General features: G+C 70.3%; 53 protein-coding genes (2 of these 53 cut by a window edge). 29 read left to right on the top strand and 24 right to left on the bottom strand.

Annotated elements, in window-relative coordinates:
• Nucleotides 1–988, top strand: the 3' portion of a protein-coding gene (locus tag OG246_RS08630; RefSeq protein WP_266458251.1) for an HTTM domain-containing protein. It extends 236 nt beyond the left edge of the window; 988 of the gene's 1,224 nt are visible here — the last part of the coding sequence; its start codon lies beyond the left edge, outside the window; the stop codon is at nt 986–988.
• Complete coding sequence (locus OG246_RS08625; protein WP_266458248.1) at nt 985–1,779, top strand: RNA methyltransferase; 795 nt, start codon at nt 985–987, stop codon at nt 1,777–1,779. Before OG246_RS08630 ends, OG246_RS08625 begins: the two co-directional genes overlap by 4 nt.
• A 228-nt stretch (nt 1,780–2,007) precedes the next feature.
• Here OG246_RS08625 and paaN read toward each other — a convergent pair whose 3' ends face one another.
• Nucleotides 2,008–3,699 (bottom strand): phenylacetic acid degradation protein PaaN, encoded by a 1,692-nt coding sequence (paaN, locus tag OG246_RS08620; protein ID WP_266458245.1) that lies wholly within the window; start codon nt 3,697–3,699, stop codon nt 2,008–2,010.
• 213 nt (nt 3,700–3,912) lie between these two features.
• Here paaN and OG246_RS08615 point away from each other — a divergent pair, with 213 nt between their 5' ends.
• Nucleotides 3,913–5,427, top strand: a complete 1,515-nt coding sequence (locus tag OG246_RS08615) for a 3-hydroxyacyl-CoA dehydrogenase (RefSeq protein ID WP_266458243.1) — start codon at nt 3,913–3,915, stop codon at nt 5,425–5,427.
• Nucleotides 5,424–6,014, top strand: a complete 591-nt coding sequence (locus OG246_RS08610) for a TetR/AcrR family transcriptional regulator (protein ID WP_266458242.1) — start codon at nt 5,424–5,426, stop codon at nt 6,012–6,014. Before OG246_RS08615 ends, OG246_RS08610 begins: the two co-directional genes overlap by 4 nt.
• 53 nt (nt 6,015–6,067) lie before the next feature.
• Here the strand turns inward: OG246_RS08610 and OG246_RS08605 are convergent, their stop codons facing one another.
• On the bottom strand, nt 6,068–6,553 hold the full coding sequence (locus OG246_RS08605) for an Lrp/AsnC family transcriptional regulator (RefSeq protein WP_266463975.1): 486 nt from the start codon (nt 6,551–6,553) through the stop codon (nt 6,068–6,070).
• 190 nt (nt 6,554–6,743) lie between these two features.
• Here OG246_RS08605 and pdhA (OG246_RS08600) point away from each other — a divergent pair, with 190 nt between their 5' ends.
• From pdhA (OG246_RS08600) to OG246_RS08575, 6 genes are all read left to right on the top strand, one after another.
• Nucleotides 6,744–7,889, top strand: coding sequence for a pyruvate dehydrogenase (acetyl-transferring) E1 component subunit alpha (gene pdhA / locus OG246_RS08600; RefSeq protein ID WP_266458240.1), 1,146 nt, complete (start codon nt 6,744–6,746; stop codon nt 7,887–7,889).
• Nucleotides 7,886–8,890, top strand: coding sequence for an alpha-ketoacid dehydrogenase subunit beta (locus OG246_RS08595; protein WP_266458237.1), 1,005 nt, complete (start codon nt 7,886–7,888; stop codon nt 8,888–8,890). The genes pdhA (OG246_RS08600) and OG246_RS08595 overlap by 4 nt, the downstream gene beginning before the upstream one ends.
• Entirely contained in the window at nt 8,890–10,434 is a 1,545-nt protein-coding gene (locus OG246_RS08590) for a dihydrolipoamide acetyltransferase family protein (RefSeq protein ID WP_266458234.1), read from the top strand. The genes OG246_RS08595 and OG246_RS08590 overlap by 1 nt, the downstream gene beginning before the upstream one ends.
• A gap of 63 nt (nt 10,435–10,497) precedes the next feature.
• Entirely contained in the window at nt 10,498–11,520 is a 1,023-nt protein-coding gene (locus OG246_RS08585; protein WP_266458231.1) for a DUF6457 domain-containing protein, read from the top strand.
• A complete protein-coding gene (locus OG246_RS08580; protein WP_266458228.1) occupies nt 11,517–13,019 on the top strand; it encodes a molybdopterin molybdotransferase MoeA in 1,503 nt (500 codons plus the stop codon). Before OG246_RS08585 ends, OG246_RS08580 begins: the two co-directional genes overlap by 4 nt.
• On the top strand, nt 13,016–14,116 hold the full coding sequence (locus tag OG246_RS08575) for a TrkA family potassium uptake protein (protein ID WP_266463973.1): 1,101 nt from the start codon (nt 13,016–13,018) through the stop codon (nt 14,114–14,116). The genes OG246_RS08580 and OG246_RS08575 overlap by 4 nt, the downstream gene beginning before the upstream one ends.
• Before the next feature lie 51 nt (nt 14,117–14,167).
• Here OG246_RS08575 and OG246_RS08570 read toward each other — a convergent pair whose 3' ends face one another.
• Both OG246_RS08570 and OG246_RS08565 read right to left on the bottom strand, forming a co-directional pair.
• Nucleotides 14,168–15,016: an ABC transporter permease gene (locus tag OG246_RS08570; RefSeq protein WP_266458225.1), complete on the bottom strand. Its 849-nt coding sequence runs from the start codon at nt 15,014–15,016 to the stop codon at nt 14,168–14,170.
• Nucleotides 15,013–16,047, bottom strand: a complete 1,035-nt coding sequence (locus tag OG246_RS08565; RefSeq protein WP_266458222.1) for an ATP-binding cassette domain-containing protein — start codon at nt 16,045–16,047, stop codon at nt 15,013–15,015. The genes OG246_RS08570 and OG246_RS08565 overlap by 4 nt, the downstream gene beginning before the upstream one ends.
• 196 nt (nt 16,048–16,243) lie before the next feature.
• Here OG246_RS08565 and OG246_RS08560 point away from each other — a divergent pair, with 196 nt between their 5' ends.
• On the top strand, nt 16,244–17,224 hold the full coding sequence (locus OG246_RS08560) for an NAD(P)H-quinone oxidoreductase (RefSeq protein WP_266458219.1): 981 nt from the start codon (nt 16,244–16,246) through the stop codon (nt 17,222–17,224).
• A 74-nt stretch (nt 17,225–17,298) separates the two neighbouring features.
• On the opposite strand, the gene OG246_RS08555 is transcribed toward OG246_RS08560, so the two are convergent.
• Nucleotides 17,299–17,796: a hypothetical protein gene (locus tag OG246_RS08555; RefSeq protein ID WP_266458216.1), complete on the bottom strand. Its 498-nt coding sequence runs from the start codon at nt 17,794–17,796 to the stop codon at nt 17,299–17,301.
• A gap of 108 nt (nt 17,797–17,904) precedes the next feature.
• On the opposite strand from OG246_RS08555, the gene OG246_RS08550 reads away from it, so the two are divergent.
• Nucleotides 17,905–18,447, top strand: a complete 543-nt coding sequence (locus OG246_RS08550) for a bacterial proteasome activator family protein (protein WP_266458214.1) — start codon at nt 17,905–17,907, stop codon at nt 18,445–18,447.
• 115 nt (nt 18,448–18,562) lie between these two features.
• Here the strand turns inward: OG246_RS08550 and OG246_RS08545 are convergent, their stop codons facing one another.
• Nucleotides 18,563–20,215, bottom strand: coding sequence for a protein kinase (locus OG246_RS08545; protein WP_266458211.1), 1,653 nt, complete (start codon nt 20,213–20,215; stop codon nt 18,563–18,565).
• Nucleotides 20,216–20,605: 390 nt separating this feature from the next.
• On the opposite strand from OG246_RS08545, the gene OG246_RS08540 reads away from it, so the two are divergent.
• Nucleotides 20,606–22,174 carry a protein kinase gene (locus OG246_RS08540; protein ID WP_266458207.1) on the top strand — a complete coding sequence of 523 codons (1,569 nt, stop codon included), beginning with the start codon at nt 20,606–20,608 and terminating at the stop codon, nt 22,172–22,174.
• 96 nt (nt 22,175–22,270) lie between these two features.
• Here the strand turns inward: OG246_RS08540 and OG246_RS08535 are convergent, their stop codons facing one another.
• The 3 genes from OG246_RS08535 to OG246_RS08525 form a co-directional block, all read right to left on the bottom strand.
• Nucleotides 22,271–23,275, bottom strand: coding sequence for a phosphotransferase (locus tag OG246_RS08535; protein ID WP_266458205.1), 1,005 nt, complete (start codon nt 23,273–23,275; stop codon nt 22,271–22,273).
• A gap of 103 nt (nt 23,276–23,378) precedes the next feature.
• On the bottom strand, nt 23,379–23,813 hold the full coding sequence (locus OG246_RS08530) for a pyridoxamine 5'-phosphate oxidase family protein (protein ID WP_266458202.1): 435 nt from the start codon (nt 23,811–23,813) through the stop codon (nt 23,379–23,381).
• Between the two features lie 103 nt (nt 23,814–23,916).
• Complete coding sequence (locus OG246_RS08525) at nt 23,917–24,585, bottom strand: response regulator transcription factor (protein ID WP_323178283.1); 669 nt, start codon at nt 24,583–24,585, stop codon at nt 23,917–23,919.
• A gap of 380 nt (nt 24,586–24,965) precedes the next feature.
• Here OG246_RS08525 and pdhA (OG246_RS08520) point away from each other — a divergent pair, with 380 nt between their 5' ends.
• Genes pdhA (OG246_RS08520) through OG246_RS08510 form a run of 3 tightly spaced genes read left to right on the top strand, consistent with a single transcriptional unit; the run spans nt 24,966 to nt 28,604 of the window.
• Nucleotides 24,966–26,186, top strand: coding sequence for a pyruvate dehydrogenase (acetyl-transferring) E1 component subunit alpha (gene pdhA / locus OG246_RS08520; protein ID WP_266458196.1), 1,221 nt, complete (start codon nt 24,966–24,968; stop codon nt 26,184–26,186).
• Nucleotides 26,187–26,188: 2 nt separating this feature from the next.
• Nucleotides 26,189–27,169 (top strand): alpha-ketoacid dehydrogenase subunit beta, encoded by a 981-nt coding sequence (locus tag OG246_RS08515; protein ID WP_266458193.1) that lies wholly within the window; start codon nt 26,189–26,191, stop codon nt 27,167–27,169.
• 10 nt (nt 27,170–27,179) lie between these two features.
• Nucleotides 27,180–28,604: a dihydrolipoamide acetyltransferase family protein gene (locus OG246_RS08510; protein ID WP_266458190.1), complete on the top strand. Its 1,425-nt coding sequence runs from the start codon at nt 27,180–27,182 to the stop codon at nt 28,602–28,604.
• A gap of 106 nt (nt 28,605–28,710) precedes the next feature.
• Here OG246_RS08510 and OG246_RS08505 read toward each other — a convergent pair whose 3' ends face one another.
• Nucleotides 28,711–29,607 carry a D-alanyl-D-alanine carboxypeptidase family protein gene (locus tag OG246_RS08505; RefSeq protein WP_266458187.1) on the bottom strand — a complete coding sequence of 299 codons (897 nt, stop codon included), beginning with the start codon at nt 29,605–29,607 and terminating at the stop codon, nt 28,711–28,713.
• 185 nt (nt 29,608–29,792) lie between these two features.
• Here OG246_RS08505 and OG246_RS08500 point away from each other — a divergent pair, with 185 nt between their 5' ends.
• Together OG246_RS08500 and OG246_RS08495 are read left to right on the top strand one after the other, a co-directional pair.
• Nucleotides 29,793–30,473 carry a GntR family transcriptional regulator gene (locus tag OG246_RS08500; protein ID WP_266458184.1) on the top strand — a complete coding sequence of 227 codons (681 nt, stop codon included), beginning with the start codon at nt 29,793–29,795 and terminating at the stop codon, nt 30,471–30,473.
• Nucleotides 30,470–31,768 (top strand): nitrate/nitrite transporter, encoded by a 1,299-nt coding sequence (locus tag OG246_RS08495; RefSeq protein ID WP_266458181.1) that lies wholly within the window; start codon nt 30,470–30,472, stop codon nt 31,766–31,768. Before OG246_RS08500 ends, OG246_RS08495 begins: the two co-directional genes overlap by 4 nt.
• A gap of 107 nt (nt 31,769–31,875) precedes the next feature.
• On the opposite strand, the gene OG246_RS08490 is transcribed toward OG246_RS08495, so the two are convergent.
• Nucleotides 31,876–32,700 carry a maleylpyruvate isomerase family mycothiol-dependent enzyme gene (locus tag OG246_RS08490; RefSeq protein ID WP_266458177.1) on the bottom strand — a complete coding sequence of 275 codons (825 nt, stop codon included), beginning with the start codon at nt 32,698–32,700 and terminating at the stop codon, nt 31,876–31,878.
• A gap of 154 nt (nt 32,701–32,854) precedes the next feature.
• Between OG246_RS08490 and OG246_RS08485 the strand changes: the two genes are divergently transcribed.
• Nucleotides 32,855–33,649, top strand: coding sequence for a carbon-nitrogen family hydrolase (locus tag OG246_RS08485; protein ID WP_266458165.1), 795 nt, complete (start codon nt 32,855–32,857; stop codon nt 33,647–33,649).
• A 192-nt stretch (nt 33,650–33,841) separates the two neighbouring features.
• On the opposite strand, the gene OG246_RS08480 is transcribed toward OG246_RS08485, so the two are convergent.
• Together OG246_RS08480 and OG246_RS08475 are read right to left on the bottom strand one after the other, a co-directional pair.
• Nucleotides 33,842–34,336, bottom strand: coding sequence for an LURP-one-related/scramblase family protein (locus OG246_RS08480; protein WP_266458159.1), 495 nt, complete (start codon nt 34,334–34,336; stop codon nt 33,842–33,844).
• The gene (locus tag OG246_RS08475) at nt 34,333–35,346 is read right to left on the bottom strand and encodes a GlxA family transcriptional regulator (protein WP_266458156.1); all 1,014 of its coding nucleotides are present in this window, start codon (nt 35,344–35,346) and stop codon (nt 34,333–34,335) included. The genes OG246_RS08480 and OG246_RS08475 overlap by 4 nt, the downstream gene beginning before the upstream one ends.
• A 52-nt stretch (nt 35,347–35,398) precedes the next feature.
• On the opposite strand from OG246_RS08475, the gene OG246_RS08470 reads away from it, so the two are divergent.
• A complete protein-coding gene (locus OG246_RS08470; protein ID WP_266458155.1) occupies nt 35,399–35,791 on the top strand; it encodes a cupin domain-containing protein in 393 nt (130 codons plus the stop codon).
• 105 nt (nt 35,792–35,896) lie between these two features.
• Here the strand turns inward: OG246_RS08470 and OG246_RS08465 are convergent, their stop codons facing one another.
• From OG246_RS08465 to OG246_RS08450, 4 genes are all read right to left on the bottom strand, one after another.
• The gene (locus tag OG246_RS08465; RefSeq protein WP_266458153.1) at nt 35,897–36,142 is read right to left on the bottom strand and encodes a hypothetical protein; all 246 of its coding nucleotides are present in this window, start codon (nt 36,140–36,142) and stop codon (nt 35,897–35,899) included.
• Nucleotides 36,143–36,242: 100 nt separating this feature from the next.
• A complete protein-coding gene (locus OG246_RS08460; RefSeq protein WP_266458150.1) occupies nt 36,243–37,550 on the bottom strand; it encodes a M18 family aminopeptidase in 1,308 nt (435 codons plus the stop codon).
• A 176-nt stretch (nt 37,551–37,726) separates the two neighbouring features.
• Nucleotides 37,727–39,553: an acyl-CoA dehydrogenase gene (locus tag OG246_RS08455; protein WP_266458147.1), complete on the bottom strand. Its 1,827-nt coding sequence runs from the start codon at nt 39,551–39,553 to the stop codon at nt 37,727–37,729.
• Nucleotides 39,554–39,733: 180 nt separating this feature from the next.
• Nucleotides 39,734–40,597, bottom strand: a complete 864-nt coding sequence (locus tag OG246_RS08450) for an intradiol ring-cleavage dioxygenase (protein WP_266458145.1) — start codon at nt 40,595–40,597, stop codon at nt 39,734–39,736.
• A gap of 225 nt (nt 40,598–40,822) precedes the next feature.
• Between OG246_RS08450 and OG246_RS08445 the strand changes: the two genes are divergently transcribed.
• Both OG246_RS08445 and OG246_RS08440 read left to right on the top strand, forming a co-directional pair.
• A complete protein-coding gene (locus OG246_RS08445) occupies nt 40,823–41,314 on the top strand; it encodes an SseB family protein (protein WP_266458142.1) in 492 nt (163 codons plus the stop codon).
• A gap of 120 nt (nt 41,315–41,434) precedes the next feature.
• Nucleotides 41,435–42,406, top strand: coding sequence for a pirin family protein (locus OG246_RS08440; RefSeq protein WP_266458139.1), 972 nt, complete (start codon nt 41,435–41,437; stop codon nt 42,404–42,406).
• Between the two features lie 90 nt (nt 42,407–42,496).
• On the opposite strand, the gene OG246_RS08435 is transcribed toward OG246_RS08440, so the two are convergent.
• Complete coding sequence (locus OG246_RS08435; RefSeq protein WP_266458136.1) at nt 42,497–43,849, bottom strand: cytochrome P450; 1,353 nt, start codon at nt 43,847–43,849, stop codon at nt 42,497–42,499.
• Between the two features lie 95 nt (nt 43,850–43,944).
• Here OG246_RS08435 and OG246_RS08430 point away from each other — a divergent pair, with 95 nt between their 5' ends.
• On the top strand, nt 43,945–45,006 hold the full coding sequence (locus tag OG246_RS08430; RefSeq protein WP_266458133.1) for an AI-2E family transporter: 1,062 nt from the start codon (nt 43,945–43,947) through the stop codon (nt 45,004–45,006).
• On the opposite strand, the gene OG246_RS08425 is transcribed toward OG246_RS08430, so the two are convergent.
• Entirely contained in the window at nt 44,961–47,135 is a 2,175-nt protein-coding gene (locus OG246_RS08425) for a SpoIIE family protein phosphatase (RefSeq protein WP_266458130.1), read from the bottom strand. The genes OG246_RS08430 and OG246_RS08425 overlap by 46 nt on opposite strands.
• A gap of 412 nt (nt 47,136–47,547) precedes the next feature.
• Between OG246_RS08425 and aspS the strand changes: the two genes are divergently transcribed.
• The 3 genes from aspS to OG246_RS08410 all read left to right on the top strand — a co-directional run bounded on the left by aspS (nt 47,548) and on the right by OG246_RS08410 (nt 51,483).
• Nucleotides 47,548–49,311, top strand: coding sequence for an aspartate--tRNA ligase (gene aspS, locus OG246_RS08420; RefSeq protein ID WP_266458126.1), 1,764 nt, complete (start codon nt 47,548–47,550; stop codon nt 49,309–49,311).
• Between the two features lie 131 nt (nt 49,312–49,442).
• The gene (locus OG246_RS08415; RefSeq protein WP_266458125.1) at nt 49,443–50,357 is read left to right on the top strand and encodes an intradiol ring-cleavage dioxygenase; all 915 of its coding nucleotides are present in this window, start codon (nt 49,443–49,445) and stop codon (nt 50,355–50,357) included.
• 196 nt (nt 50,358–50,553) lie between these two features.
• Nucleotides 50,554–51,483, top strand: coding sequence for an intradiol ring-cleavage dioxygenase (locus OG246_RS08410; RefSeq protein WP_266458122.1), 930 nt, complete (start codon nt 50,554–50,556; stop codon nt 51,481–51,483).
• 91 nt (nt 51,484–51,574) lie between these two features.
• Here OG246_RS08410 and OG246_RS08405 read toward each other — a convergent pair whose 3' ends face one another.
• Nucleotides 51,575–52,009 carry an ATP-binding protein gene (locus tag OG246_RS08405; RefSeq protein WP_266458119.1) on the bottom strand — a complete coding sequence of 145 codons (435 nt, stop codon included), beginning with the start codon at nt 52,007–52,009 and terminating at the stop codon, nt 51,575–51,577.
• Nucleotides 52,010–52,255: 246 nt separating this feature from the next.
• Between OG246_RS08405 and OG246_RS08400 the strand changes: the two genes are divergently transcribed.
• Both OG246_RS08400 and OG246_RS08395 read left to right on the top strand, forming a co-directional pair.
• Nucleotides 52,256–53,098, top strand: coding sequence for a helix-turn-helix transcriptional regulator (locus OG246_RS08400; protein ID WP_266458116.1), 843 nt, complete (start codon nt 52,256–52,258; stop codon nt 53,096–53,098).
• Between the two features lie 3 nt (nt 53,099–53,101).
• A complete protein-coding gene (locus OG246_RS08395; protein WP_266458113.1) occupies nt 53,102–53,281 on the top strand; it encodes a DUF397 domain-containing protein in 180 nt (59 codons plus the stop codon).
• On the opposite strand, the gene OG246_RS08390 is transcribed toward OG246_RS08395, so the two are convergent.
• Nucleotides 53,278–53,844, bottom strand: coding sequence for a rhodanese-like domain-containing protein (locus tag OG246_RS08390; protein ID WP_266458110.1), 567 nt, complete (start codon nt 53,842–53,844; stop codon nt 53,278–53,280). The genes OG246_RS08395 and OG246_RS08390 overlap by 4 nt on opposite strands.
• 82 nt (nt 53,845–53,926) lie before the next feature.
• Here OG246_RS08390 and OG246_RS08385 point away from each other — a divergent pair, with 82 nt between their 5' ends.
• Nucleotides 53,927–54,205, top strand: a complete 279-nt coding sequence (locus tag OG246_RS08385; protein ID WP_266458107.1) for a metal-sensitive transcriptional regulator — start codon at nt 53,927–53,929, stop codon at nt 54,203–54,205.
• A gap of 72 nt (nt 54,206–54,277) precedes the next feature.
• Here OG246_RS08385 and OG246_RS08380 read toward each other — a convergent pair whose 3' ends face one another.
• The 3 genes from OG246_RS08380 to OG246_RS08370 all read right to left on the bottom strand — a co-directional run.
• On the bottom strand, nt 54,278–55,027 hold the full coding sequence (locus OG246_RS08380; protein ID WP_266458105.1) for a sulfite exporter TauE/SafE family protein: 750 nt from the start codon (nt 55,025–55,027) through the stop codon (nt 54,278–54,280).
• On the bottom strand, nt 55,024–55,383 hold the full coding sequence (locus tag OG246_RS08375) for a rhodanese-like domain-containing protein (RefSeq protein WP_266463969.1): 360 nt from the start codon (nt 55,381–55,383) through the stop codon (nt 55,024–55,026). The genes OG246_RS08380 and OG246_RS08375 overlap by 4 nt, the downstream gene beginning before the upstream one ends.
• Before the next feature lie 103 nt (nt 55,384–55,486).
• On the bottom strand, nt 55,487–55,840 hold the end of the coding sequence (locus tag OG246_RS08370; RefSeq protein ID WP_266458103.1) for an MBL fold metallo-hydrolase. 1,014 nt of this gene lie beyond the right edge of the window; the window shows 354 of its 1,368 coding nt (coding positions 1,015–1,368); its start codon lies off the right edge, out of view — the gene reads right to left on this strand; its stop codon occupies nt 55,487–55,489.

Genomic DNA, 55,840 nt, shown 5'->3' with positions numbered 1-55,840 from the left:
CAGCCAGATCTGGTTCGAGATCGTCTACGCCCTCGCCGCCCTGTCGAGCCTCCTGCTGCTGCTGGGCTGGCGGACCCGCACGATGTCCGTGCTCTTCATGGTCGGCGTGCTCTCGCTGCAGAACCGCAGCGTCTTCATGGGGGACGGCGGCGACAACGTCATCCACCTGATGGCGATCTACCTGGTGTTCACACGCTGCGGCCAGGTGTGGTCGCTGGACGCGCGGCGGGCTCGGCTCGGGCGGGAGGCACGCGCGCGTGGAGAGCGTGTCGGGCCCGACCGGGTCGGCCCCGCCCTGTGGGGGGTGCTCGGCTTCGCACTGGCGACGGCGACTTTCGCGGGACGGCTCAGTGGCGGCTGGCTGCTGGTCTTCTGGGGGCTGTGGGCGGTACAGGCCCTGTGGTGGGCCGTCGGCAGCAGCGTGCGCGCCGCCGAGCCCCGGATCCTGCTGGACGTCGTCGCCAACCTCGTGCACAACGCGGCCCTGGTCGTGATCATGGCCGAGGCCTGTCTGATCTACGCGACCGCCGGCTGGTACAAGATCCAGGGCTCGCGCTGGCAGGACGGCACCGCGGTCTACTACCCGCTCCACCTGGACTACTTCTCGCCCTGGCCGGCTCTGTCCGACCTGATGACGCAGTACGGCACGATCGTGATGCTGGTGACGTACGGGACGGTCATCGCCCAGGTCGCCTTCCCGTTCACCCTGTTCAACCGGCGGGTCAAGAACGTGCTCCTGGTGGTCATGATGACCGAGCACGCGGTGATCGCCGTGGTGCTCGGGCTGCCGTTCTTCTCGCTCGCGATGATCGCCGCCGACGCGGTGTTCCTGCCGACGTCGTTCCTGCGGCGCCTCGGCGGATGGGTCACACGCGCGCGTGGAGAGCTGTTTTCGGGTGACGGCGGCCGTACGTTGCCGGGTCCGCGCGAGCAGCAGCCGAGCGCCCCGGATCCGGCCGAGCCCACGCACGTAGGCTTCAGGGCATGAACGACCCCGACGGCAGGCTCGGAACACCCGGCGTCACGGACCCCCAGGACGCCGTACGAGCCTGGCGCCGGCTCGCCGACGGTGCCGTCCTGCTCGACGGTTTCCACGCCCTCAAGCACGCGGTGCGCTTCCAGGCCCGCATCCCGGTGGCCGTCACGACCGATCGGCGGGCGGCGCTCGCGCTGGCCGACGACCTGGCTCCTGACGTACGAGAGGCCGTCGAGGGGCTGCTGGTGGAGGTTCCGGAGGCGACGCTGAAGGCCCTGGTGCCGCGTCCGCACCCCACCTCGGTGGCCGCTCTCGCCGTACGTCCGTCCCGGGCGGCCCATCTGGAGACGCTGGCCCGGATGCCCCGCTCCACGCCCGTCGTGGTCCTCGACAACCCGCGCAACCTGGGCAACGCCGGGGCCGTGATCCGGCTCGCGGCGGGCTTCGGGGCGACCGGGGTGGTCACGACGGGCTCGCTCGATCCCTGGCATCCCACGGTCGTACGCGGCGGGGCGGGCCTGCACTTCGCGACCGCCGTGGAGCGGCTGACGGTGGACGAGCTGCCGCCGGGCCCGGTGTTCGCGCTGGACCCGGAGGGCGAGGACATCCGGGGGCTCAAGCTCCCCGACGACGCGGTCCTCGCCTTCGGCTCCGAGCGCAGCGGCCTGTCCGCCGAACTCCGGGCCCGCACCGACCACTTGGTGTCCCTGCCGATGCGCCCCCAGGTCTCCAGCTACAACCTCGCGACCAGCGTGGCGATGACGCTGTTCCACTGGAGCGCGACCGGGGGCGCGACGGCCTGAGGGGTAGGGCCTGTCTGACAATTCCCGTCTGCCTCGCGACGCCATGCACGCGCCCCCACCCTCGAACCGGCTTCGCCCGGCTCGGGCGGGGGGACCCCCTTCGCCGCACCGGGCGCAGACCCAAGTACGTCCAGTCCAGTACGAGGGTCTACGCCCGGCACGCCGAGAGCACGCACCTGACGCCGCGAGGCCGCCCTCCGGGCGACGACGGGAATTGTCAGACAGGCCCTACGCGTCCCGGCGTACCTCCACCACGCGGAAGCGGTTGGCGACGAACGCTCCGTCGCTCAGGGCCGCGTTGGCGGCCGGGTTGCCGCCCGAGCCGTGGAAGTCGGAGAACGCGGCCGTCTGGTTGACGTACACGCCGCCCGTGAGGTTCAGCGAGAGCTGGGCGCACTCCTCCAGGCAGGCCTCCTGCACGGCCTGCTCGAACTCCTCCGAGCTGGTGTACGCGCCGACCGTCATCGCGCCCTTGTCGCGGATCGTGCGGCGCAGCAGGTCCACCGCGTCGGCCGCCGAGTCGACGGCGACGGCGAAGGAGACGGGGCCGAAGCACTCGCTCATGTAGGCCGCCTCGTCGTCCGGCTTGGTGCCGTCGAGCTTCACGATCACCGGTGTACGGACGACCGCGTCCGGAAACTCCGGGTTGCTGATCTCCCGTGAGGGGAGCGCGACTTCGCCGAGGCCGGAGGCGGCTTCCAGGCGGGCCTTCACGTCGGGGTTCACGATGGCTCCGAGGAGCGCGTTGGCGCGGGCGTCGTCGCCCAGGAGCCCGCCGACCGACTTGGCGAGGTCGGCGACCACCTCGTCGAAGGACTTGGGGCCCTCCTCCGTGGTGATGCCGTCGCGCGGGATCAGCAGGTTCTGCGGGGTGGTGCACATCTGGCCGCTGTACAGGGACAGGGAGAAGGCCAGGTTGGAAAGCATGCCCTTGTAGTTGTCGGTCGACTCCACGATCACCGTGTTGACGCCGGCCTTCTCCGTGTAGACCTGCGCCTGGCGGGCGTTGGCCTCCAGCCAGTCGCCGAACGCCGTCGAGCCGGTGTAGTCGATGATCCGGATCTCGGGCCGTACGGCGAGGGTCTTGGCGATGCCTTCGCCGGGGCGCTCGGCGGCCAGTGCCACCAGGTTCGGGTCGAAGCCCGTCTCGGCGAGCACCTCGCGGGCCACCTGGACGGTGAGCGCGAGCGGCAGCACCGCGCGCGGGTGGGGCTTCACGAGTACGGCGTTGCCGGTGGCGAGGGAGGCGAACAGGCCCGGATAGCCGTTCCACGTCGGGAAGGTGTTGCAGCCGATCAGGAGGGCGATGCCGCGCGGCACGGGCGTGAACCGCTTGGTCATGGTGAGCGGGTCCCGCTTGCCCTGGGGCTTGACCCACTCCGCGCTGTCCGGCGTGCGGACCTGCTCCACGTACGCGTACGCTACCGCCTCCAGGCCGCGGTCCTGCGCGTGCGGGCCGCCCGCCTGGAACGCCATCATGAAGGCCTGGCCGCTGGTGTGCATGACCGCGTGTGCGAACTCGTGGGTGCGGTCGCTGATCCGCTTGAGGATCTCCAGGCAGACCGCGGCACGTGCCTCCGCGCCCGCGTCGCGCCAGGCACGCTGCCCCGCGCGCATGGCGGGCAGCAGCACGTCGACGTCCGCGTGCGGGTAGGTGACACCCAACTCGATGCCGTACGGCGAGACCTCGCCGCCCACCCAGTCGTCGGTGCCGGGCTGGCCGAGGTCGATGCGGGTGCCGAGGAGGGCGTCGAAGGCGGCCTTGCCCTCCGCCATGCCCAGGCTGCCGTTCTCGCCGTACGCCTTGGGGTGTTCGGGGTGGGGGGACCAGTACGCGCGCGTGCGGATCGCTTCCAGCGCCTGGTCGAGGGTGGGCCGGTGCTGGGCGATCAGCTGGTGCGCGGTGAGTTCGGCGGCCATCAGGGACCAACTCCTCCTCGAAGCAGCTCTTCATCGAGCTGTGGATTGAGCTGTGAATCTGGGCAGGATTTTCAGAAGGTGCGGCTCGAAGCGTCTCTGGCAGGGTGGTGGTGGGCGACGGGCGGGCATTCAGAGTTAGATTAACCGAACGATCGGTCGGGGCAAGGGGGTCCGCCGTATCTGTGGAAAACCCTGTGCGGGAGGATCGCGAGCATGACAGCACTCGACCTCAGCAGCCCCGTGGCCGTCGTCGGCACCGGCACGATGGGGCAGGGCATCGCCCAGGTCGCGCTGCTCGCGGGCCACTCCGTGCGGCTCTACGACGCCGTCCCCGGGCGCGCCGGCGCGGCGGCCGAAGCGATCGGCGCGCGCCTCGACCGGCTCGTCGAGAAGGACCGGCTCACCGACGCCGACCGGGACGCCGCACGCGATCGGCTGCGACCGGCCGGGAGGCTGGAGGACCTCGCGGACTGCGCGCTGGTCGTCGAGGCGGTGGCCGAACAACTCGAGGTGAAACAGCGGCTGTTCCGCGAGCTCGAGGACATCGTCGGGGACGACTGCCTGCTCGCCACCAACACCTCGTCCCTGTCCGTCACGGCCATCGGCGGCGCCCTGCGCAACCCGGGCCGCCTCGTCGGACTGCACTTCTTCAACCCGGCGCCGCTGCTGCCCCTCGTGGAGGTCGTCTCCGGGTACGCGAGCGACTTCTCGTCGGCCACGCACGCGTACGAGATCGCCCGCGCCTGGGGGAAGACCCCCGTCGCCTGCGCCGACACCCCCGGTTTCATCGTCAACCGCATCGCGCGGCCCTTCTACGCCGAGGCCTTCGCGGTGTACGAGTCGCAGGCCGCCGACCCGGCCACCATCGACGCGATCCTGCGCGAGTCCGGCGGCTTCCGGATGGGCGCCTTCGAGCTGACCGACCTGATCGGCCAGGACGTCAACGAGTCCGTCACGCACTCCGTGTGGCAGGCCTTCTTCCAGGACGTGCGCTTCACGCCCTCGCTCGCCCAGCGGCGGCTGGTCGAGTCCGGCCGGCACGGCCGCAAGACGGGACACGGCTGGTACGACTACGGGGAGGACGCCGAGCGCCCCGAGCCGCACACCGCCGAGAAGGCGCAGGCGCCCGCGTACGTCCTCGTGGAGGGTGATCTGGGCCCGGCCGCCGAGCTCCTCCCGCTGATCCGCGAGGCGGGCATCCAGGTCCGTGAGGACGAGGAGGACCACGGCACCCGCCTGGTCCTGCCCAGTGGCGGCCAGCTGGTCCTCGCCGATGGTCAGACCTCCGTCGAGTTCCGTGACGTCGTCTACTTCGACCTGGCGCTCGACTACCGCAAGGCGACCAGGATCGCCCTGTCGGCCTGCCAGGACACCGCTCCCCGGACGCTCGCTGAGGCCATCGGCCTCTTCCAGGCGCTGGGCAAGGACGTCAGCGTCATCGGGGACGCCCCGGGCATGATCGTCGCCCGGACCGTGGCCCGGATCGTCGACCTGGCGCACGACGCCGTCGCCAAGGGAGTGGCCACCGAGGAGGACATCGACACGGCGATGCGGCTCGGCGTCAACTACCCGCTGGGCCCCTTCGAGTGGAGCCGCAGGCTCGGCAGCGCCTGGGCGCACGACCTCCTGGAGGAGCTGCATCTGCGCGAACCCTCCGGCCGCTACGCGCCCTCACTGGCGCTGTACCGTCACGGAAACACGGTTGACAAGCGGGAGGGCACCTCATGACCACCGCCAAGCGCGACACGTACACCCCGGAGACCCTCCTCTCCGTCGCCGTCCAGGTCTTCATCGAGCGCGGCTACGACGGCACCTCCATGGAGCACCTCTCCAAGGCGGCGGGCATCTCCAAGTCGTCGATATACCACCACGTCACCGGCAAGGAAGAGCTGCTGCGCAGGGCCGTCAGCCGGGCCCTCGACGGCCTCTTCGGGATCCTCGACGAGGAGCACGCGCGCGTGGGGCGTGCTGTGGAGCGCCTGGAGTACGTGGTGCGCCGCATGGTCGAGGTGCTCACCACCGAGCTGCCGTACGTGACGCTGCTGCTGCGTGTGCGCGGCAACACGGACACCGAGCGGTGGGCCCTGGAGCGGCGCCGCGACTTCGACCACCAGGTGGCCGAGCTGCTGAAGGCGGCGGCCGCGGACGGTGACGTACGCGGCGACGTGGAGGTCCGGCTCGCGACCCGGCTGGTCTTCGGAATGATCAACTCGATCGTGGAGTGGTACCGGCCCGACGGGCGGGGCATGGACGAGCGGGAAGTGGCCGACGCGGTGGCGCAGTTGGTCTTCGGTGGGCTGCGCAAGGAGTCCTGACCTCCTGGGTCACCAAGGTGTCCCTCGGTTGAACGCCCCGGTCACCGGGGCGTTCAGGACTGCGGTTCCAGGTCCTCTTCCTCGAAGACCAGCAGTGTGCGGGTGCTGAGCACCTCCGGGATGGCCTGGAGGCGGGTGAGCACCAGTTCGCGCAGGGCCTTGTTGTCCGGGGTGTGCACCAGCAGGAGCACGTCGAAATCGCCGCCCACCAGGGCGATGTGGGAGGCGCCGGGGAGCACTCTCAGTTGCTCGCGGACCGTGCGCCAGGAGTTCTGCACGATCTTCAGGGTGACGTACGCCGAGGTGCCCTGCCCGGCGCGTTCGTGATCCACGCGCGCCCCGAAGCCGCGGATCACGCCGTCCTCGATGAGGCGGTTGATACGCGCGTAGGCGTTGGCCCGTGACACATGGACACGTTCGGCCACGGAGCGTATCGAGGCGCGGCCGTCCGCCTGGAGCATCTGGAGGATGTCCTGATCTATGGCGTCGAGGGGACGGGCGGGCGGAAGGGCGGGGCCGGCCTCCGGCGGCTCGGCCATTTGTTCAGGTGCCATGTCCCCCCGCCTCCCTACCATGGACGTACTGCGTCCATTTCAGGCTGTGCAGAACCGTTTGTCCACAGCTTGAAGGGGTCTGTAGCCAAAATGTGCCGACGACCGAACAATCGGTAGGTGAGGCGCATCACAACCGTGACGCGCCTGAAGCCGTCTCCCACGAGGAGGTGCCGTCATGACGGTCATGGAGCAGCGAGGCGCATACCGGCCAACGCCGCCGCCGGCCTGGCAGCCCCGCACCGACCCCGCGCCGCTGCTGCCCGACGCGCTGCCGTACCGCGTGCTCGGCACCGAGGCGGCCGCGCAGGCCGACCCGGGGCTGCTGCGCCGTCTGTACGCGGAGCTGGTGCGCGGCCGCCGCTACAACACGCAGGCCACCGCCCTCACCAAGCAGGGCCGCCTCGCGGTGTACCCCTCCAGCACGGGCCAGGAGGCCTGCGAGGTCGCCGCCGCGCTCGTCCTGGAGGACCGCGACTGGCTCTTCCCCAGCTACCGCGACACCCTCGCCGCCGTCGCCCGCGGCCTCGACCCGGTCCAGGCGCTCACCCTCCTGCGCGGCGACTGGCACACCGGCTACGACCCCCGCGAGTACCGGATCGCGCCCCTGTGCACCCCCCTCGCGACCCAGCTCCCGCACGCCGTGGGCCTCGCGCACGCCGCCCGGCTCAAGGGCGACGACGTGGTCGCCCTCGCGATGGTCGGCGACGGCGGCACCAGCGAGGGCGACTTCCACGAGGCGCTGAACTTCGCCGCCGTATGGCAGGCCCCGGTCGTCTTCCTCGTCCAGAACAACGGCTTCGCCATCTCCGTACCGCTCGCCAAGCAGACCGCCGCCCCGTCGTTGGCCCACAAGGCCGTCGGCTACGGGATGCCGGGCCGCCTGGTGGACGGCAACGACGCTGCGGCCGTGCACGAGGTGCTGAGCGAAGCCGTCCGCCGTGCGCGCGCCGGGGGCGGTCCGACGCTCGTCGAGGCGGTGACCTACCGCATCGACGCCCACACCAACGCCGACGACGCGACCCGCTACCGAGTCGATGCCGAGGTGGAGACCTGGCGCGCGCACGACCCGATCGCGCTCCTGGAGCACGAGTTGACCGAGCGCGGGCTGCTCGACGAGGACGCGATGCGGTCCGCCCGCGAGGATGCCGAGACGATGGCCGCGGATCTGCGTGAGCGCATGAACCAGGACCCGGTGCTCGACCCCATGGATCTGTTCGCCCATGTGTATGCCGAGCCCACACCGCAACTGCGTGAGCAGGAGGCGCAACTGCGCGCGGAGCTGGCGGCCGAGGCGCACGGGCCGGAAGGAGCCGGGCGATGACGACCGTTGCCCTGAAACCGGCGACCATGGCGCAGGCCCTCGGGCGGGCGCTGCGCGACGCCATGGCCGCCGACCCGTCCGTCCATGTCATGGGCGAGGACGTCGGCGCCCTGGGCGGTGTCTTCCGGGTCACCGACGGGCTCGTCAAGGAGTTCGGCGAGGACCGCGTCACGGACACGCCGCTGGCCGAGGCGGGCATCCTCGGGACAGCCGTCGGCATGGCCATGTACGGGCTGCGGCCGGTCGTGGAGATGCAGTTCGACGCGTTCGCCTACCCGGGGTTCGAGCAGCTGATCAGCCATGTCGCGAAGATGCGCAACCGCACCCGGGGCGCCATGCCGCTGCCGATCACGATCCGCGTCCCGTACGGCGGCGGCATCGGCGGCGTCGAGCACCACAGCGACTCCTCCGAGGCGTACTACATGGCGACTCCGGGGCTCCATGTCGTCACGCCCGCGACGGTCGCCGACGCCTACGGTCTGCTGCGCGCCGCCATCGCCTCCGACGACCCGGTCGTCTTCCTGGAGCCCAAGCGGCTGTACTGGTCGAAGGATTCCTGGAACCCGGACGAGCCGCCGGCCGTTCAACCGATAGGCCGCGCGATGGTGCGGCGCTCCGGCCGGAGCGCCACACTCATCACGTACGGGCCGTCCGTGCCCGTCTGCCTCGAAGCCGCCGAGGCGGCGCGGGCCGAGGGCTGGGACCTCGAAGTCGTCGACCTGCGCTCCCTGGTGCCGTTCGACGACGAGACGGTCTCGGCTTCGGTACGGCGGACCGGACGCGCTGTTGTCGTACACGAGTCGGGTGGGTACGGCGGGCCGGGCGGGGAGATCGCCGCACGCATCACCGAGCGCTGCTTCCATCACCTGGAGGCACCGGTGCTGCGCGTGGCCGGCTTCGACATCCCGTATCCGCCGCCGATGCTGGAGCGGCACCACCTGCCTGGCGTCGACCGGATCCTGGACGCCGTGGGGCGTCTGCAATGGGAGGCGGAGAGCTGATGGCGCAGGTCCTGGAGTTCAGGCTTCCCGACCTCGGGGAGGGGCTCACCGAGGCGACGATCGTCCGCTGGCTGGTGGAGGTCGGAGACGTCGTCGCCGTCGACCAGACCGTCGTCGAGGTCGAGACGGCCAAGGCGATGGTCGACGTGCCCTGCCCGTACGGGGGTGTGGTCACCGCCCGCTTCGGCGAGGAGGGCACGGAACTGCCCGTGGGGGAGCCGCTCCTGACAGTCGCGGTGGGCGCGGCCGCCGCCGGCGAGGGCGACGAGGGATCCGGGAACGTGCTGGTGGGGTACGGCACGGCGGCGCCTCCGGCGCGGCGCGGGAGGGTGCGGCCGTCGAGTGTGACGGGTGCGCCGGCATCGCGGGCGCCAGCCACCCCGACGGGTGTATCGGCGGATGCCGCAAGCGTGGTGGCCGCCGCGAACGGAGGACGTGAGCTCGGACGGGCCGGGGGCGGTCCTGCCGCGCGGTCCGGCGACGGGGACCGCCCGGTCGCCGATGGCCGGTACGGCCCGGGCAGGGTTGCCGACGACCGCCCGGTCGACGGCGATCGTGGTGGCGTGGCGGTGATCGGGGACGGTCCCGTGCCCGTCATCTCCCCGCTCGTACGGCGGCTCGCGCGTGAGAACGGCGTGGATCTGCGGGAGTTGGAGGGTTCCGGACCCGACGGGCTGATCCTGCGGGCGGATGTCGAGTACGCACTGCGTGCGGCGGCGACCGGTCAGGTGCGGGCACCCGCTGCCGCGGAACCCCTCCGGGCTCCGGCCGTCGGCCACGGGGCCGTCGCGCCCATCGGCGCACCCTTGGCCCAGTCCCCCCATCAGCCCGCGACCGCGCTCGGCGCATCCCCGCACGGCACCCGTATCCCCCTGCGAGGCATCCGCGGAGCCGTCGCCGACAAGCTCTCCCGCAGCCGTCGGGAGATACCCGACGCGACCTGCTGGGTGGACGCCGACGCCACGGAACTCATGCAGGCGCGCGCGGCGATGAACTCCGCCGGCGGCCCGAAGATCTCCCTCCTCGCGCTGCTCGCCCGGATCTGCACCGCCGCGCTGGCCCGTCACCCGGAGCTGAACTCGACGGTCGACATGGAGGCCCGTGAGGTCGTCCAGCTCGACCAGGTGCACCTGGGTTTCGCGGCACAGACCGAGCGTGGGCTCGTCGTCCCCGTCGTACGGGACGCGCACGCGCGCGGCGCGGAGTCGCTGAGCGCGGAGTTCGCGCGGCTGACCGAGGCCGCGCGGACCGGGACGCTGACGCCCAGGGAACTCACGGGCGGCACCTTCACGTTGAACAACTACGGTGTGTTCGGTGTCGACGGCTCCACGCCGATCATCAACCACCCCGAGGCGGCCATGCTGGGCGTCGGCCGGATCGTTCCCAAGCCCTGGGTGCACCAGGGCGAGCTGGCGGTGCGACAGGTCGTGCAGCTTTCGCTCACCTTCGACCACCGGGTGTGCGACGGTGGCACGGCGGGTGGCTTCCTTCGCTATGTCGCGGACTGTGTGGAACAGCCGGCGGTGCTGCTGCGGACCCTGTGACCACCGCGTCCACATGCTGTCCAAGGGGATGGCAATGATCCTTCGGGCGCTCATACTCGGGGGATGAACGCCTACGAGGCCCCGGGCGACCCCGGCGCAGGTCTTCCGTACGACGCCGTCGTGCTTGCGGGCGGCGCCGCGCGGAGGCTCGGTGGCGCCGACAAGCCCGGTGTGCGCGTGGGCGGCCGGGCGCTCCTCGACCGGGTGCTGACCGCCTGCGCGGGCGCCGCCACCACGGTGGTCGTGGCCGAGCGGCGGGCGACCGCGCGGCCCGTGCTCTGGGCGCGTGAGGACCCGCCGGGCGGAGGGCCGCTGGCCGCCCTGGACGCCGGGCTGCGGCACACCACCGCGGAGTACGTCGTCGTGCTCTCCGCCGACCTGCCGTTCCTGGACGACGGAACGGTACGGCGGCTGCTGGAAACCCTGCGTGCGAACACCGGCGCGGGGAACCCGGCAGATACCGAAGGGGAGTTGAGCGGCCCCGACGGCGTCCTGCTCGTCGACTCCGGCGGCAAGGACCAGCCGCTCGTGGCCGCGTACCGAGTGCGGGCACTGCGGCGGGAGCTGGACTCGCTTGCCGCCGCATCCAACAGCGGCTCCGCCGCGGGCGGCGGTCTGACCGGGCTGCCGCTCCGGCGGCTCACCGCCGCGCTCGACCTCATCCGAATCTCCGACCCCGTCGCGTCCTTCGACTGCGACACCTGGGACGACATCGCCGTCGCCCGGGCACGTATCAGGGAGCATGGGCACGTGTTGGATGAATGGATTACCGCAGTCAAGGACGAACTGGGCATCGACCTGGACGTCGACATCGGCATCCTCCTCGACCTGGCCCGCGACGCCGCACACGGTGTGGCCCGGCCCGCCGCGCCGCTGACCACGTTCCTCGTGGGGTACGCGGCCGGGCGGGCCCAGGGCGGCCCCGAGGCGGTGGCCGAGGCATCCCGCAAGGCCGCCGCGCTCGCGCTCCGCTGGGCCGACGAGGACGCCGCCGACGCCAAGCCGGACGCCGCCAAGCCGGACGCTGGCCCCGCGGGAGGATCCGCGCCCGGCGCAGGCTCCGACGCCCGGCCGGACGCCGGATGACCGCCGCGCGCGGCATCCGGGACAGCCAGGACGCCGACGACTTCGACGTGGAGGAGGCGCTGGCGCTGGTCAAGGGAGACAGCGCCCGCGCCTCGGGCGAGCCGGGCTCCGGGGCCGGCGCCGGAGCCCGGGGCGGCTCCGGTACGCCCTCCACTCCCGTGCCCACCCCCCAGGGCGAGCCCCACGCGCACGCCACCGACAGCGGCCACGGCGACCGTGGTGCGGGCAGCCACGGTGGCAGCGGCCACGGGGTCGGCCACAAGGCCACCCCCTGGCCCCAGGCCCGCACCATCGCCGAGCGAGCCGCCCGTTCCGTCCCCCGCCCCACCCCCGTCTCCGTGACCCTGGACGCCTCCCTCGGCCTGGTCATCGCCGCCCCGCTCACCGCGCTCACGGACCTCCCCTCCTTCGACACCTCGGCGATGGACGGCTGGGCGGTCGCCGGGCCCGGCCCCTGGGACGTACGCGAGGAAGGGGTGCTCGCCGGGCAGGCGCAGCCGGAGGCGCTCACCGACGGCGAGGCGGTGCGCATCGCCACCGGGGCGCGCGTCCCGCAGGACGCCACCGCCGTACTGCGCAGTGAGCACGGGCGTATCGACGACAAGGGGCGGCTGCACGCGGCCCTCCCCCAGGCTTCCGGCCCCGCTCGCTCAGGGGGGACGGCCGGCGTCGTGCACGGGCAGGACATCCGCCCGCGCGGCCAGGAGTGCCGCAGCGGCGACCAGTTGCTGCCGGTCGGCGCGCTGGTCACGCCCGCTGTGCTGGGCCTCGCCGCGGCCGCCGGGTACGACACACTCGCCGTCGTCCCCCGGCCGCGTGTCGAAGTCCTCGTGCTCGGCGACGAGTTGCTCACCGAGGGACTGCCCCAGGAAGGGCTGATCCGGGACGCGCTCGGCCCGATGCTGCCGCCCTGGCTGCGTGCGCTCGGCGCCGAGGTCGTCGCGGTGCGCAGGCTCGGTGACGACGCCAAAGCCCTGCACCGGACCATCACCGGCTCCGAAGCCGACCTGATCATCACCACCGGCGGCACCGCGGCCGGCCCCGTCGACCACGTCCACCCCACCCTGCGGCGCATCGGCGCCGAACTCCTCGTCGACGGCGTCAAGGTGCGCCCGGGCCACCCCATGCTGCTGGCCCGCACCAAGGAGAACCAGCACCTCGTCGGCCTGCCGGGCAACCCCCTGGCGGCCGTCTCCGGCCTGCTCACGCTCGCCGAGCCCCTGCTGCGCATCCTCGCCGGACGCGCGGCGCCGGAGCCGTACACGCTGCCCCTCAAGGACGCCGTGCACGGGCACCCGTACGACACCCGGCTCGTCCCCGTCGTGCTGCGCGGCGACCGGGCCGTGCCGCTGCACTACAACGGTCCCGCAATGCTGCGTGGCATCGCGGCGGCCGATGCCCTCGCGGTCGTACCGCCCGGCGGTGCCCGTGCGGGTGAGGAGCTGGAACTCCTCGATCTGCCTTGGGTGATGTCAGGAATCGGGGCGTGTTTCACGTGAAACAACCGGGCCATGACGCGATTGCCCGCCAAGCGGACGAACATCTCATGACGCATCGGGTGAAACTCCCGAAGAGCTTCGTGGAGCGCCCGATCCGTCAGGTCGGCAAGCGGGTGGCGATGGCCCTGTTCACGCTCGCCGCCACGGCGTTCATCGTCTGGGTCGACCGCGACGGCTACAACGACAGCTCGGACGGTGCCGTCGACTTCCTCGACGCGTTCTACTACGCGACCGTCACCCTCTCCACCACCGGATACGGCGACATCACCCCGGTCAGCGACGCCGCCCGGCTCACCAACATCTTCGTCATCACGCCGCTGCGGGTGCTGTTCCTGATCATCCTGGTCGGCACCACGCTCGAAGTCCTCACGGAGCGCACCCGCGAGGAATGGCGGCAGAATCGCTGGAGGGCGGCCTTGCGAGATCACACCGTCGTTGTCGGTTTCGGTACCAAGGGGCGGTCGGCCATCGAGACCGTCTGTGCGACCGGGCTGAAGAAGGAGCAGGTCGTGGTCGTCGACCCCAACTCCAAGGTGGTCGACGCGGCAACGGCCGACGGATACGCGGGGGTCATCGGGGACGCGACGCGCAGCGAAGTGCTGGTACGGGCCGAGGTGCGCAAGGCGCGGCAGATCATCATCGCCACCCAGCGGGACGACACGGCGGTGCTGGTCACGCTGACCGCGCGGCAGCTCAACAGCGGAGCGAAGATCGTCGCCGCCGTGCGGGAGGAGGAGAACGCGCCGTTGCTGCGCCAGTCCGGCGCCGATGCCGTCATCACCAGCGCCAGCGCGGCCGGGCGGCTGCTCGGGCTCTCCGTGCTCAGCCCCGCCGCGGGCATGGTCATGGAGGACCTCATCCAGCAGGGCAGCGGGCTCGACATCGCGGAACGGCCGGTCATAAAGGCCGAGGTCGGCAAGGGCGTACGGGAGACGGAGGACCTGGTGGTGAGTGTCGTACGCGGGCATCGGGTGCTCGGATACGACGATCAGGCCATCGGGACGCTGCAGTTGACGGACCGGCTCATCACGATCGTGCGAGTGACGCCGGGCACCTATCAGGCACCCGACGTCAATCGGCTTCGCATGGACCCGTAGCCACTGGATCAGTAGCCACCTGGACGGGCAGCCACCCATGGCCACTTGTGGTCACTTGCGGTTGTACAGCCGCATCGTGATCGGGCCGAAGACCAGGACGAGGAGTCCTGCCCAGCCCAGCGACCAGGCGACCTCCGCGGCCGGCCAGTCGCCTGCCATCAGGCCGCGCACCGCCGAGGACAGGTGGGTGATCGGGCTGTTGTTGACGAAGGCCTGGAGCCAGCCCGGCATGGTCTTCGGGTCGACGAAGACGTTGGAGAGGAAGGTCAGCGGGAAGATCACCATCATGCTGACGCCCATCACCGACTTCTCGGTGCGCAGCAGCAGTCCGAACATGGTCCAGATCCACGAGAACGCGAACGAGAAGACCAGCAGCAGCGCGATGCCGGCGACCACGCCGAGGACCCCGCCGTCCGGGCGGTAGCCCAGGATCACGCCGACGGTGAGCATCACCACCGAGGCCATCGTGTAGCGCAGGGCGTCGCCGAGGAGATAGCCGACCATCACCGACGGCCGCCAGATCGGCAGCGTACGGAAACGGTCGAAGACGCCCTTCTCGATGTCCGTATTGACCGAGACACCCGTGTACATCGTGATCATCACGACGGACATCACCAGGATGCCGGGCAGCAGGAACTGGATGTACTCCGTGGGTGATCCGGCCAGCGCACCGCCGAAGAGGTACGTGTACATCAGCACCATCATGATCGGGAACGCGGTGACGTCGAAGAGCTGCTCCGGCACGTGCTTGATCTTGAGCATCGCCCGCCAGCCGAAGGTCAGCGACGCCGACAGGGCACTGGGCCGCGGCGGCCGGTCCTTGCTGATGAGGAGCGCGGCCAGCGTCTCGGCGCTGACAGGCGCGAGATCCTGGCTCTCGGTGGTCGTCGCGGTGCTCATACCGCGGCCTCCTTGTCCATCGTGCCGTCGGCCGAAGGAGCCTCGGGTTCGGTCGCATGTCCGGTGAGGGCGAGGAAGACCTCGTCCAGGCTGGGCTGCCCCAGCGAGAAGTTGTCGACGACGATGCCGGTGCGGGCCAGCTCGGCGAGCGCTCGCGCGGCCCGTTCCGCCGCTCCCCGGCCGTTGCTCGCACCCGCGCCGACCCGGGCCGTCAGCGCCACCGGATCGGGCTCGAGCTGCACCTCGGCGTCGAGAGCGATGCGCAGCACCTCCTCCGCCTGCGGGCGCTGCGCCGGATCGCGCAGCCGCAGATGTACGGAACCGGCGCCGACGGACGCCTTCAGCTCGCCCTTCGTGCCCTCGGCGATCACCTTGCCCTTGTCGATCACCGCGATCCTGGAGGCCAGTTGGTCGGCCTCGTCCAGGTACTGCGTGGTGAGCAGCACGGTGGTGCCCTGGGCGACGACCGCGCGCACGATGTCCCACACCTGGTTGCGGCTGCGCGGGTCGAGGCCGGTGGTCGGCTCGTCGAGGAAGAGCAGGTCGGGGGTGTTGAGAATGGACGCGGCGATGTCGATACGGCGCCGCATGCCGCCCGAGTAGTGCTTGACCTGCTTTGCCGCCGCCTCGGTCAGCCCGAAGGCCTCCAGAAGCTGCTCCGAGCGGATCGCCGCGGCGCGCTTGTGGTGCCCGAGGAGGCGGCCGAGCAGCACCAGGTTCTCGGTGCCGGTCAGGTCCTCGTCCACGGACGCGTACTGGCCGGTGAGGCTGACCCTGCTGCGTACCCGGTCGGCCTCCCGTACGACGTCATGGCCGAAGACGTGCGCCTGGCCGCCGTCGGGGCGCAGCAGGGTGGCCAGCATCTTCACGGTGGTCGTCTTGCCGGCGCCGTTCGGCCCTAGGACGCCGTAGACCGTGCCGGTGGGTACGGCGAGGTCGACGCCGTCCACGGCCCGGGTGTCGCCGAATGTCTTCACCAGACCGGCGGTCTCGATCGCCAGGCCGGACGACGGTGCGCTCTGTGCGCTCATGTCTCGGTGTCCTTCCGCGTACGGGGTTACGCAAGGAAGACCGCCGCCGTGCCGCGAACTCATCGCCCCCGGAGGGACCAATTCGCGCAGCTGTCCGTCTCCACGCCCTCTGAGCCTTTACGGTTCCTTTGCCTCCACCGTGCCTCTCCCGGAGGACCCGCGCATCCCAATTACCGCGAGGAGTAGCGTCCCCCTCATGTACGCGATCACGATTCCTGAACCTGGTGGGCCCGAGGCGCTGGTGTGGGACGAGGTCCCGGATCCGGTGCCCGGAGAGGGCGAAGTGCTGGTCGAGGTGGTGGCCAGCGCCGTCAACCGCGCCGACCTGCTGCAACGGCAGGGCTTCTACAACCCGCCGCCCGGCGCGTCCCCGTACCCCGGTCTCGAGTGCGCGGGACGCATCGTCGGGATCGGCCCCGGAGTCTCCGGGTGGACGGTCGGCGACGAGGTGTGCGCGCTGCTCGCGGGCGGCGGATACGCCGAGAAGGTCGCCGTTCCGGCCGGTCAGCTGCTGCCCGTGCCCGCGGGCCTGGACCTCAGGCGGGCGGCCGCGCTGCCCGAGGTGACCTGCACCGTCTGGTCGAACGTCTTCATGGTGTCGCATCTGCGCCCCGGCGAGACCCTGCTCGTGCACGGCGGCTCCAGCGGCATCGGCACCATGGCGATCCAGCTGGCGAAGGCCGTCGGCGCGAAGGTCGCGGTCACGGCCGGCACCAAGGAGAAGCTCGACTTCTGCGCCGAGCTGGGCGCGGACATCCTCATCAACTACCGCGAGCAGGACTTCGTCGAGGAGATCGAGCGGGCCACGGACGGCGCGGGTGCCGACGTCATCCTCGACAACATGGGCGCCAAGTACCTGGACCGGAACGTCCGCGCACTCGCCGTCAACGGACGGCTCGCGATCATCGGCATGCAGGGCGGCGTCAAGGGCGAGCTGAACATTGCCACCCTCCTCGGCAAGCGCGCCGCCGTCACCGCGACCTCGCTGCGCATCCGCCCGGTCGAGGAGAAGGCGGCGATCGTCGCGGCCGTACGCGAGCACGTCTGGCCGCTGATCGCCTCCGGCCACGTACGCCCGATCGTCGACCGCGAGCTGCCGATGAACGACGCGGCGGAGGGACACCGGGTGCTGGAGGGGAGCGGGCACATCGGAAAGGTGCTGCTTGTCGCTCCCTAGGGAGCGCGTTGCCCGAGCCGTTTCAGCCGCGCCGGACCCGCCGCGGTTTCAGCCGCGCCGGACCCGCCGCGGTTTCAGCCGCGCCGGACCCGCAGGGCGAGGAACGCCAGCCCCAGGCCCAGGCCGATGAGGATCAGCCCGCTGCCCAGGGGCACGATCCGGAGTACGGGTTCCGGGTCGGGCCCGGGGCGGACGACGCTCTGCCGTACGGGGATCGCGGCGTCCGGCGACGGCTCGGAGACGGCGCTCGCCGCAGGGTTGTCGGGGACGGCGGGGTCGCGATCCGGGTACGCCGGCTCCGCGACCCCGGCCTCCGGCATCCCCGTCGGCTCCTCTCGACCGGGTCGCTCACGGCCCTCTCCCGGACGGCTCCCCGCGCGGGAGGCATCGGCGCTGGGCTCAAGGGCGTACGAGGCGGTGTACGAGGCCGCGTGCGTGACGGCGTACGACGCGGAGCCGGAGGCGGCGTACGAAAGGTGCGCGCCCCCGGTCGCCAGGGCAAGCAGCAGCCCCACCACGCACAGCGCGCGCGGCGCATGAACCACACGCACCGCCCGGAGCCATGGAGTCACGCCGGTGACCCCCTCCCGGTGAGGAGTCCCAAGATCAATGGGTCAAGCCTCACACGCTCCCCTTGCCCCGGCATCTCGGCGGCGCACGGGTGGTAGACAATGGACGGCATGGAGATGCCGAGGAACGAAAGGTCGCCGGAGAACCCTCAGATCCTGGTCGTAGGACAGGACGGAATGGCTCTCGGTGGCACCGGAGACGAGGACTCCCGTGAGGTCCCGGTGACGGAGATGGTGGAACAGCCCGCCAAGGTGATGCGCATCGGCAGCATGATCAAGCAGCTGCTCGAGGAGGTGCGTGCGGCACCTCTGGACGAGGCGAGCCGGGTCCGGCTCAAGGAGATCCACGCGAGCTCCGTGAAGGAGCTGGAGGACGGACTCGCCCCCGACCTCGTCGACGAACTCGAGCGCCTCTCCCTTCCGTTCACCGACGAGGGGATCCCCTCGGACGCCGAACTGCGCATCGCACAGGCACAGTTGGTGGGCTGGCTCGAGGGCCTCTTCCACGGGATCCAGACGACCCTGTTCGCCCAGCAGATGGCGGCCAGGGCCCAACTGGAGTCGATGCGCCGAGCCCTCCCGCCGGGCGTCGGCGGCGCCGAGGACGACGAGGACCCCCGCACGGGCGGCCGTTCGGGCGGACCGTACCTGTAGCCCCCCGGCGGTAACTGCAGCCCCCGCGGTACCCGGACAACGAAACGGGCCCGGCACGTAAGTGCCGGGCCCCTCGCATGTCAGAAACGGATCACCAGGACGATCCGGAAGCAGGTCAGGACGGGTCGCCCGTCGACACACTGAGCTCGATCTCGGGCATGTTCTGCGGGTCGACGTCCGTGCCGTCGGAGGGGAACTGGTCCATGACCGTGCCCTCGCCGTAGGTGTTCTCATTGACGTACTTGATCGTCATCTGCCAACCAGCGGCCTGGAAGCAGGACTTCACCGACTGGATGTACTTGTACGAGAAGTCCGGGACCCGGATCTTGGTCTCGTCGTTGTACGACTCCTCCGGCTCCGTGCACTTCTCCGTGTCGATCGTCTTCGTCGTGTCCGGACCCTTGTGCCCCGCCACCACGGACGCCGACTGACTGGGATCGGTACCGCCTCCGGTGTCGTCACCGTTCCTGTTCAGGGCGAGTGCGGTGAGCAGGCCGCCGATCGCGACGAGCGCGACCACGATCGAGCCGACGACGACTCCCTTGTTGCTCTTGCGGCCGCCCCCGGAGCCTCCCGGGTGAGGAGTCGGGTGCTGGGGCGCCAGGTTGTACGGCGGCGGGGTCGAGATGCCCTGCTGCGGGGAGTACGCCGAGGTCTGCGGCGGCGTCAGGTAGCCGCCCTGCTGCGGATAGCCGTACGACGGAGCCGGCTGCGGGGTGGGCGGCGGTGTGGGCGCCGGGGTCGGCGGACCGTAGGCACCCGGCTGGTACGGCGTCTGGACCGGACCCGGTGCCGGAGCCGCCTGGTCGACGGGCGGGAAGACCGCGGATGCGACGCCCGCGCCGCTCGACGTCTGGGCGCCCGGCACGATGCTCGGCGCGGCGGAGTGCAGCGACTGGGCCACGCGCATGCACTCGTCGCGCATCGCCTCGGCGCTGGGAAACCGCTCGTTCGGGTTCTTCTTCAGCGCGCGGGCGACCAGTGCGTCCACGGCCGGGGGCAGCGAGCGGTTCACCGAGGAGGGCGCGACCGGCTGCTCCTGCACATGCGCGTACGCGATGGCCAGCGGCGAGTCCGCCTCGAACGGAAGCCGCCCGGTGGTGAGTTGGAACAGCATGATGCCGACCGAGTACAGGTCGGATCTGGCGTCCACGCCTCTGCCGAGGGCCTGCTCCGGAGAGAGGTACTGCGGGGTGCCGACGACCATGCCGGTCTGGGTCATCGAGGTGACACCGGACTGCATGGCGCGGGCGATGCCGAAGTCCATCACCTTGACGACGTTGCGCTTCGTCATCATCACGTTGCCCGGCTTGATGTCCCGGTGGACCAGGCCCATCTCGTGGCTGATCTCCAGGGCGGCCAGCACATCCGCGGTGATCTTGAGGGCCTTGTCGGCGGGCATGGCGCCGTACTGCGCGATGTCCTGGTCGAGGACGGAGCCGAGCGGGCGGCCCTCGACGTACTCCATGACGATGTACGGCGTCGTCATGCCGTCGAGCACGTCCTCGCCGGTGTCGAAGACCGAGACGATGTTCGTGTGCGTGAGCTTCGCCACCGACTGGGCCTCGCGGCGGAAGCGCTCGCGGAAGGCCTGCTCGCGGCCGAGTTCGGTGTGCAGTGTCTTGATCGCGACCTGGCGGTCGAGCACCGAGTCGTACGCGAGGTGGACCGAGGCCATGCCGCCCTCGCCGAGCAGATCACGCAGCTGGTAGCGGCCGCCGGCGACCGCACGCCCCGCGTACCGGCCCTGTGCGCCGTCCTGGCTCATCTTCTGCGTCCCCCATCGGCGCGGCGGGAGCGGCTGATCGCCCCCGCGGTCCGTGACTCGATTGTCGTGATCGATTGTGCGATCTGCCCGGTGATCGGCCGGTGTTCGGTGATCGATTGGCTCATTCCCGGCCAAGTCTGCCCGAGGGCACTGACACGTCAAGCTCGGTGCCCGTTCCGTGACCGTCTGCGAAAGAAGCGTCGCGGAAGCGTTACAGGTGCCGTACGGGCGGTACACAGGATTTGCACGCGGGCACCCGTGACGGGTTGGATGGCCGATCCATCCCGCTTCCGTCTCGGACCGGCGCATTGCGCGGAGCCTGTAGCGTGGCCCGACGGAGACCGTAACAACCACCGCGCAGACCGCGGGCAGAAACGACGGCGAGGACTGATGGCACAGCAGCAGCGCGCTCAGGGCCCGTCCGACCCCGAGGCGACTGGCGGCGGTATGTCAGATGCGCCGGAGCTGTGGGGTAACGGCGGGCTGGTCGGCGACGGCCGGTATCGGCTGACCCACAGACTGGGCCGGGGCGGCATGGCCGAGGTGTTCGCGGCCGAGGACGTACGCCTGGGGCGCACGGTCGCGGTCAAGCTGCTCCGCTCCGATCTGGCCGAGGACCCGGTCTCCAAGGCCCGCTTCACGCGTGAGGCCCAGTCGGTCGCCGGGCTCAACCACCACGCGGTCGTCGCCGTGTACGACTCCGGCGAGGACGTGGTCGGCTCCCGCGTCGTCCCGTACATCGTGATGGAGATCGTCGAGGGCCACACGATCCGCGATCTGCTGATCAACGCCGAGGCCCCCGGGCCCGAGCAGGCGCTGATCATCGTCTCCGGTGTCCTCGAAGCGCTCGCCTACTCGCACCAGCACGGCATCGTGCACCGCGACATCAAGCCGGCGAACGTGATCATCACGCAGACCGGTGCCGTGAAGGTGATGGACTTCGGCATCGCGCGCGCCCTGCACGGCGCGCAGTCGACGATGACGCAGACCGGCATGGTCATGGGCACGCCGCAGTACCTCTCCCCGGAGCAGGCGCTCGGCAAGGCCGTCGACCACCGCTCCGACCTGTACGCGACGGGCTGCCTCCTCTACGAACTCCTCGCGCTGCGGCCCCCGTTCACCGGCGAGACGCCGCTGTCGGTGGTCTACCAGCACGTCCAGGACATTCCGGTGCCCCCGTCCGAGGTCTCGGACGCGGCCCCGCCGGAGCTCGACGGGCTGGTCATGCGCTCGCTCGCGAAGGAGCCGGACGACCGGTTCCAGACCGCGGAGGAGATGCGCGGGCTCGTCCAGTACGGGCTGCAGATGCTGTACGACCAGGGCAGCCACACCGGCACCTGGAACACCGGCCCGGTCGACATGCACGGCGGGCCGCGCACCCCGGCGGGGGGCTTCGCCGGTACGGCCGCGCTGCCGCATCCCAGCGACTCCGGCACCTCGCAGATTCCGCAGCCGATCCTGCCGAGCGGGTACGGCGGCGGGGACGACGGCGGCTTCGAGGGGCACGGCAACAAGGGCGGCGGCCGCGGCAAGCTGTGGATCCTCGCGGTCCTCGCGGTGATCGCGATCGCGGCGGGTGTCGCGCTCGCGATCAACAAGACCAATGACGATGGCGGCGGGACGGGCACGACGCAGTCGCCCACGGCGACGTCCTCGTCCACCGAGGACAGCGATTCCAGCGCGACCCCGAGCGACGAGGCCACGGACAACCCCACCGACGAGTCGACGGACGACGGCACCAGCTCGGGCTCCGGCTCGGACTACACACCGTCGTACACGCCGTCCCCGAGCTACAGCAGTGACCCGACCGACGAGCCCACGGACGAGCCGACCACCACGGAGCCGACCACCGCGGAGCCGTCGGACGACCCGACGACCACGGAGCCGACGGACCCGGCGACAGGGGAGCCCTCGGACCCGGGCGTCACCGGTGACACCTCTGCCGGGGGCAGCGGCTGACCCGCCGGACAAACACCCTCCACGCGCGCGTGCGGCCCGAAACGGGCTCCACGCGCGCGTGCCGTTTGCGGCGGCCCACCCAGTGGCATCCGCAGGTCACCCCGCGAACGCCTCGCACACCGGCTCGTACTCCCGGGTCCACCACACCGCCAGTGCCGACGCCGCCGGGAACTGCGGATCGGCGCGGGTGTCCCCGCGCTCGTAGTGCCAGCGCAGTATCCAGAAGTCGTTGAGGCGCTCCCACCACACGCGGTGCACGGCGGCCGCGAGTTCGGAGGGGGTCGCGCCCGCGGTACGCCGGTACGCGCGCGCGTAGGCCCGCACTTTGGCCAGGTCGAGCGCGCCGACGGGCTGTACGAAGAAGATCACCGCGGCGCGTACCGCCTCCTCGGCGCGGGGCTGGACGCCCAGCCGGTCCCAGTCGACGATCGCGGCCGGTTCGCCGTCGCGGTAGAGCAGGTTGAACGGGTGGAAGTCGCCGTGCACCCAGCCCACCGAACCGCCCCGCGGAGGCCGTCGGTCCGCATGCCGCTCCAGGAGGGCGCGCCGTTCCAGGAGCCGGTGCCTGGCCAGTTCGTCGAAGGCGTCGGGTGGCCGGTGGCGGCGTACCTGGGCGAGCAGGTGGTCGATGAGCGCGAAGGTGTCGGCCGGGTCGGCGCCGTCGGCCGGCTCCGCGGGCCCGCGTCCCTCCGTGGGCATCACCTGCTCCAGGCTCGCGTGGACGACGCCCAGGAGCGCCCCCAGCCGCGCGCACTGCTCCGTGGTGAGCTGGCCGCCGTGCCGGTGCCGTCCGTCGACCCACGGGTGCAGCGCGTACGCGTGGCCCCCGACGACGGCGACCGTACGCCCGTCGGTGCCGGTCAGCGGCGGGGCGACCGGGACGCCGAGGTCCGCGAGGCGCTGGGTCGCCCGGTGCTGGCGGGCGATCGCGACGGGGTCGGCGGTCTCGGGGTCGAAATGGTGCTTGAGGAAGTACCTGCCGCGGGTGGTGCACAGCCGGTAGCCGCGGTTGAGCAGCCCCTCTTCGACGGGTTCGCAGGTCAGCGCGGACCCGGCGGAGTACTGGCGGAGGAGGGCGCCCAGAGGGGGCGCGAAAGACACAGGGGGTGGTACAGAAGAGCGCGGCACGCGGCAGATGCTAGGGCACTCAACTGGCCCCTGACCTTGCGTTTGTCACAGACAGTCGCCCTGTATGCAACATCGGTCACAGAACGTGCTGGAATCGCCGTTCCAGGCCACCGTCCGTCGAATGCGCGGTGGAGAACTGCGGGTCGATGCCCAGATAGACCGGCTCGTAGGGCTCGCCGTCCACCAGGCGCGGCGCGGGACCGAAACGTTCCAGCTGCGCCGCGGTCGGCTCGACGGTTTCGCACCGGCCGACGACCTGCACGGACCACAGGCTCTCCCCCGGCCGTGCGGAGCTCAGGTTGTCGGTGCCGTACGCGACGACGCTGCCGGCGCAGGCCTGGTGGTAGCCGCAGTTCCGGGGCATCCGCAGCAGGACGCGGCCGTCGGCCACGATGTGCCGGGCGAACGCGAGGAAGGGCAGCGCGCGCATGCTGGTGGCCACCCGGCCGTAGTCGGTGCGGCCGATCAGTTCCACGGCGAGCTGAATGTCGTCCGGCTGTTCGTCGGGCATACGACCAATTTCCGGTACCCAGGAGAGCGGGAAAAGGGCCACCCGTCTCCTGTAGGGGGGCCATAAGTCCCGAAGGGCTTCCCCATCACCGGCGACGCTGCGACTAGTGCCGCTGCTCCTGCTCCACCTGCAGACGCGCGACGTACGCGGCCGCCTGGGACCGCCGCTCCATCCCCAGTTTGGCCAGCAGGCTCGACACATAGTTCTTGATCGTCTTCTCGGCGAGATGCAGCCGTTCGCCGATCACGCGATTGGTGAGCCCTTCGCCGATCAGGTCGAGGATCTTGCGCTCCTGCTCGGTGAGGTGCGCGAGCCTGTCGTCGCTCTTGGGGCCGCCCCCGTCGCGCAGCCGCTCCAGGACGCGGGCGGTGGCCACCGGGTCGAGCAGGGACTTCCCGGCGGCGACATCACGTACGGCCGAGAGCAGTTCGCTGCCACGGATGGCCTTGAGCACATAGCCCGAGGCGCCCGCCATGATCGCGTCGAAAAGGGCCTCGTCGTCGGCGTACGAGGTCAGCATCAGGCACTTGATGTCCTCGTCCTGGGACCGGATCTCGCGGCAGACCTCGACGCCGCTGCCGTCCGGGAGCCGTACGTCCAGGACGGCGACGTCGGGGTGGGTGGCCGGAATCCGTACCAGGGCGTCGGCCGCCGTGCCGGCCTCGCCGACCACCTCGATGTCGTCCTCCACCGAGAGCAGCTCATGGACGCCGCGCCGGACCACCTCGTGATCATCGAGGAGAAATACGGTGATTTTCCCGTTTTCACGCACGGTGTCAGTGTCACACACGATCATTGGCCCTGCCCCGGGGTGAACTCTTCCCGTGCCAGGGGTGACCGGGATAACGTGCCGGTGTTCCGGCCCCCTGCAAGGCTGTTACCAGCGCTGTGACCAGCGGCTGTTCCCGACCGAGGCGATGTACTTGGAGATCCGACTAAAAAGTAGTTGGAAATCCGAGCAAAATCGCAGGTCAGGCGGGGTTTCACAGAATTGTGAAGCACTGGGTAACGTGGCTGTTGCAGGGCGCTCGCCGGGGCACCTGTCACGCCTGTTCCCGGCCGAGTGCACCCACCCCGTGCACGGGTACTGGAGCAGGCGAGCCGCACTGGCCGACCGGCAACCCCGGGGGCCGGACCGACGGAGGAGCACACGTGACCGTGGAGAGCACTGCCGCGCAGAAGCCGCGACGCAGCGCCGGTACGAAGAGCGCCGCAAGCACCGGCACGACCGGGACGAAGCGCGCCGCGAGCGGTGCCAAGCGCACCGGCGCAAACAAGTCACCGGGCGCAGACCCTGAACTCATTCAGCTGCTGACCCCCGAGGGCAAGCGGGTCAAGGACGCCACGTACGACCCGTACGTCGCCGACATCACCCCGGAGGAGCTGCGCGGCCTGTACCGGGACATGGTGCTGACCCGCCGCTTCGACGCCGAGGCCACCTCCCTGCAGCGCCAGGGCGAGCTGGGCCTGTGGGCCTCGCTGCTCGGCCAGGAGGCCGCCCAGATCGGCTCCGGGCGCGCCACCCGCGAGGACGACTACGTCTTCCCGACCTACCGCGAGCACGGCGTCGCCTGGTGCCGCGGGGTCGACCCGACCAACCTGCTCGGCATGTTCCGCGGCGTGAACAACGGCGGCTGGGACCCGAACACCAACAACTTCCACCTGTACACGATCGTCATCGGCTCGCAGACCCTGCACGCCACCGGGTACGCCATGGGCATCACCAAGGACGGCGCCGACTCGGCCGTGATCGCGTACTTCGGAGACGGCGCCTCCAGCCAGGGCGACGTCGCCGAATCGTTCACCTTCTCCGCGGTCTACAACGCCCCCGTCGTGTTCTTCTGCCAGAACAACCAGTGGGCCATCTCCGAGCCGACCGAGAAGCAGACCCGCGTCCCGCTCTACCAGCGCGCGCAGGGCTACGGCTTCCCGGGCGTCCGCGTCGACGGCAACGACGTCCTCGCCTGCCTGGCCGTCACCAAGTGGGCCCTGGAGCGGGCCCGCCGCGGCGAGGGCCCCACGCTCGTGGAGGCGTTCACCTACCGGATGGGCGCGCACACCACCTCCGACGACCCGACCAAGTACCGGGCCGACGAGGAGACCGAGTCGTGGGAGGCGAAGGACCCGATCCTGCGCATGCGCACGTATCTCGAGGCCTCAAACCACGCGGACGAGGGATTTTTCGCGGAACTCGAAGCCGAGAGCGAGGCGTTGGGCAAACGAGTACGCGAGGTCGTACGGGCCATGCCGGACCCGGACCACTTCGCCATCTTCGAGAACGTGTACGCGGACGGGCACGCGCTCGTCGACGAGGAGCGGGCCCAGTTCGCCGCCTACCAGGCGTCGTTCGCGGACGAAGGGGAGGACAAGTAGCGATGACCGCGGAAAAGATGGCGCTGGCCAAGGCGATCAACGAGTCGCTGCGCAAGGCCCTGGAAACCGACCCCAAGGTCCTGATCATGGGCGAGGACGTCGGCAAGCTCGGCGGAGTCTTCAGGGTCACCGACGGACTCCAGAAGGACTTCGGTGAGGACCGGGTCATCGACACCCCGCTCGCCGAGTCGGGCATCGTTGGCACGGCGATCGGTCTCGCACTGCGCGGCTACCGCCCGGTGGTGGAGATCCAGTTCGACGGTTTCGTCTTCCCCGCCTACGACCAGATCGTCACGCAGCTGGCGAAGATGCACGCGCGGGCGCTCGGCAAGATCAAGCTCCCCGTCGTCATCCGCATTCCGTACGGCGGTGGCATCGGCGCGGTCGAGCACCACTCGGAGTCGCCGGAGGCGCTGTTCGCGCATGTGTCGGGCCTGAAGGTGGTCTCCCCGTCGACCGCGTCCGACGCCTACTGGATGATGCAGCAGGCCATCCAGAGCAACGACCCGGTGATCTTCTTCGAGCCGAAGCGGCGCTACTGGGACAAGTCCGAGGTCAACACGGAGGCGATCCCCGGACCCCTGCACAAGGCGCGCGTGGTGCGCGAGGGCACCGACCTGACCCTCGTCGCGTACGGCCCGATGGTGAAGGTGTGCCTGGAGGCCGCGGCGGCCGCCCAGGAGGAGGGTAAGTCGATCGAGGTCCTGGACCTGCGCTCGATGTCCCCGCTCGACTTCGACTCCGTCCAGACCTCGGTGGAGAAGACCCGCCACCTGGTCGTGGTGCACGAGGCACCGGTGTTCCTCGGCACGGGCGCGGAGATCGCCGCCCGCATCACGGAGCGGTGCTTCTACCACTTGGAGGCACCCGTCCTGCGGGTCGGTGGCTACCACGCCCCCTACCCGCCGGCACGCCTGGAGGACGAGTACCTTCCGGGCCTGGACCGGGTGCTCGACGCCGTCGACCGCTCGCTTGCGTACTGAGGAGAGGGTCGTGACGACGATGACCGAGAACGCGTCGGGACTCCGCGAGTTCAAGATGCCCGATGTGGGCGAGGGGCTCACCGAGGCGGAGATCCTCAAGTGGTACGTCCAGCCGGGCGACCAGGTCACCGACGGCCAGGTGGTCTGCGAGGTCGAGACCGCCAAGGCCGCCGTGGAGCTGCCCATCCCGTACGACGGTGTGGTGCGCGAACTCCGTTTCCCCGAGGGGACGACGGTGGACGTGGGCCAGGTGATCATCGCCGTGGAGGTGGCCGGAGCGGCCGGTTCGCCCGTGGTCGAGGTCACCGCGGCCCCTGTCGAAGCGCCCGCCGCCGAGAAGCCGAAGCCCGAAGGCCGCACCCCGGTCCTCGTCGGCTACGGCGTTGCCGAGTCCTCCACCAAGCGCCGTGCCCGCAAGGGGACCGAGGTCCCCGCCCAGGCACCCGAGCCGGTCTACGCGGCTTCGGCGATCCAGGCCGTCCAGGGCGAGCTGAACGGACACGGGCACTCCGCGCCCGTGGTGGCCCGGCCGCTGGCCAAGCCCCCGGTCCGCAAGCTCGCCAAGGACCTCGGCGTCGACCTGGCGACGATCGTCCCGTCCGGCCCGGACGGCATCATCACGCGCGAGGACGTGCACGCGGCGGTGGCACCCGCACCCGCCCCGGAGCCGGTCGTCCAGCAGACCCCGGCCGCCCCCGTCCAGGCCGCCGCCCCGGTCGCCTCGTACGACACGGCACGCGAGACCCGTATCCCGGTCAAGGGTGTCCGCAAGGCCACGGCGGCCGCGATGGTCGGTTCGGCGTTCACCGCGCCGCATGTGACCGAGTTCGTGACGGTCGACGTGACGCGCACGATGAAGCTCGTGGAGGAGCTCAAGCAGGACAAGGAGATGCAGGGGCTGCGGGTGAACCCGCTGCTCCTCATCGCCAAGGCCCTGCTGGTCGCCATCAAGCGCAACCCGGACGTCAACGCGTCCTGGGACGAGGCCGCCCAGGAGATCGTCCTCAAGCACTATGTGAACCTGGGCATCGCCGCGGCGACCCCGCGCGGCCTGCTCGTCCCGAACATCAAGGACGCGCACAGCAAGACCCTGCCGCAACTGGCTCAGTCTCTCGGCGAGTTGGTCTCCACCGCCCGTGAGGGCAAGACCTCCCCGGCCGCGATGCAGGGCGGCACGGTCACCATCACCAACGTCGGCGTCTTCGGCGTCGACACCGGCACGCCGATCCTCAACCCCGGCGAGTCCGCGATCCTCGCCGTCGGCGCGATCAAGCTCCAGCCCTGGGTCCACAAGGGCAAGGTCAAGCCCCGCCAGGTCACCACCCTTGCGCTGAGCTTCGACCACCGCCTGGTGGACGGGGAGCTGGGCTCCAAGGTGCTCGCCGATGTGGCGGCCGTCCTGGAGCAGCCGAAGCGGCTGATCACCTGGGCGTAGGGAACGAACGAGAAGGGGGCCCGCCGCACAAGTGCGGCGGGCCCCCTTCTCGTGTGCGACGGGACTGCGGGCCCGTACGCTCGCGAGCTACTTCTACGCCTGGGACCTACTTGGCGAAGGCGTAGTTCATCAGCTTCTTGGCGTCCGACTCACGGGCGGTGATGGACGTGGAGGCGAGAACCGTGCCGATGACGGTCTTGCCGTTGCGGGTGGCGGCGAAGACGAGGCAGTACTTGGCCTGGGCGCCGGAGCCGGTCTTCACGCCGATCGTGCCGCTGTAGGTGCCGAGCAGACCGTTTGTGTTGGTCCACGCGGCCATGGTGCGGGTGGAGCCGGTCTTCGTGACGGTCTTCGCCGTGTACGACTTCGTCTTCACGATCGTCTTGAACGTGGAGCTCAGCATCGTGCTGCTGGCGAGCTTCGTCAGGTCCTTCGGCGTCGAGTAGTTGGAGCCGTTGCTGATGCCGTCGAACGAGTCGAAGTGCGTGTTCGTCAGGCCGAGCTGGCTGGCCTTGCTGTTCATCTTGGCGATGAACGACTTCACGCGGGCGGAGCGCGTCGTGCCCGTGCCGAACTTGTCGGCGAGCGCGTACGCGGCGTCGCAGCCGGACGGCAGCATCAGCCCGTAGAGGAGCTGGCGGACGGTGACCTTGTCGCCGACGATCAGGCGGGCCGAGGAGGCGTTGTTGGCGACGATGTAGTCGCTGTACGCCTTCTGGATGGTGACCTTGGCGTCCAGGTTGAGGTTCGCCTGCGTGAGCACGACCTTGGCGGTCATGATCTTGGTGGTGGAGCCGGTGGGGAGCTTGGTGTTCCCGGCCTTCGAGTAGAGGGCCGTGCCCGTGCCGTTGTTCATCACGTAGCCGCCCTTGGCGGCGATCGTGGGCGTGGTGAGGGCTTGTGCGGGAGCCGCGCCGAGGGCTCCGGTCGCGATCATGGCGCCGGTCGTGACGACTACGGCGGCAGCTCTGCGGACGCGCGTGCCCTTAATGCCGGTTATCAAGTTTCCTACCCCGATTACGTTAAATGCCCAAGGAGCGCGGCCACATGGGAGAGCCGCCTCTCGTGTGACACGTAAGTAGCACGAAAGGTTGTGCGCTTAATTGGAGAGACGTTCGATCGCGAATCCGGGCGTCCGCATTCTGGAATGACGCGACCATGCGTACGTGTTGTATCTATGCTGTGCCCATGTCCTCCGCCCCGTCCCCCGCGGCAACCCGGCCCGCGTCCGCGAAACAACCCCCCGCCGCCGAGCGCGTCTACGCGCACGTCAAGCAGGGTGTCCTGGAACGCCGTTACGAAGGCGGGACGCTGCTCACCGAGGGCGAGCTCGCCGAGGCCGTGGGGGTCTCCCGCACGCCGGTCCGCGAGGCGCTGCTCCGGCTCGAGGTCGAAGGGCTGATCAAGCTCTACCCGAAGAAGGGCGCGCTGGTCCTGCCGGTCTCCGCCCAGGAGATCGCGGACGTCGTCGAGACGCGGCAGCTCGTCGAGGGACACGCGGCGCGCAAGGCCGTACCGGCCTCGCCGCGGCTCCTCGCCCGCCTCGAGGAACTCCTCGCCAGGCAGAAGGAGCAGGCCGCCGCCGGGGATCTGGCCGGCGCCGCCGTCACCGACCGCTGCTTCCACGCCGAGATCGTCCGCAGTGGCGGCAACGAGATCCTCTCCCGGCTCTACGACCAGCTCCGCGACCGGCAGTTGAGGATGGGGGTGGCCGTGATGCACGCCCACCCCGACCGGATCACCAAGACGCTCTCCGAGCACGAGCAGATCCTGGAGGCGCTGCGCGCCGGTGACGCGGAGGCGGTCGTCGGCCTCATCCACGGGCACGTCAGCTGGTTCTCCAACCTGGCGCGGGGCGAGGTCCGATGAGTTCGTCAGCCACGCTGCCCGGGGATCCGCCCGGCGGGCGGCGCGCCCTCGCCGTCTGGGGCGTCGGCGTCTCCGTCTACTTCGTCGCCGTCATCTTCCGTACGTCCCTGGGCGTGGCCGGCCTGGACGCGGCGGACCGCTTCCACGTCAACGCCTCCGCCCTCTCCACCTTCTCGATCCTCCAGCTCCTGGTCTACGCGGGCATGCAGATACCGGTGGGCCTGCTGGTCGACAGTCTCGGCACCAAGAAGGTGCTGACCATCGGCGCGGTGCTGTTCACGGCAGGGCAGTTGGGCTTCGCGTTCTCCCCCTCGTACGGGATGGCGCTCGCCTCGCGCGCGCTGCTTGGCTGCGGCGACGCGATGACCTTCATCAGCATCCTGCGGCTCGGTACCCGGTGGTTCCCCGCCCGGCGCGGGCCGCTCGTCGCGCAGCTCGCGGGGCTTGTCGGGATGGCGGGCAACCTCGTCTCGACGCTGGTGATCGCCCGGCTGCTGCACGGAGTGGGCTGGACGGCGGCGTTCGCGGGCAGTGCGGGCGCCGGTGTCGTCGTCCTCGTCCTCATGCTGCTGTTCCTGAAGGACCACCCCGAGGGGCACGAGCCTGAGCCGTTCCCGCACCAGGGGGCCGCCTACGTCCGGCGCCAGATCGCGGCGTCCTGGCGGGAGCCCGGGACCCGGCTCGGGATGTGGGTGCACTTCACCACGCAGTTCCCGGCGATGGTGTTCCTGCTGCTGTGGGGCTTGCCGTTCCTGGTCGAGGCGGAGGGGCTTTCGCGGGCCACCGCCGGTGAACTGCTGACGCTCGTCGTGCTGTCCAACATGGTCGTCGGACTCGTGTACGGGCAGGTCGTGGCCCGGCATCATGCGGCGCGGCTTCCGCTGGCGCTCGGCACGGTGGCCGCGACCGCCGTTGTCTGGGCGGGGGTGCTGGTGTACCCCGGTGAGTACGCGCCGATGTGGGTGCTGGTGGTGCTGTGTGTGGTGCTGGGTGCCTGTGGGCCGGCTTCCATGCTGGGGTTCGACTTCGCCCGGCCGGCGAATCCGCCCGAGCGGCAGGGGACCGCGTCCGGGATCACCAACATGGGGGGCTTCGTCGCCTCCATGACCACGCTGCTGGCGATCGGGGTGTTGCTGGATGCCACCGGTGACAACTACCGGGTCGCCTTCTCCGCCGTGTTCGTGCTTCAGGCGGTCGGGCTGAGTCAGGTCTTCCGGTTGCGGAAGCAGGCGGCTCGGAGGGAGCGGGAGCGGTTGGTTGCTAGTCGGGTGGAGACGGTGCACGTTCCGGCGTAGGGGGTGAGGGGTTGGGGGGAGTTTTTTTCGCCCCCTCCGCCCCTACCCGTCCCGTTTCTGGGGCTCCGCCCCAGGCCCCGCTCCTCAAACGCCGGAGGGGCTGAAAACTACTTCGTGACCGTGAAGTTCCTCAGGATCGCCGTCGTCAGTTCCGGGTCACCCTCCGTCTTGATGCGGTCGGCGACCGCCTCGGGGGTCACTCGGCCGCAGGCCAGGCGGTAGAACGTCTCCCAGTCGAGGGTGAGGGTGGCGGCCGGGCCCAGGGAGGGTGCGCCGTCCACCTTGCCGTTGCCCTCGGCGTCGACGCGGACCGTCCGGAGGAACTCGACAGGACCGTGTATGTCGAAGACCACCGCCGAATTCGCGGGCGCCCCCGCTTCCTTGGCGACGACTCTCGGGAGTGCGGCGAGCAGCCCGTCGCGGACGATGTACGCGCCCGGGGAGTCGAGGTTGCCCGGCCGTCCGAGGGCGGCGCGGAGGTCCTGCTCGTGCACCCACACGTCGAACGCCCGGTTCCGCATGGCGTGTTCGAGGGTGACCTCGGTGCCGAGGGGGCCGCGCACCTTGGCGTCGGGCTGCCGGTTCTCGTTCCGCAGCTGACGGTTGCGGCGGATGATCGTGTACTCCAGCTCGGAGGTCATCTCCGGGGCGGTGTGGTGACGGCGTACGTCGACCTGCATCTCCATGTACCGCTGGTGTTCGTTCGTCACGTGGTACAGGTCGCGCGGGAGCGTGTGGATCGGGCGCGGGTCGCCGAGCATCTCGCAGTCGAGACCGATGACGTGCGAGACGAGGTCGCGCACCGACCAGCCCGGGCATGGCGTCCGCCTGTTCCACTCGCCTTCCACAAGCGGGGACACCAGCTCGGATATCGCTTCCACGGAATGGGTCCAGGCGTCGGCGTAGGACTGAAGGCTGGGATGCAGACTCACGGAACGGGACCCCTCGGGCGGTTGGACGCGGGCAGTGCAGAGGCAGCGGGTGTCTTGGGACGCTAAGTTACGCTGCTGTGAGGCACCCCGGCAGTGCTTTGGTGTGACGATCGTAGGCCCGTATCAACGGCTCGAATGCCAGGACGGTGGTAGTGTGCGCGCCTCTCTCCTCCAGATCGACGTAAACGAGACCGAATCCGTCGATTCGCGGCGTGTACGTGTGGCGGCTCTGGTACGGGAGCAGGCCGGTGCCGATCTCGTGGTGCTGCCCGAGCTGTGGACCACGGGGGCGTTCGCGTACGAGGGGTTCGGCGCGGAGGCCGAGCCGCTGGAGGGGCCCACGTACGAGGTGATGGCCAAGGCGGCGAGTGACGCGGGTGTCTGGCTGCACGCGGGCTCGATTCCCGAGCGGGACCCCGAGGGGGCTCTCTACAACACCTCCCTCGTCTTCTCGCCCTCCGGTGAGCTGGCCGGCGCCTATCGCAAGATCCATCGGTTCGGCTTCGACAAGGGTGAGGCCGTGTTGATGGGGGCGGGGGCCGAGCTGGTCACCGTCCGGCTGCCGGAGACCACTCTCGGGCTTGCCACCTGCTACGACCTTCGCTTTCCCGAACTCTTCCGTGGGCTTGTCGATGCGGGTGCCGAGACTCTTGTCCTGGCGGCCGGGTGGCCCGAACGGCGTCGTTCGCACTGGACGCTGCTTGCTCAGGCGCGTGCGGTTGAGAACCAGGCGTACGTTCTTGCCTGTGGGACGGCCGGTACGCACGCCGGGGTTCCCCAGGCCGGGCACTCCATCGTGGTCGATCCGTGGGGTGAGGTTCTCGCGGAGGCGGGTTCTGGTGAGGAGGTCCTCACTGTGGAGTTCGACCCGGTGAGGGTCGGGGTGACCCGGGAACAGTTCCCGGCGCTGAAGGATCGGGTGCTGGGGCTGGAGACTCCTCGGCGCTGATTGCCTTGGCGCCCGGGGTGGGGGCTGGGGTCGGGGTGGGTGCGCTTGCCTGCGCTTGCAGGGTGCCGCTGTGCCCACCCGTGCCGCCCCTAGCGGCACGCATGCCCACAGCTGTGACGGACGGACGGACGGGTGGGTGGGCCGCCGCCCCTCGCGGCACGCATGCCCACAGCTGAGACGGCTGCAGCGGTATCAGTCCTCTCCCCGTTCCTTCTCCGCCAAGTGGATCACGCATACCGCCACCGCGATCATCAGTGCCGGGTCCGCGTCCTCTCGTACGACGTCGACGCCGTACGTTTCGCGGATGTGGAGCCAGCGGCGGGAGATCTGGGCGAGGAGTTCGTTGTCGTAGTCGACGGCGAACTCGCGGTCGAGGATCTTGCCGCTGACGTCGAGTTCGGTGCCGTCCACCAGGGACACGCGGTAGTGGTTGCGCAGCAGCGACAGCCGCTTGCGCTTGATCGTGGCGAGAGGGTCGCCGTCGCGTTCGATGATCATCGTGTCGCGCAGGGCGAGCATCTTCTGGTGGATGTCGATGAGGACGCGCCCCCGCGTGTCCTTCAGCTCGAAGGTGTCCCGCAGCCGCATGGCCTTGCCGTCGACGAGGAAGACCTTGTTGCCGTGGTCGTCCTCGATCCAGTAGTCGTCACCGAAGCCGAGCAGCCGGTCGCGTACGAGGTATCTCATGCCATCACCGCTTCCCCGGCGGGCGGTCCGAAACGCCGCCGATAGGCCGACGGGCTGAGTCCGGTCGCGCGCCGCACCCGCTCCCGCAGGTTCGCGGCGCTCCCGAGACCGCTGCGTTCCGCGACGACGTCGAGCCGCTCCTCCCCGCGCTCGATGAGCCGGCAGGCCAGCGCGACCCGCTCCCCGGTGAGCCAGGCCAGCGGGGTCGTGCCGAGCTGCGCCCGGAAGCGCCGGTGCAGTGTCGCCGGGCTGACCGCCGCCCGGGCCGCCAGGTCCGCGACCGTGAGCGGTTCGCCGATCCGCCCTTGCGCCCACGCCAGCAGCGGGGCGAGCGACTCGTCGGGGACGTCGGGCACGGGCCGCTCGACGAACTGCCGCTGCCCGCCGTCGCGGTGAGCGGCGAACACGAGCCGCCGGGACACGGCGTTGGCGATCTCGGCGCCGTGGTCGCGCCGGATGAGGTGCAGCCCGAGATCCAGTGCGGCCGCGCTGCCGGCCGCCGTCAGCACGTCGCCCTCGTCCACGAAGAGCACGTCGGGCTCCAGCAGGACCTTCGGATGGAGCTCGCGGAAGGAGTCCGCCCAGCGCCAGTGCGTGGTGGCCCGGCGCCCGTCGAGCAGCCCCGCCTCGGCGAGCGCGAAGGTGCCGGTGCAGAAGCTCACGACACGGGCGCCGCGTGCATGGGTGCGCCGGATGGCCTCGCGCACGGTGCTGTCACGCGGGACGACGTTGTCGGGGCGGCCCGGGACGATCAGGGTGTCCGCGGCGTCCACCGCCTCCAGCCCCGGCACTCCGGTCAGGGTGAAGAACCCGTGGTTCATCCGGACCCCGGGCGTGGGCGTGCACAGGGTGAGGTCGTACAGCGGCTGAGGCAGCCCGAGTTCGGGGCGCGGCAGCCCGAACAGCTCTGTCGAGACGCCGACCTCGAAGGGGTTCGTGCTCTCGTCGACGATCACGGCGACCCGGTGCGGCCGGGTCGCGGGTGCGCGCTGCGAGGATCCTTGCGGCATATGCGATTTCTAGCACTCACCGGGATGCCGGGCCACCGCCGAGGATGACGGCATGGCCAACGAACCGATCGCCCTCCCCACCGCCCTCGCCTCCTTCACCGACCTGTGGAGCCCCCGCATCGTCACCTCCGTCAACGACTACGACGTACGCGTCGCGAAGGTCGAAGGGGAGCACGTCTGGCACGTGCACGACCACACGGACGAGTTCTTCCTGGTGGTCGAGGGCGAACTGCACATCGCACTCCGGGAAACGGCCGGCGAGCGGACCGTCGTACTCCCCAAGGGCTCCCTCTTCACCGTCCCGCGAGGCACCGAACACAGGCCGTACGCGCCACAGCCCACCTCGATCCTGATGTTCGAGCCCACCGGCACCCTCACCGTCGGCGACCGCCACGACGAGGTCCCGGACCATGTGGACGCGACGACGGGTCACGCACTCGCGTAGGGGCAAGCTCTCGCGTAGGGCCCGGTCCGCCTCACCGAAGGCGGGACGGACCGGCTGCCGCCCGTGCTTGCGGGGATGTACGCCCGACAGGGACGGACCTCGGGGCTACGAGCCCTGCCCGTCGCGGTAGCTGCCCCGGTGCGGGCGTTCCTCGTCGATCACCGGGGTGCCGGCCCCCATGACCACGCGCCTTCGCCTGGCGACGCTGCTGAAGGTCGCCACACCGATCAGTCCGACGATCATGAAGATGATGCCGACCAGGTCGAGGTTGACACCTTGCATGTCCCAGTCGGTCGCGAACGTGAGGATCGCTCCTGCGGCGATCAGAATGATGCACCCGCCCAGGCCCATGGGTTTCGCCTCCTTGTGTTCGACTCGGCGTCGTTCTGGCCAACTCCGGGTACCCGACCCGGCCCTGGACATGCGGACGCACGCGGAGGCATCCGGTGGGCTATCCCTCCAGGAAGGCGACCATCGCGTTCGCCAGCAGGAACGGGTCGTCCGCGCCGCACAGTTCACGCGCGCTGTGCATGGACAGGATGGCGACCCCGATGTCGACGGTCTTGATGCCGTGGCGGGCCGCGGTGATCGGGCCGATGGTGGTGCCGCAGGGCATCGAGTTGTTGGAGACGAAGGACTGGAAGGGCACGCCGGCCTTCTCGCAGGCGGCGGCGAAGACCGCGCGGCCCGAACCGTCCGTGGCGTAGCGGTTGTTGACGTTCACCTTGAGGATGGGGCCGCCGCCCGCGCGCGGGTGGTGCGTCGGGTCGTGCCGCTCCGCGTAGTTGGGGTGGATGGCGTGGCCGGTGTCCGAGGACAGACAGACGGTGCCGGCGAAGGCGCGCGCCCGGTCCTCGTACGAGCCCCCGCGCGCGAACACCGAGCGCTCCAGGACGCTGCCGAGGAGCGGCCCGTCCGCGCCGGTGTCGCTCTGCGAGCCGTTCTCCTCGTGGTCGAAGGCGGCGAGGACGGGGATGTACGGGAGGTACGGCTGACCGGCGTCAGCCGTCGCGACCGCCGCGAGGGCCGCCGTACCGGCGTGCACGGACAGCAGGTTGTCCATGCGCGGTCCTGCCAGCAGCTCCCTGTCGCGGCCCAGGTAGGAGGGCGGCTCCACGGAGTGGGTCATCAGGTCCCAGCCGGTCACCTCGCCGGCGTCAAGGCCCGACTCCTCCTCCAGGAAGGCGATCAGGTCGCCGTCGCGTACCTCCTCGCCCAGGCCCCAAATGGGCTGCAGATGACGCTGCTTGTCCAGCTTCAGGCCCTCCGTGGACACGGAACGGTCCAGGTGGACGGCGAGTTGGGGCACCCGCAGCAGCGCGCGGTCGATGTTCACCAGGCGCGTCGAGCCGTCCCGCAGCGAGAGGCGCCCCGCCAGGCCCAGGTCCCGGTCCAGCCAGGAGTTCAGCAGCGGCCCGCCGTAGATCTCCACGGCCACCTGCCGCCAGCCGTGCGCCCCGCTGTCCGGGCGCGGCTTCACCCGCAGGTTGGGGGAGTCGGTGTGCGCGCCCACGATCCGGAACGGGGTGTGCGGCTCGGCGCCCTCCGGGACGTACCAGGCGACGAGCGCACCCCCGCGCAGCACGTACTTCCCGCCGCTCGTCCCCTCCCACGCGTCGGTCTCGGCGACCTGACGGAATCCGGCCTTCTCCAGCCGCTCGGCGGCGTTCGCCACGGCGTGGTACGGCGTCGGACTCGCCGCCAGGAAGGGCATGAGGTCGTCGGTGTGGCCGCGGTCGAAGCGGGAGGGAGTGCTCATGGGGTTCACCTTAACGACGCCCGAGGGCCCGCTCCCGGGGATGGGAACGGGCCCTCGTAACGGGGTTGTGAAGGGCGGACACCTGACTGGAAGGACAGGTTCCAGTCAGGTGTCCGCCCTGTCCCGGAGTGCGCCGCGGCGCGGCTTTGGTGCGACGCGGCAGGAATCCGGAGGACTTAGAAGGCCGCCTCGTCCAGCTCCATCAGGTCGAGGTCCACGCCCTCGGCGAGCTTGCGCGCGCCCGTGACACCCGGCAGGACGGTGGCGGCGAAGAACTTCGCGGCCGCGATCTTGCCGCTGTAGAAGGGCTTGTCCTTCGCCGAGGCCGTCTCGAGCTTCTCGGCGGCGACCGCGGCACCGCGCAGCAGCAGGTAACCGACGACGACGTCACCGGAGGCCATCAGCAGCCGGGTGGTGTTCAGGCCCACCTTGTAGATGTTCTTGACGTCCTGCTCGGTCGCCGCGAGGTCCGTCAGCATCAGGCCGACGATGGCCTCCAGCTCGACGGCGGCCTTGGCGAGCTGCTCGCGGGCCGCGGAGAGCTCCTCGCCGCCCGTGCCGAGGGCGAGGAACTTCTTGATGTCCTCGGCGAGGGAGTTGAGCGCCGCGCCCTGGTTGCGGACGATCTTCCGGAAGAAGAAGTCCTGGCCCTGGATCGCGGTGGTGCCCTCGTACAGGGTGTCGATCTTGGCGTCGCGGATGTACTGCTCGATCGGGTACTCCTGGAGGAACCCGGAGCCGCCGAAGGTCTGCAGCGACTGCGCGAGCTGCTCGTAGCCCTTCTCGGAGCCGTAGCCCTTCACGATCGGCAGGAGCAGGTCGTTGAGGGCGTGCAGCTGCGAGGTGTCCTCGCCCGCCGCCGTCTGGACCGCGATCTCGTCCTGGACGGCCGCGGTGTGCAGTACCAGGGCGCGCATGCCCTCGGCGTACGCCTTCTGCGTGATGAGGGCGCGGCGCACGTCCGGGTGGTGCGTGATGGTGACCTTGGGCGCGGCCTTGTCCATGAAGTTCGCGAGGTCGGGCCCCTGGACGCGCTCCTTGGCGTACTCGAGCGCGTTCAGGTAACCCGTCGACAGCGTCGAGATCGCCTTCGTACCGACCATCATGCGAGCGAACTCGATGATCCGGAACATCTGGCGGATGCCGTCGTGCTTGTCGCCGATCAGCCAGCCCTTGGCGGGGTGCCGGTCGCCGAAGGTCATCTCGCAGGTGTTGGAGGCCTTGAGGCCCATCTTGTGCTCGACGTTCGTGGCGTAGGCGCCGTTGCGCTCGCCCAGCTCGCCGGTCTCGAAGTCGAACAGGTACTTCGGGACCATGAAGAGGGACAGGCCCTTGGTGCCGGGACCGGAGCCCTCGGGACGGGCCAGCACGTAGTGAAGGATGTTCTCCTCCATGTCGTGCTCACCGGAGGTGATGAACCGCTTCACGCCCTCGATGTGCCAGGAGCCGTCCTCCTGCTCGATCGCCTTGGTGCGGCCGGCGCCCACGTCGGAGCCCGCGTCGGGCTCGGTGAGGACCATGGTCGAACCCCAGGTCCGGTCCACCGCGATCTGAGCGATCTTCTTCTGTACGTCATTGCCCTCGTCGAAGAGGATCCCCGCGAAGGCCGGTCCCGACGAGTACATCCAGACAGCCGGGTTCGCACCCAGGATCAGCTCCGCGAACCCCCAGATCAGGGACGCGGGGGCGGTCGTACCGCCGATCTCCTCGGGCAGGCCCAGACGCCAGTACTCGGAGTCCATGAAGGCTTTGTACGACTTTTTGAAGGACGCCGGTACGGGTGCGGTGTTGGTCTCCGGGTCGAAGACCGGCGGGTTGCGGTCGGCGTCCGCGAAGGACTCGGCGAGCTCGTTCTCCGAGAGCCTGGTCAGCTCCCCGAGGATGCTCTTGGCGGTATCGACGTCCATCTCCGCGAACGGGCCGGTGCCGTACACCTTGTCGCGCCCGAGCACCTCGAAGAGGTTGAACTCGATGTCGCGGAGATTCGACTTGTAGTGCCCCATGGCGACGGCTCCGTAAGGGATCGGGGAGGCCGAAGCACTTCGGAGAACTCGCAGCCTCGTTTCACGTACCAGCAAGTAGCTACGATGATGCTACCCGTCGGTAATAAGACGCAACCCCGAACGGGCATCTGTGACGAGTCCGACCGCGAGCCTCACGACGCGCAGGGCCGTGCGCCTGCCCTACACCGGAACCGTGAGAGTGGCCGTGTAGCCCTTCTCGACGCTACCCGCCATGGTCGCCAGCTGCTGGTCGTAGCCGTCGCTGAAGATGCCGTCCGTCTCCAGCGAGAGCTGGCTCAGGTTGGACACGCTCTTGCTGTAGCCGTCCGTCGCGTACACCGTGTCGCAGACGTCCTTCGGGAACGCGAGCTGCGAGGTGTTCGTGATGGAGGTCGCCGCCGTGGCGTCCGCCAGGCTGCCGTAGACCTCGAAGTGGATGTGCGGCCAGCGGCCCGAGTAGCAGGCGGGGAAGATGCTGGTGAAGGTGACCTGGCCCTTGTCGTCCGTCTCCTGGACCCCGCGCAGGTAGTTCTCCTCGGTGACGCCCTCGGAGTACAGGGAGTAGTTCCCCTCCCGGTCGCAGTGCCACAGATAGACGGCCGCGCCCTCCTTGGCCGTGCCGCAGCCGGAGGCGGCGTCGACGACCGTGAGCGTGATCGTCAGGGGCACTCCCTCGGCCGTGCCGCCCGCCGAGTCGCCGAAGCTCGACCTGATGTCGCTCCGCACGACACCGCTCTCCTTCAGGACGTTCACGCCGTTCGAGCCGTCGCCGGGGTACGGGCCCGCCGTCTCGTTCGGGATCGTCGCGCACTCGGCGGACGAGGAGGAGGAGGAAGAAGAAGACGAGCTGCTGGAGGAAGAAGAGGAGGACGAGGTGGATGAGGAGGCGGAGGTCTCGTCGTCGGCCGCGCAGCCGACCAGGGGTATCAGGCTCGCCCCCGCCATCAGCCGGATCATCCGGCGGCGGGCGAGGACGGGGAGGTCGTAGGAGAGACCCCTGTCGTGCTCGTGGACTTCGTCGTCGTGGTGTCCGTGTCCGTGCATGGCCCTGCCCCCTGTTGCTGGTTGCCCGATCTTTGCCGGTGCGTGGTGCGTTCTTTGATGAGGCAGAAGCTATGAGCGCCCGCTGTGGGAAACCAGGGCGGTGTCTGTGAACTCCCCATGGGTGTGCCGGGTTCCCGGGCGTCCCGTGCGCGCCCTGTACCGGCCGGCCCGGTCGGTCACCCCGTACCGGCACGCCGGGGCGGTCGCCTCGGTACGCTTGCGCGCATGTACGGCTATGACCAGAACGCGGGTGCACAGCAGGGGTACGCCGCGCCCCAGCAGCAGATGCCCGGGCAGATGCCGGGCGGCCAGATGCCCGGCGGGTACGGGCAGCAGCCGCCGCTCTACCCCGAGCCGTCCCCGCCGTCCCTCGCGGACGCGGTCCGCGCGTTCACCACGGGATCGATGGCCGCCGAGGACTTCCAGCAGGTCTTCGCGACCTCGAAGGTCTACTGCCCGCGCGGCGACAACCCCGGATTCCTGGCGCTGCACAACACCCAGCAGCCGGTCATCCCCATGTTCACCTCGCTCAAGGAGCTCCGCCGGTACGCCGGCAAGGAGTCCAAGTACTTCGTGATCACCGGCGCCGAGGTGATCGACCTGCTTCCCACCGGCTACGGCTTCGTGGTCGACATGGAGGGCGAGCACCGCATGGTCTTCGACGCCAAGGCGGTGGAGCAGATGGTGGACTTCGCGATGCGCCGTATGTACGGCTGAGGCTCACCTGCGCCTGTACTCATCCCGGACGCCCGGAGGGAATGCCCTCCGGGCGTCCGTCGTTACGGGTAGCAGAAAGTTCAACAATCAACTAAACTGAACGCACAAGGAGGTACCGACATGCCTGCAGTGACCGTCGAGAACCCGCTGACCCTGCCCCGCGTAGCCGCGTCCGCCGACGCCGTGGCCCGCCCGGTGCTCACCGTGACGACCGCGCCCAGCGGCTTCGAGGGCGAGGGCTTCCCGGTCCGCCGTGCGTTCGCCGGGATCAACTACCGCCACCTCGACCCGTTCATCATGATGGACCAGATGGGCGAGGTGGAGTATGCGCCCGGGGAGCCGAAGGGCACCCCCTGGCACCCCCACCGCGGCTTCGAGACCGTGACCTACATCCTCGACGGCATCTTCGACCACCAGGACTCCAATGGTGGCGGTGGCACCATCACCAACGGTGACACTCAGTGGATGACCGCGGGCTCGGGCCTCCTGCACATCGAGGCTCCGCCGGAGTCGCTCGTCATGTCGGGCGGTCTCTTCCACGGCCTGCAGCTGTGGGTGAACCTGCCTGCCAAGGACAAGATGATGGCCCCGCGCTACCAGGACATCCGTGGTGGCCAGGTGCAGCTGCTGACCACCCCCGACGGCGGCGCGCTGCTTCGCGTCATCGCCGGTGAGCTCGACGGTCACCAGGGCCCGGGCGTCACGCACACGCCGATCACGATGGTCCACGCGACCGTCGCGCCCGGCGCCGAGGTCACGCTGCCGTGGCGCGAGGACTTCAACGGTCTCGCGTACGTGCTGGCCGGCCGCGGGTCCGTCGGTGCGGACCGCCGTCCGGTGCACCTCGGACAGACGGCCGTCTTCGGCGCGGGTTCCTCGCTGACCGTCCGCGCGGACGAGCAGCAGGACGCCAACACCCCGGACATGGAGGTCGTGATCCTCGGCGGCCAGCCCATCCGTGAGCCGATGGCCCACTACGGCCCCTTCGTCATGAACACCCGCGAGGAGCTCCAGCAGGCCTTCGAGGACTTCCAGAAGGGCCGCCTGGGCACGGTCCCCGCGGTGCACGGAATGACCGAGGGCGGGCTGTAACCACTCCCGGTCCGGTACGGCACGACAAAGGCCCGAAGCTGCGACTCCACGTTGCGGCTTCGGGCCTTCGCCGTGCCGTACCGGTTGACGCTACTTGCGCGCCCGGAGCCGCACCCGCGCCGGCCCCGTCGCCTGGAGGGTGATTCCGGCGGCGAGGGGGACCTCGGTGTCCACCGCCTCCAGCTCGTACGACCGTAGAAGCACCGCCAGGGCCAGGACGGACTCCAGCATCGAGAAGTGCTGGCCGATGCAGGCGCGGGGGCCACCGCCGAAGGGGAACCAGGCGTAGCGGTGGCGGGAGGCTTCCTGTTCGGGGGTGAAGCGGTCGGGGTCGAAGTGGTCCGGGTCGGTCCAGAGGCCGGGGTGGCGGTGGGTGACCCAGGGGGCGATCAGGACGTCGGCGCCGGCGGGGATGAGGTGGCCGTCGATCTCGGCGGCCTCGACGGAGCGGCGGCCGATGACCGGAGCGGCCGGGAACAGGCGCATGGCCTCCTTCAGCACCGCTGTCAGGTACGGGAGTCGGTCGAGGTCGGTGGCCGTGAGGGGGCGGTCGGGCGGCAGGGCGTCGGCCTCCTGGCGGGCCTTTGCCTGTTCCTCGGGGTGCAGGGCGAGGAGGTGGAGGGCGAAGGCCATGGAGGTGGCGGTCGTCTCGTGGCCCGCCAGCAGGAAGATCAGGACCTGGTCACGGATCTCGGCGGGGTCCAGGGTGCCGTCCTGCTCGCTGCCCGCCCTGGAGAGGAGGGAGAGGAGGTCGTCGCCGTCGTCCTCGCCCTTGGCGCGGCGCTCGGCGATGATCCGGTCGCAGACCGCGTACACCTCGCCCGTCGCGGCCCCGGCCCGCCGGTTGGCCGGGGTGGGCCAGTTGCGCGGCGGGTTGGCGGGTGAAAAGCCGCGCTGTGTCACGTAGTTGTTGATGACGGGGAAGTTGCGGTCGATGACGTCGACGGCGGCCTCGACGTCGGCGCCGAAGAGGATGCGCGAGACGGTGCGCAGCGCGAGGTGGTTCATCTCCTGTACGACGTCCACCTCGGCGGTGTCGCGCCAGCTCTCGGCGGTGGCGGTGGCCTCCAGGGTCACCGCTGCGGCGTAGCCGTCCACTCTGCGCTTGGTGAACATCGGCTGGATCAGGCGGCGTTGGCGCAGGTAGTCGGCGTCCTGGCTGGTGAGCAGGCCGTTGCCGGCGGAGAGCCGCAGCTCCTCGTAGAACTGGTTGTCCTTGCGGAAGTTGGCCGCCTGCGAGGCCAGGATCTGCTGTGCGCCTTCCGCGGAGAAGACGCAGTGCAGCACGGTACGGAGTCCGGGCGGGCCGGCGGAGACGCGGACGACGTCGCCGTACTCCTGCCGTATGCGGAGGAAGGTTCCCAGCGTGTCGCGCCGCAGATCGAGTATGGAGCCCAGTACGGGAAGGCCCTTGGGGCCAGGTATCTCGGTGATGACCGCCATGGCCCCCATCATCCCGCAGCCCAGGCGAATTCACCGTTCCCCCTTTCGGACCTCCCCATGTGACGCCCCGCCTGACGCATGATCAGCTGGGGCGCGTGCAGCTACTTCCCGAAGGTGCCCGGCGGCTGGCCGGCTGGTGTGCCGTCATTCTGCTGGCCGCCGCTGTCGGCTGGGTCGGGATCGAGCTGTGCTCCCAGGTCAGGACGGCGGTCGTGCCGGTGCTGCTCGCGCTGCTCGGGACGGCGTTGCTGGGGCCGCTGTTCCAGCGGCTGGTGAAGGCCGGGGTGAACCGGTCGGTCGCGGCCGGGCTGACCTGTGTCGCGGTGGTGGCGGTGGTCGGCGGGACCGTCTACATCGTCGTCGCCGCGCTCGTCGGCACCGGTGACGAGATCGTGGCCTCGCTCAAGCAGGCCTCCGAGTCGGTCGCCGAGCACTTCGGCGCGGCGGGCACCTCGCTCGACGACATCGCGACCAACTCCAAGGACCTGCTCGCCAAGTTCGGCGGTACGGCGGCCTCCGGGGTCATCAGCGGGATCAGCGTCGTCGGCGAGGTGATCGCCATGGCGGTGCTCGCCCTGCTGCTCGTCTTCTTCTTCCTCCGGGACTCCCACCGGGCCACGGGAGCCCTCCGGTCGCTCGCCCCGCGCGGCACCGCCGACACGGTCGAAGCCATGGCCCGCCGTGCCTTCGAGGCCGTCGAAGGCTTCATGCGCGGGACGACGATCATCGCGCTCATCGACGCCACGTGCATCACCGTCGGGCTGCTGATCCTCGATGTTCCGGGTGCGGTGGGCCTGGGAGCGCTGGTCTTCGTGGGGGCGTACATCCCGTATCTCGGCGCGTTCCTCTCCGGAGCGGTGGCCGTGCTGGTCGCCCTCGCGGACCGGGGGGCCGTCATCGCGACGTGGGCGCTCGGAGTCGTCGTCGCGGTGCAGGTGCTCGACGGGCATGTGCTGCAGCCGATGGTGCAGAGCAGGACCGTGCAGATGCATCCGGCGGTGGTGATGCTGGCGATCACCGCGGGGGCGTCCGTCGCGGGGGTTCTGGGGATGCTGCTGGCCGTACCGCTGACGGCGGCCGTGTTCGGGGTGCTCTCCGAACTTCGTACGCGCTACTCCCCGGACTCCGCTGTCGAATCCTCTGCAGACGGCTCGTAGAACTCGAACCAGATGCTCTTCCCCTCCCCCCGCGGGTCCACCCCCCACAGGTCCGCGAGGAGTTCCACGAGCACCAGTCCACGTCCGGAGGACGCCAGTTCGCCGGGGTGTCTCTTGTGCGGCAGGTCGTCGCTGGCGTCGGTGACCTCCACCCGCATCCGGCGCTTGCCGCTGTCGCCGGTCACCTCGGCGACGAGGAGGGCGTCGGCGTCCGTGTGCACGAGGACGTTCGTCATCATCTCGGAGACGAGGAGGACGGCGGAGTCGAGCTGGTCCTCGGAGGCCCAGTCGTGGAGGAGTTCCCGCACCTGCTGGCGGGCGGCCGCGACGCCCTCGGGCTCGGCCTGCGCCACGGTCAGGACGGTGCGGCGCGCGAGGGGCCGTACGTCCGTGACCGTGTCGCCGCAGCCGCACCCCGGCCCCAGCCGGCACAGCAGCAGCACCGCTATGTCGTCCTCGCGCCGGTCCACCAGCGGGCCGGGGGTGTGGTGCGAGGAGGGCCCGTGCACGGCCTGGACCAGGGCGTCCGCGAGGGACTCCATGTCGCCGTTGTGGGATTCGAGGGTCCGGCGGATACGCCGCCAGCCGGTGTCGAGGTCGTGGCCGCCGGTCTCGATCAGCCCGTCGGTGCAGATCAGCATGGTCTCGCCGGGCTCCAGTACGAGCCGGGTCGTCGGATAGTCGGCGTCCGGGTCGATGCCGAGCGGCAGCCCGCCCGCGACCGGGCGGGTCAGCACGGTCCCGTCCGCCATGCGTATCGCGGGGTCCGGGTGCCCGGCGCGGGCGATGTCCAGCGTCCCGGTCGCCGGGTCGACCTCCACGTAGAGGCAGGTCGCGAAGCGCATGTCCCCGGCGTCGCCCTCGCTGTCACTGCTGCCGCTGGAGCCGTACGTCACCGAGTCCGTGACCCCGTACAGGAAGCGCGAGGCCCGTGAGAGCACCGCGTCCGGGCGGTGGCCCTCGGCGGCGTACGCGCGCAGGGCGATCCGGAGCTGGCCCATCAGGCCGGCCGCGCGGACGTCATGGCCCTGGACGTCGCCGATGACGAGGGCGAAGCGGCCGGTCGGGAGCGGGATCATGTCGTACCAGTCGCCGCCGACCTGGAGCCCGCCGCCGGTCGGGACGTAGCGCGCGGCGACGGTCATGCCCGGCATCTGGGGGCCCAGCGTGGGCATCATCGAGCGCTGGAGGCCGTCGGTCAGCTCCCGCTGGGTCTCGGCGGCGCCGGCGCGGGAGAGCGCCTGGGCGAGCATGCGGGCCACGGTCGTCAGGACCGCCCGTTCGTCGGGCGTGAAGGTGACGGGGTACGCGAAGGCTGCCATCCACGCGCCCATCGTGCTGCCCGCGACGGTGAGCGGCAGGAACGCCCACGACTGCCGGCCGAAGTGCTGGGCCAGCGGCCAGGAGACGGGATAGCGCTCCTTGTACTCCTCGGGTGAGGAGATGTAGACGGCGCGGCCGGTTCGTACGACTTCCGCGGCCGGATAGTCCGTGGCCAGCGACATGTGGGAGAAGGGACCCTCGTCCCCCGGCTGGTGCCCGTGGTGCCCGATGACCGTCAGCCGGTCGCCCTCGGCGCCGAAGACCGCGAGCCCGTCGGGCGAGAACCCCGGCATCGACAGGCCCGCCGCGACCCGCAGCACCTCCGCCGTGGACCGCGCCTCGGCCAGCGCACGCCCCGCGTCCAGCAGGAACGCCTCGCGCGAGCGCCGCCAGTCACCCGTGATCGGTGTGCGTGCGACGGTGGCCGGCGTGGGTTCGGTGACCTCCTGAAGGGTGCCGATCAGCTCGAACTCCCCGCTCTTCGGGTCGACGACCGGCTTGGAGCGGCTGCGCACGGTACGGATCACCCGGCCCTGCACGTCCATGACCCGCATCCGGACCTCGGCGAGGGTGTCCTCGACCAGGGCGAGCTGGACGACTCCGTAGACCTCGTTCCAGTCGACGGGGTGGAAACGGGAGCGCGCACCGGCCTCCGTGAGCGTCACCTGCTCCGCGGGCAGCCCGATGAGCCGGGCGGCCTCGGCGTCGAACGTGACCTGCCCCTCGGCGTTGTCCCAGCGCCACAGGCCGGTCGCGAGGGCGGCCAGGACGTCCCCCACGGCGGGCAGGGGCTCACCAGTGCGCATTGACCCACTGTAGGGAGAGTTGATCCATGCCTGCCACCCAGGACCTGTCCGGCCGACCACGGCGGAGACGCGGGGTGTGGTGCGCACATCTGCCGCGTTGTCGTCGGTCACCGACTCCCCCACTCTCGGCTTCGCTCGAGCGGGGGGACCCCCATCGCGTCGACTCCCTCCTCCGCCTTGCAGCTGCACGCACCACACCCCGCTCACCGGCACCACCAGGGCACCGCTGCCTTCCTCCACCGTGATCGGCCGGACAGGTCCTGACCATGGCGGGGCTGCCTCCACCTGGACCCCGGCGGGGTTATCGGGCGGAGTGATCTTGGCGTGGCCGGTACCCTTGTGGGGTTCGGGCCCCGGCCCGGCTGTTTCACGTGAAACAGACCCCGATCCGCGAAGACTGGATGACACGACGATGCATCGGTACAGGTCCCACACCTGCGGCGAGCTCCGCTCCTCTGACGTCGGCAGCGACGTCCGGCTGAGTGGCTGGCTGCACAATCGGCGCGACCTGGGCGGCATCCTCTTCATCGATCTGCGCGATCACTACGGCATCACGCAGCTCGTCGCCCGCCCCGGCACGCCTGCCTACGAGGCCCTCGACAAGATCTCCAAGGAGTCGACCGTCCGCGTCGACGGCAAGGCCGTCTCGCGCGGCACGGAGAACGTGAACCCGGATCTGCCGACCGGCGAGATCGAGGTCGAGGTGAGCGAGGTCGAGCTGCTCGGCGCTGCCGCCCCGCTCCCGTTCACGATCAACGCCGAGGACGGGGTCAACGAGGAGCGGCGCCTCGAGTACCGCTTCCTGGACCTGCGCCGCGAGCGCATGCACCGCAACATCCTGCTGCGTACGGCCGTGATCTCCGCGATCCGTCACAAGATGACGGCGCTGGGCTTCAACGAGATGGCGACGCCGATCCTGTCCGCGACCTCCCCCGAGGGCGCGCGTGACTTCGTCGTCCCGTCCCGCTTGAACCCGGGCAAGTTCTACGCGCTCCCGCAGGCGCCGCAGCAGTTCAAGCAGCTGCTGATGATCTCCGGCTTCGACCGCTACTTCCAGATCGCGCCCTGCTTCCGCGACGAGGACGCTCGCGCGGACCGTTCGCCGGGCGAGTTCTACCAGCTCGACGTGGAGATGTCCTTCGTCGAGCAGGAGGACGTCTTCCAGCCGATCGAGAAGCTCATGACGGAGCTCTTCGAGGAGTTCGGCGGCGGACGCCATGTCACCTCCCCCTTCCCGCGCATCCCGTTCCGCGAGTCGATGCTGAAGTACGGCTCCGACAAGCCGGACCTGCGGGCCCAGCTGGAGCTGGTGGACATCACCGATGTGTTCGCGGGCTCGGAGTTCAAGGCCTTCGCCGGCAAGCACGTGCGCGCGCTGCCGGTGCCGGACGTCGCCGGCCAGTCGAGGAAGTTCTTCGACGGCCTCGGTGACTACGCGGTCGAGCAGGGTGCGAAGGGCCTGGCCTGGGTGCGGGTGACCGAGGACGGCTCGCTGACCGGCCCGATCGCAAAGTTCCTGACCGAGGAGAACGTCGCCGAGCTGACCAAGCGCCTGTCGCTGGCCGCCGGTCACGCGGTCTTCTTCGGCGCGGGCGAGTTCGACGAGGTCTCGAAGATCATGGGCGCGGTGCGGGTCGAGGCCGCCAAGCGCGCGGGTCACTTCGAGGAGGGCGTCTTCCGGTTCTGCTGGATCGTCGACTTCCCGATGTACGAGAAGGACGAGGAGACCGGCAAGCTGGACTTCTCGCACAACCCCTTCTCGATGCCGCAGGGCGGTCTGGAGGCCCTGGAGACCCAGGACCCGCTGGACATCCTGGGCTGGCAGTACGACATCGTCTGCAACGGCGTCGAGCTGTCCTCCGGCGCGATCCGGAACCACGAGCCCGACATCATGCTCAAGGCCTTCGAGCTCGCGGGCTACGACCGTGACACCGTCGAGGAGCAGTTCGCCGGCATGCTCCGCGCGTTCCGCTTCGGCGCCCCGCCGCACGGCGGCATCGCGCCCGGCGTCGACCGCATCGTCATGCTTCTCGCCGACGAGCCGAACATCCGCGAGACGATCGCGTTCCCGCTCAACGGCAACGCGCAGGACCTGATGATGGGCGCGCCGACGGAGCTGGACGAGACCCGCCTGCGTGAGCTGCACATTTCGGTGCGGAAGCCGCAGCCGAAGTAGGCCTTCGGCCGCGTCCCGGCACGTTTGAATGGCTCGGAATCGGTGTCGATTCCGAGCCATTCTTATGTGGTCCTCAGGAAACCCGGTGAATCACAGCTCTTTGACAGGTTCACTTCATAATCTTCACGGCCATGACTGAGACCCCCCAACACCCCCAACAGACAGCAGCAGAACGGGAATTGACGCGCCGTCGGGTCGTCGTCGCCGGCGGTGCGACGGTCGCGGCCGCGGGTCTGGCGGCCGGCCTGGGCGCGAACGCCTTCGCGGGCGACTCGACCGCCGCCCGGCCCCTGCCGAAGGACTCCGCGAACCCGTCCGGCACCCCGGAGGCCTGCTACCTCCTGACCACGGAGACCACCGAGGGCCCGTACTACATCGACGCGGACAAGCTCCGCCAGGACGTCACCGAGGACGAGGAGGGCATCCCCCTCACCCTCCGGCTCAAGGTGATCGACGCCGAGACCTGCAGACCGGTACGGAACGCCGCCGTCGACATCTGGCACTGCTCGGCGCTGGGCATCTACTCGGGCTACGAGGACATGGGCAACGGCGGTGGCGGTGGCACCCCGCCCACCGACGCTCCCACCGGCCCGCCCCCGACGGGCGGTCCCGGCGGTCCGGGCGGCCACCAGGAGCCGACCGACGACGAGCGCTATCTGCGCGGCACCTGGCGGACGGACCGGCACGGGTTCGTCACCTTCAGGACGGTCTTCCCGGGCTGGTACCGGGGCCGCTGCGTGCACATCCATGTGAAGGTCCACGTCGACGGCACCTGGACGGACGCGGGTTACGAGGGCGGCCACACCTGCCACACGGGCCAGCTGTTCTTCGACGAGGAGTCGGTCCTGGCCTCCGCCGAGGTCGAGCCGTACTCGACGAACACCGCCACCCGCACGACCCTCGACGAGGACACGATCTACCCGGACAACGGCGCCGAGGGCGGCCTGCTCCACCTCAAGTACGACAAACGGCGCATCGCCCGGGGGGTTCACGCCCACTTGACGATGGGGGTGGCTCCGGAGGAGACGCACGACAGCGCGGAGTAAGGGCAAGAAGTGGTGCGAATTAAGTAAGGGAAGCCTTGCCTAATTCCATTATCAGAAGGGGCGCGAAAGTGCCGTACATTTCGGGCCCCTTCAGCTCTCTCATGGAAAGCCACAGTGATTTCCCACGGTATTGACAGGCGTCTTACCTAGCGTCCGGGCCATGACTGAGACCCAGGGACCGGCACACAAACGGAATATGACGCGACGCAAGGTCGTCGTGGCGGGTGGCGCGGCGGTGGCCGCGGTGGGCGTGGGCGGCGGGATCGCCGCGACCGCGAACGCGGGCCAGGTGAAGAGTGCGACTCCGAGCGCCTCCTCCAGCTCCGCGGAGGCGTGTTACACGCTCACCTCGGAGACCACCGAGGGCCCGTACTACATCGACGCGGACAAGATCCGGCGGGACATCACCGAGGACCAGGAGGGCATTCCGATGACCCTCAAGCTCAAGGTGATCGACGCTGACACCTGTAAGCCCGTGAAGAACGCGGCGGTCGACATCTGGCACTGCACCGCGATGGGCGTGTATTCCGGCTACGAGGCGATGAGCAGCGGTGGCGGCGGTGGCGGCGCACCGACGGACGCGCCTTCCGGTACCCCGACGGACGGGGCTTCCGGCACTCCGACCGGTGAGCCCCCGTCCGGCGCGCCCTCCGGCGGCACGGGAGGCGGCCACTCCGAGCCCACCGACGACGAGCGCTACCTGCGCGGCACCTGGAAGACCGACAAGCACGGATTCGTCACCTTCAAGACGGTCTTCCCGGGCTGGTACCAGGGCCGCTGCGTCCACATCCACGTGAAGGTCCACGTGGACGGCACCTGGACCGACGCGGGCTACGAGGGCGGACACACCTGCCACACCGGCCAGCTGTTCTTCGACGAGGAGTCCGTCCTGGCCTCGGCGGAGGTGTCCCCGTACTCCACCAACACCACCACCCGCACCACGCTCGACGAGGACACGATCTACCCGGACAACGGCACCGAGGGCGGGCTGCTGAAGCTCAAGTACAAGAAGAACGACATAGCCAAGGGCGTCATCGCCTCACTGACGATGGGCGTCGCCCCCGACGAGACCCACGACAGCACGGACACGGTGCCGAGCACGACGGCTTCGGCGTCGGCCAGCTGACTCGTGTAGGTACGTGAAGGGTCCGGAACTCCACTGGTTCCGGACCCTTTGGGCTGTCGCGTCGTGTCGGTCCGGGTGGCCGGAGAAACGTTCACGCCGCCGAAGTCAGTTCGCACCAGATGTACTTGCCGGTGCCGGCGATGTTCCAGGTGTCCCGCTGCTGGACCCATCCCCAGGTGTCCGCGCAGCTGTGGACGAGGGCGAGGCCGCGGCCCGTTTCGGCGTCCGGGGCGGTGTGTCGGGAGAGGCGCGGCGGGGTGGGGTCCGCGTCCCAGATGCCGATCCGCAGGGTGCCGCCCTCCGCGCGCAGCCGTATGGCGGCGGGGCCCTTCGTGTGCTGTACGGCGTTGGTGACCAGCTCGGTCGCCACCAGTTCGGCGGCTGCCGTGAGGTGGGGGAGGCCGTGGGCGGCGAGGATCAGACGGAGGGTGCGGCGGCAGATGGTGACGGCTCGGGGGTCGTTGGGGATGTAGAGGGTGTACTCCCAGGGGGTCGGGGAGGGTGCTGCGGCTGGGGTTTCGGGCATGCGGAACTCCGGTTCGTGGTCAGTGAGTTGGAGTACGCGGCGGTCGTTCGGGCGGTGGCAGTGTCGCCGTCGTCATGGCGTGACGGGGCGGTGCGCTTCCGGTGGTCCCGGGTTCGCAGCGTGTGCGTCGCGTCACTGACGGTAGGGCATTAATTTCTGCCTCGGCAAGCCGCTCGCGTAATCTGACCCCGGATGAGGGATGCCAACATGGCTGCACGCACGGCCTGTTGAGAGGAAGAGATACGCATGCCACCGAGGAGTCAGCCGACCGCGCGCCAGGTCCGCCTCGGCACCGAGTTGCGTCGACTGCGGGACGCCGCCGGCATGACGGCCAGGGAGGTGGCCGGCTTCCTGGGATCGACCTCGGCCCAGATGAGCCAGATGGAGGCGGGGATCGCGGGGGTCAGCGAGGAGCGGGTACGCAGGCTCGCGGCTCACTACTCCTGTGCGGACGAAGCGTTGGTCGACGCGCTGGTCGCAATGGCGATGGAGCGTACGCGCGGGTGGTGGGAGCAGTACCGGAGTGTGCTGCCGCCCGTGTTCCTGGACCTCGCGGAGTTGGAGCATCACGCGACGTTCATCGAGGAGATTTCGACCGCGCACGTCCCGGGGCTGCTCCAGACCGAGGACTACGCGCGCGCCGTCATCGAGTACTGGCGTCCGGAGCTTCCGGAGAGCGAGTTGGCGCCGCGAGTTGAGCACCGTATGCGGCGCAAGGTGGTCCTCGCGGCGACCCCGTACACGGTCGTGCTGCATGAGCCCGTGCTGCGTACGAGGGTTGCCGACCGTCGCGCGGCGCGAGGCCAACTCACCGCGATCCTGGAGCAGTCGGAGTCTCCCAGTGTCACTGTGCGGGTGATTCCCTTCGACGTGGACGGCTTTGCGGGGGCCAGTGCGGAGCTGTTGTACGCGGGCGGCAGGGTTCCCGCACTGGACACCGCACAGCGAGACACCCCAGAGGGCTCGGCGTTCATGGACGCGGCGGCACGACTGCGTTCCATGCGAACGCTCTTTCGTAGGGTGGAGGCAGTGTCCCTTGAACCCACCCGTTCGCGGGACTACATCCACCGTCTGGCGAAGGAGCTGTAGGACGTGACTCAGTGGCAGAAGTCGACCTTCTCCAGCGGCACCGATGGAAGTAACTGCGTGGAACTCGCCGCAAAGGACGGGAAGTTGCTGCTCCGGGAAAGCGACGACCCCGACCGAATACTCCCCCTCAGCCGCACCGGCGTGACCGCCCTCCTCCGGCACCTCGACGCCGACCCCTGCTAGTTCCGCAGAGTCTTCAGGGTGGTGGCGAGATCGGCCCGACTGGGCTGGTTGTGGGGGAGTTTGGCGAGCGCGGCGGCCATGCCGCAGGTGTTCGTGGTGGCGGAGAAGACCAGACCGGCGCCGATGGCGGCGGAGAGCCAGCGGGCGGGGCGGTATCGGGTGCCGGCGGCGAGGCCGAGGACCACGAGGGAGCCGGCGGCCAGGCGGACCTGGCGCTCCATGGGCCAGACGGCGCGCGTGCCCTCGGGGTGGTGGAGGGCATGGCCCTGCTGCGCCCAGGCGGTCGTGCCGCCGGTGAGGGTTGCGGCGGGGATGTCCGCTTCGGCGAGTTCCCGGCAGGCGGTGGCGGAGCGGTTGCCGGAGGCGCAGACGATGAGGAGGTCGCCGTGGGCGGCTGCGTCCTTGAGGGCGGGCAGCGCGGCAGGCAGGTGGTCGAGGGGGATGTTGTGGGCGCCGGGGACGTGGCCTCCGGCGTATTCGCCGGGGGTGCGCACGTCGATGACGGTGTACTGGGCCAGGCGGGCGGCGGCCTGGGCGGGGAGCAGGGCGGTGGGAGTGGTCATGCCGGGTTGTCCTTTCAGGCTTCCGGGGACGGATGCCCGAACCCGGTAGGATACCCATAGGGGTATTTGTGGAGGTGGAAGCGTGGAGCTTCAGATGGCGGCCGATGAGTTGAAGTCGGTCTTGAACCGGCTGCGGCGGGCCCAGGGGCAGATCGCCGGGATCATCAAGATGATCGAGGACGGCCGCGACTGCGAGGACGTGATCACGCAGCTCGCCGCGGTCTCCCGCGCCCTGGACCGTGCGGGGTTCGCGATCATCGCGACCGGACTCCAGCACTGCATGGCCGACGGCGGGCAGGAGGCCGGTGACCGGGACCAGATGCGGGCCCGGCTGGAGAAGCTGTTCCTCTCCCTGGCCTGAACGACGCCGGTCGTACGGAGACCGGCGTACGGCGCCTTCCCTGCGAACCGGCCTGAACGACGCCGATACCGGTCATACGAAGAAGACGTCGAAGAGCATGAACGCGGCCACCGCCAGCAACACGGCCGCGAACAGGCGTTGCAGCAGCGGTCCGGAGACCTTGGCCGCGAGGCGTTTGCCGTCCCAGGCGCCCAGGATCGCCGCGCCGGTGAACGGCGCCATGACCGCCCAGTCGATGCCGGCCGCGCCGCCGGAACGGGTCATCAAGGAAGCCAGCGAGTTGGTGGTGATGACCAGCAGGCTGGTGCCGATCGCGGCCTGCATCTCGAAGGCCAGGACAGTGACCAGGGCGGGCACGGCGAGGAACCCTCCGCCGACGCCCAGCAGACCGGTCAGCGCACCCAGCCCCGCCCTCGTGCCCGCGGCCTTCACCGGCCGTACCTGCCCCGTGGCGGCGGCCGATGGCGCGGGGCCCAGCATCCTGATCGCGGCGAGGGCCGCGATACCGGCGAACGCGGCGGTCAGGACGGACTGCGGCAGCCGGGCGGCGGCGGCCCCGGCCATCGCCGCGGGGACGATCCCGGCGGCGGCGAACGCGGCCCCGGCCTTCCATCGGACGTGCCCGGCGACGGCGTGGGCATAGAGGGCGGTGGCGGAGGTGGCGGTGACGATGATGAGGCTCGCGGTGGTGGCCGCGGTCGGCGAGAAGCCGAGCAGGTAGATCAGGGCGGGCACCGCGAGGACGCTGCCGCCGCCGCCCAGCGCGCCGAGTGCCAGACCGACCACGGCCCCCGCCACGAGGGCCAGGATCAGTACGCTCACGCTGTCGAGCCGCCCTTGCCGCGTTCGTCGACGACCGGCAGGCCCGCCTTCGCCCAAGCGGTCATGCCGCCCCTGACGTCACTTGCGTCGATGCCCTGTGCGGCGAGATGTTTCGCCGCCCGCTGCGAGCGCTGACCGGAGCGGCAGATCGCCACCACGGGTCTGCCGACCGCCTCGGGCGGCAGCGCGGTGCCGGTGAGCAGGAGAGACAGCGGCAGGTGGCAGGCGCCGGGCGCGTGCCCGGCCTTCCACTCCGGTATCTCGCGGACGTCCAGCAGCACCGCATCTCCGTTGCTGGTGCGCTCGTGAGCCTGGCCGGGGGTGAGGCGGCTCAGGCCGCGGCGGAAGAGGAACATCGTCGGGATCTCCTTGTGTACGACGGGCTGTAGGGCTGGCTGCACGGCGCGGCCGTAGGACTGGCTGTACGGGGCGGCTGCACGGCACGGCCGTACGGCGGGCTCAGCCGCCGCCGGTGACGGTCAGTCCGGCCTGTTCGGCCGCGGCGAATCCGTCGTCGACGGCGACTACTTCCCGCCCCGCCGCGTCGAGCAGCGACGCGGCGATCGCCGCGCGCATCCCGCCGGCGCAGTGCACCCACACCGTCCCCGCCGGGACCTCCCCGGCGCGGTCGTGCAGCTCGTGGACGGGGATGTGCACCGACCCCTTCACATGGCCGCCGGCGCGTTCGGAGTTGCGGCGCACGTCCAGCACGACCACCTTCTCGCCGCGCTCCCGGGCCTTCTCGAGAGCGGCGAAGTCGGCGCGCGGGAAGGACCGCAAGGTGTCGCCCGCGCGCAGCCAGGCGCTGGGGTC

This window comes from Streptomyces sp. NBC_00620 (genome assembly GCF_026341825.1).
GTDB lineage: Bacteria > Actinomycetota > Actinomycetes > Streptomycetales > Streptomycetaceae > Streptomyces.
This window is presented reverse-complemented; position numbering and strand designations above follow the sequence as displayed.

Coding starts and splice junctions, on each gene's coding strand:
- OG246_RS08625 (WP_266458248.1), top strand. CDS start 985: ATGAACGACCCCGACGGCAGGCTCGGAACACCCGGCGTCACGGACCCC.
- paaN (WP_266458245.1), bottom strand. CDS start 3,699: ATGGCCGCCGAACTCACCGCGCACCAGCTGATCGCCCAGCACCGGCCC.
- OG246_RS08615 (WP_266458243.1), top strand. CDS start 3,913: ATGACAGCACTCGACCTCAGCAGCCCCGTGGCCGTCGTCGGCACCGGC.
- OG246_RS08610 (WP_266458242.1), top strand. CDS start 5,424: ATGACCACCGCCAAGCGCGACACGTACACCCCGGAGACCCTCCTCTCC.
- OG246_RS08605 (WP_266463975.1), bottom strand. CDS start 6,553: ATGGCCGAGCCGCCGGAGGCCGGCCCCGCCCTTCCGCCCGCCCGTCCC.
- pdhA (WP_266458240.1), top strand. CDS start 6,744: ATGACGGTCATGGAGCAGCGAGGCGCATACCGGCCAACGCCGCCGCCG.
- OG246_RS08595 (WP_266458237.1), top strand. CDS start 7,886: ATGACGACCGTTGCCCTGAAACCGGCGACCATGGCGCAGGCCCTCGGG.
- OG246_RS08590 (WP_266458234.1), top strand. CDS start 8,890: ATGGCGCAGGTCCTGGAGTTCAGGCTTCCCGACCTCGGGGAGGGGCTC.
- OG246_RS08585 (WP_266458231.1), top strand. CDS start 10,498: ATGAACGCCTACGAGGCCCCGGGCGACCCCGGCGCAGGTCTTCCGTAC.
- OG246_RS08580 (WP_266458228.1), top strand. CDS start 11,517: ATGACCGCCGCGCGCGGCATCCGGGACAGCCAGGACGCCGACGACTTC.
- OG246_RS08570 (WP_266458225.1), bottom strand. CDS start 15,016: ATGAGCACCGCGACGACCACCGAGAGCCAGGATCTCGCGCCTGTCAGC.
- OG246_RS08565 (WP_266458222.1), bottom strand. CDS start 16,047: ATGAGCGCACAGAGCGCACCGTCGTCCGGCCTGGCGATCGAGACCGCC.
- OG246_RS08560 (WP_266458219.1), top strand. CDS start 16,244: ATGTACGCGATCACGATTCCTGAACCTGGTGGGCCCGAGGCGCTGGTG.
- OG246_RS08550 (WP_266458214.1), top strand. CDS start 17,905: ATGGAGATGCCGAGGAACGAAAGGTCGCCGGAGAACCCTCAGATCCTG.
- OG246_RS08545 (WP_266458211.1), bottom strand. CDS start 20,215: ATGAGCCAGGACGGCGCACAGGGCCGGTACGCGGGGCGTGCGGTCGCC.
- OG246_RS08540 (WP_266458207.1), top strand. CDS start 20,606: ATGGCACAGCAGCAGCGCGCTCAGGGCCCGTCCGACCCCGAGGCGACT.
- OG246_RS08530 (WP_266458202.1), bottom strand. CDS start 23,813: ATGCCCGACGAACAGCCGGACGACATTCAGCTCGCCGTGGAACTGATC.
- OG246_RS08515 (WP_266458193.1), top strand. CDS start 26,189: ATGACCGCGGAAAAGATGGCGCTGGCCAAGGCGATCAACGAGTCGCTG.
- OG246_RS08500 (WP_266458184.1), top strand. CDS start 29,793: ATGTCCTCCGCCCCGTCCCCCGCGGCAACCCGGCCCGCGTCCGCGAAA.
- OG246_RS08495 (WP_266458181.1), top strand. CDS start 30,470: ATGAGTTCGTCAGCCACGCTGCCCGGGGATCCGCCCGGCGGGCGGCGC.
- OG246_RS08480 (WP_266458159.1), bottom strand. CDS start 34,336: ATGAGATACCTCGTACGCGACCGGCTGCTCGGCTTCGGTGACGACTAC.
- OG246_RS08475 (WP_266458156.1), bottom strand. CDS start 35,346: ATGCCGCAAGGATCCTCGCAGCGCGCACCCGCGACCCGGCCGCACCGG.
- OG246_RS08470 (WP_266458155.1), top strand. CDS start 35,399: ATGGCCAACGAACCGATCGCCCTCCCCACCGCCCTCGCCTCCTTCACC.
- OG246_RS08465 (WP_266458153.1), bottom strand. CDS start 36,142: ATGGGCCTGGGCGGGTGCATCATTCTGATCGCCGCAGGAGCGATCCTC.
- OG246_RS08460 (WP_266458150.1), bottom strand. CDS start 37,550: ATGAGCACTCCCTCCCGCTTCGACCGCGGCCACACCGACGACCTCATG.
- OG246_RS08455 (WP_266458147.1), bottom strand. CDS start 39,553: ATGGGGCACTACAAGTCGAATCTCCGCGACATCGAGTTCAACCTCTTC.
- OG246_RS08450 (WP_266458145.1), bottom strand. CDS start 40,597: ATGCACGGACACGGACACCACGACGACGAAGTCCACGAGCACGACAGG.
- OG246_RS08445 (WP_266458142.1), top strand. CDS start 40,823: ATGTACGGCTATGACCAGAACGCGGGTGCACAGCAGGGGTACGCCGCG.
- OG246_RS08440 (WP_266458139.1), top strand. CDS start 41,435: ATGCCTGCAGTGACCGTCGAGAACCCGCTGACCCTGCCCCGCGTAGCC.
- OG246_RS08435 (WP_266458136.1), bottom strand. CDS start 43,849: ATGGCGGTCATCACCGAGATACCTGGCCCCAAGGGCCTTCCCGTACTG.
- OG246_RS08425 (WP_266458130.1), bottom strand. CDS start 47,135: ATGCGCACTGGTGAGCCCCTGCCCGCCGTGGGGGACGTCCTGGCCGCC.
- aspS (WP_266458126.1), top strand. CDS start 47,548: ATGCATCGGTACAGGTCCCACACCTGCGGCGAGCTCCGCTCCTCTGAC.
- OG246_RS08415 (WP_266458125.1), top strand. CDS start 49,443: ATGACTGAGACCCCCCAACACCCCCAACAGACAGCAGCAGAACGGGAA.
- OG246_RS08410 (WP_266458122.1), top strand. CDS start 50,554: ATGACGCGACGCAAGGTCGTCGTGGCGGGTGGCGCGGCGGTGGCCGCG.
- OG246_RS08405 (WP_266458119.1), bottom strand. CDS start 52,009: ATGCCCGAAACCCCAGCCGCAGCACCCTCCCCGACCCCCTGGGAGTAC.
- OG246_RS08400 (WP_266458116.1), top strand. CDS start 52,256: ATGCCACCGAGGAGTCAGCCGACCGCGCGCCAGGTCCGCCTCGGCACC.
- OG246_RS08390 (WP_266458110.1), bottom strand. CDS start 53,844: ATGACCACTCCCACCGCCCTGCTCCCCGCCCAGGCCGCCGCCCGCCTG.
- OG246_RS08375 (WP_266463969.1), bottom strand. CDS start 55,383: ATGTTCCTCTTCCGCCGCGGCCTGAGCCGCCTCACCCCCGGCCAGGCT.